The organism is Streptomyces sp. NPDC057682, from assembly GCF_042799575.1.
GTDB lineage: Bacteria > Actinomycetota > Actinomycetes > Streptomycetales > Streptomycetaceae > Streptomyces.
Window position 1 is genome coordinate 97951 of the sequence record NZ_JBHVIN010000003.1, and the last position, 41993, is coordinate 139943.

The following is a 41993-nucleotide window of genomic DNA, read 5'->3' on the forward strand; positions in this document are numbered from 1 at the left end:
GCCGCCCGGACCCCGAGCGCGGCGCTGCGCGCGAACGGGCGGCGGCTCGGGCGCGGCTACCTGCGGGTGCTGCAGGCGCTCCGGCCCGGCCCCGTCGACGACCGCGCACGGACCTGGTCGCGCCCGGTCGTCCTCGGTCTGCTCGCGCACCGCACCGGCATGGACCCGGCCGACGTGGCCCGTCTCGTCGGCTACGACGACGCCCAGACCGTCACTTCGGCCCTGCTCAAGCTCGAACCGCAGGACCCGCTGGCCGTCGCGGTGTGGTTGAGCGAACTCCTCCCGGACATCGAGGAGATGGCCGTACGGGTCGCCGCTCTGCGCCGCCCGGAACAGATTCCCGCCCACGGGGCTCCCCTCGTCGAGCGCTGGGCCGAGACCCACGACACCACCACAGAGAGGCTCTTCCGTGCCTGAGAACACCACCGCCCCCACCCGTGCCCTGCGCCTGGGCGTCGCCGGCCCGGTCGGCACCGGGAAGAGTTCACTCATCGCGACGTTGTGCCGGGCGCTCGCCGGGGAGCTGAGCCTGGGCGTCATCACGAACGACATCTACACCGACGAGGACGCCCGCTTCCTCAGGAGCGCCGGGGTACTGGACCCCGAGCGAATCCGCCCGGTGGAGACGGGGGCGTGCCCCCACACGGCGATCCGTGACGACGTGACGGCCAATCTGCTGGCGGCCGAGGACCTGGAGTCCGACTTCGGCCCGCTGGATCTGGTCGTCATCGAGTCCGGCGGCGACAACCTCACCGCCACCTTCTCCCCCGCGCTGGTGGACGCCCAGGTGTTCGTCCTGGACGTCGCCGGCGGCGGAGACGTCGTCCGCAAGGGGGGTCCCGGCATCGCGCGCGCCGATCTGCTCGTGATCAACAAGACCGATCTGGGCGTTCACGTGGGCGTGGACGTGGAGCGTATGACGCGCGAGGGCCGCGAGGCACGGCAGGGTGCTCCGGTCGTCGCGCTGTCCCGGCACGACGAGGCGTCCGTCCGGCTGCTCACCGACTGGGTCCGCGCCACCCTCGCCCGCTACCGCTCCGGTGCGCACACCCCCGTCGACCCCGGTCCGATGGCACCGCACGTCCACGCGGAGCGGGACGGCGGGGCGTCGCGCCCGCACATCCATGCCGACGCCGCCACGCACGCACCCGAAGGCGCCGCCGCCGCGCATGCGGGACAGCGCGCGTGACCGGACCGACCCGTCTGGGCGTCACTCCCACGGCAAGCCGCTGCCACGTCCGCCGGACGTCCGGGCATCTCACCGTACGGATCATGGACCAGGACGCGCGCGGCGCCCGTGTGGGCCTCCTCGCCACGCAGGCGCTGCTGCTGTCCGGCGACTCCGTCCGCATCGAGGTGGACGTCGCTCCCGGCGCGTGGCTGGACGTGGTGGAGACGACCGGCACGGTCGCGTACGAGGGCGACGCGCCGTCGTCCTGGACGGTCGACGCGACGGTGGGCGACGGTGCGCTGCTCACCTGGGCGGGCAAGCCGTTCGTGGTCTCCGACGGGATCACCACCCATCGCGACACCCGGATCCGGTTGCACGGCACGGGCAGGGTCCTGATGCAGGAGAAGGTCGTCCTGGGGCGGGCCGGACAGACGGGCGGTGACCTGACCCTGTCCCTCACCGCGACCGATGACTCCGGGCCGGTGCAGGTGGAGCACCTGGAACTGACCCGGCGGGTGCGCACGATGCCGGGCGTCCTCGGAAGCCTGCGGTCCATGGACACGGTGACCGCGCTGGGCTGGTCACCCGAACCGGCCGGGGAGCCGGCGGCCGGCACCACCGGTCCCGGCGAGACGTTCTTCCGTCTGGAGCGGTCCGGTTCCGTATTGCGCTGGATCGGGATCGGCCGGTTCCGTGACCGCTTGTGCGATCCCACGTTCGCGGCCTGGAGCGAGGAGGCGATGCGCGTCCACCGCGACGCCGGCCTCATCGGGACGGCGCACGGGGTGAGTTGTTCCGCGTGATGCCCGCTCGCCCTGCCGGCCCGGGTGCACGTGCGCAGGCGCGAGTCGTCGGAGGCCCGGTCTAGGGTCGGTGAGGTGAGCGACTACTACGACCTCTTCCTGGCGGTGGATCTGGTTCCCGGCCTGCCCGGACCGGTGCTGGCGGAACTGCGGTGGCTGCTGGGGCAGGGGGACAGACCGGCGGAGTTGGTGTCCGCCGACTGGGAGTCGTGGGGCGGCCCCTGGCAGGCCTTCGACGGGGGTACGGCGAGCCACGCGTTCGACGGAGCGGACGTCTCCCTGCTGGTACGTGCCACCGACCGGCCGGACGCGGACGGCGGCGAGCCATGGGCCCTGACCGTCCGGACGTGCGTCCACGAGGACGACTTCGGCATCATGATGGAGGTCGTCGAGTGGGTGCTCCGGTACGCGACGACGCGGGGGTGGGCCGGATACGTACGTGACGCCGGGCTGGGCCGGTTCCAGCATCTGGTGCGCCACGAGGACGGGTTCGAGCTGGCCGATGTCCGCGTGGGCGGTGAGCGGAAGCGCATCGCCCGGTCCGCCGGATAGCCGGGACTCCTCGTTACCCGACCGCGCCGCATGGGCCGGATCCTTCCTCCACGCCCGCGCGACGGACACCGGAGCCTCGCGGCCGGAGAATCCGCTTGCGGGTGGCCGGGCCGGGCTGTCTCATGAACGCGTCACCCGACAGGACCTGACAGGGAAGGGACCATGGGGACCTCACTGCCCACCCCGTCGTTGCACACCGATCGCCTCCGTCTCCGTGCCTTCGAACCCGCTGACGCCGATGCGCTGTTCGCCCTTCACAGTGACGCCCATGTGCTGCGCTACTGGGACTCGCCGCCGTGGAACGACCGCGGGCGTGCCGAGCGGTTCATCGCGGTCTGCCGGGAGATGGCGGTGCAGGGCACGGGAACGCGGCTCGCCGTGGACCGCGCGTCCGACGGGGCGTTCCTCGGCTGGTGCACCGTGGCCCAGTGGGATCCCGTCCACCGCAGCGCGTCGCTCGGATACTGCTACTCGGAGGCGGCGTGGGGCCACGGCTACGCGACCGAGGCGGCGGGCGCCCTCCTCGGGTGGGCGTTCGACACGCTGGACATCAACCGCGTGCAGGCCGAGGCGGACACGCGCAACGGGGCGTCCGCGCGCGTCCTGGAGAAGCTCGGCTTCGTACGCGAAGGGACGTTGAGGGAGGACTGCGTCGTCGACGGCGTGGTCTCCGACTCCTGGGTCTTCGGGCTGCTCAGGCGGGAGTGGTCTCCGTCGTCCGAAACACCTGCGGGCTCCTGATTCGCGGCGCTCCCTCGCCTCGGGCCGACCGCGGAGGACGCTCTGGGAGATCTTGAGGCCGTGGGCGTCCCGTGGCAGGCTCGTGCCTCATGATCGACGAATACGCGAAGAGCACCCTGCACGGGCGGCTGCGCCGGGACCGCGAGGCGCTGCTCTGGAAGCTCGACGGCCTCTCCGAGTACGACGCCCGCCGGCCGCTGACCGCGACCGGGACCAACCTCCTCGGCCTCGTCAAGCACGTGGCGACCGTCGAGGCCCGGTACTTCGGGGAGGTCTTCGGCCGTCCGTCCCCCGAGGCGCTGTGCCCCTGGCAGGAATCCGACGGCAGTGACCACTGGGCGGCCGAGGACGAGAGCCGCGAGGAGATCATCGCGTTCTGCCGCCGCACGTGGGACCACTCGGACGCCACCATCGACGGGCTTTCCCTCGACGCCGTGGGCCATGTGCCGTGGTGGCCGGAGCCCCACGCCGACACGAGCCTCTTCGCCGTCCTCGTCCACGTCCTCGGCGAAACCGTCCGCCACACCGGACACGCCGACATCCTCCGCGAAGGCCTCGACGGCCGCACCGGGCTCCGCCCCGAACACGACAACCGGATCGACGAGGAAGCCCGCGCGGCGTACCGAGCGAGGATCGAGCGCATCGCCGCCTCGGCCGCCTCGGCGGCTTCGGCGGCTTCGGCGGCTTCGGCGGCTTCGGCGACGAACTGATTCCCGACCGGCGGCAGGAATCCGGTTCCAGTTCCAGTTCCCGCGCCCGGCGGCTTGATCGCCTCTCAGTTCAGCTGCTCCGCCAGCCCGATGATGATTCCGTTCGGGCCGCGGAGGTAGCAGAGGAGGTAGCTGTCCTCGAAGCGGGCGATCTCGCCGACGAGTTCGGCGCCGTGCGGGCGCAGACGGGTGAGCGTGTCGTCGAGGTCGTCCACGGCGAACATGACGCGGTGGGTGCCCAGGATGTTGTGGGGGCGGTCGCGCGGGTCGACGTCGAGGGGTGCGGGGTTGCGGTACTGCGCGAGTTCGAGGCGGCTGTGGCCGTCGGGGGTCCGGACCATCGCGATCTCGCAGTGGACGTCGTCGAGGCCGGTGCACTGGTCGGCGAAGCGGCCCCGGATGTCCGCGCGGCCCTCCAACTCCAGGCCGAGTTCCTCGAAGAACGCGATGGCCGCGTCCAGGTCCTCGACGACGATGCCGACGTTGTCCATCCGCTGAATCGCCATAACGGTGGTCCCTCCGTTCTCTCCGGCCGGCCGTGTGACGGCCGGAGGTGGTGCCGATGCTTCCGGGACGGAACCGACGGTCCGTTCTCGACATCGGTCACGGTGCACGGTTCCGCCCGCCCCCATGCTGCTCGAAGGCGGAGGACGGCGCGCTGGGGATCGTACGGCGCTCCCGGACCGAAAGGGTGGGATCGAGGGAATCAGGGGGCGGGGGTTTCTCCAGGGCGCGTGCCCCGGCGTAAAACGGGCTCCGACTGCGAATTCCGTGCTTCTTTCTCACTCGTCCGATACGCCCTGTCACCGATCCGCGTGATTTCTCGCGGCAACTGTGGTGGCCCCGGAATTCGCTGATAAATCATGGACCCCGCACCCTTCGGAGAAATCGAAGCACGGGAAGGTGAATGATTGTGCGCAGAAAAATGGCCCTGGGGACCGCTTCTCTCGGACTCTTCGGGGCTCTCTCGCTCGTGCCGGTCGCGTCGGCCAGTCCGTCCGCGCCGGCCGCCAGCTGCACCGAGAACTGGAGCCTTTCGTCCGGGCAGGGAATCGCGAGCGGAAAGTGGTGCAACAACTACACCTCCGCCCAGGGAACGGTCACGGACACCAAGTCCGACGGAAAGTGTCCGTTCGTACGCGGCCATCTCAGCAATGGACGTCATGTGGACAGCGACTGGGCGGGGCCGAAGGGGGACTCCTCGCCGGTGAACCTCAGTTCGCCCAAGGGCACGTACATCTCCAGCCTGTCGATGCAGTACATCAACTGCTGACCACGGACGGCTGACCGCGGAACCGTGCCGCGCGGCGGGGCCTCCGGAGCCTGGGGATCAGAGATCGGCCAGGGACTGCCGGAGGCCCCGCTGCGCACGGTCACTCCGGATTCGCCGCACCCCCGTGGGCGCCGTCCGCCGCCTCGGGCGCGTTGAGCATCGCGCTGGTGAGGACATGGCCGGAGATGCCCCAGCCGCCGTCGGGGACCTCTTCGACCAGGACCAGGGTCGACGCGCGGGCACGTTCGCCGTAGATCTCGACGTACAGCTCGGTGGTGCGCGTGACGATGTCCTCCTTCTGCTGCGGGGTGAGCGTCTTCTCGGGGACCTTGAAGTTCGCGAACGGCATGGGGTGGTGCTCCTTGTTCTCGGTGGGGTGGGGCGAGGAGAAGTTCTCGGTGGGGCGGGGCGCGGGAGCGTTCTCGATGGGGTGGGTTACGGGGGTCAGATGATTCCGCCGTTGGCGCGGACTACCTGGCCGTTGATCCAGTGGCCGGCCGGGGACGTCAGGAACGCGACGACCTCGGCGATGTCGGCCGGGGTGCCGAGGCGCTCCAGCGGGGGCTGGGCGGCCAGGCGGGCGACGGTCTCCTCGTCCTTGCCGTCGAGGAACAGATCGGTGGCGGTGGGGCCGGGCGCCACCGCGTTGGCGGTGATGTCGCGGCCGCGCAGTTCCCGGGCCAGGATCAGCGTCAGGGCCTCGACCGCGCCCTTGCCCGCGGCGTACGCGCCGTAGCCGGGGAAGGCCAGTCCCACCACGGACGTAGAGAAGGTGACGATCGCGCCGCCGGGGCGCACGCGGCGGGCGGCCTGCTGGACGACGGCGAAGGTGCCCCGGACATTGGTGCGGTACAGGGCGTCGAGGTCGGCCAGGTCGAGCTCGACGATCGGTGCGAGGTGCATGCGTCCGGCGGCGTGGACGACGGCGTCGACTCCGCCGAATTCGTTCTCGGCGGCGTCGAACAGGGCCGCGACCTGGTGTTCGTCGGCGACGTCGGCGCGTACCGCCAGAGCCCGCCCGCCCGCGGCGACGGCTTCCTTCACCGCTTCCTCGGCCGCCTCGCGGTGGCCGGCGTAGCCGACGACGACCGCGTGTCCGTCGGCGGCCAGGCGGCTCACGGTCCGGCGGCCGATGCCGCGCGAGCCGCCGGTGACGACGGCGACACGAGGCGGGGTGGTGCCGTCCGGGGTGGTGGCCGGTGTGGGAGAGGTGGGGGTGGGCATGGTGGCTCCCGGGGTGGTTGCGGATCGGGACGCGGTCTCGCCGTCGCCCTGGCTTGCCCTTCCACGATCGGACGGTTCCCCGGGCTCAGCCAGGGCTGTGTCCACCCAGGGGTTGCCACCCCCTGGATAGGCGCCGGTACGCGAGCGACCATGGAGGGGTGAACCTTCCAGAACTCGGTGCCTTCCTCCGGACACGCCGCGACCGCATCCGCCCCGCCGAGGTCGGTCTCCCGCACGGCCCGCGGCGGCGCGTACCGGGGCTGCGCCGCGAGGAGGTGGCGCAGCTGGCCGGGCTGTCGGCGGACTACTACACCGAGCTGGAGCGCGGCGGCGCGAAGTCCGGAGTGCAGCCCTCGGCCCAGACCCTGGCGGCCCTGGCACGCGCCCTGCGCCTGGACGACGACGAGCGCGACCATCTGTTCCATCTGGCGGAGCGGCCGATTCCGCTGTCCGCGCACGGGCCGTCGGCACATGTGCAGCCCGCGCTCCTCGGACTGTTGGACCGGCTGTCCGCCACGCCCGCACGGGTCATCACCGATCTGCACGAGACCCTGGTGGAGAACGAGCTGGCGCGCACCCTGCTCGGACCGTCCCCGGCGCGGCGCGGGCCGTCGGCGAGCTTCGTGTACCGGTGGTTCACCGATCCGGGGGCGCGCGCGGTCTATCCGCCGGAGGACCACCCGCATCATTCGCGTGTGTTCGTCGCCGATCTCCGGGCGGCGTCCGCCCGGCGCGGGCGGGACGCGGAGGTGGCGCGGATGGTCGCCGCGCTGCGTCGGCGGAGTGAGGAATTCGCCATGCTCTGGGACACCCATGACGTCGCGGTGCGCCGCAAGGACCGGAAGCGGATCGTCCATCCGATGCTCGGTGTCATCGAGCTCGACTGCTACAACCTGCTGAGCGAGGACGGGCGTCAGCGGCTGCTGTGGTTCACCGCTCCGCCGGGGAGTCCCGGAGCCGAGCAGTTGGAGCTGCTGGCGGTCATCGGGACGCAGGAGCTGGTCGACGGCGAGGCTGCGGCACGCGAGGAGCCGGCCGCACCCGGCCCCGAGCCCTCGCGCTGACGCCGCAGGGACGTCCGATCGCGTCAGCCCCTGGCCGCCGGGGCGTCGGGGCGGTCGGCGGTCTCGTCCAGGAAGGCGTCGATCAGGGCGAACGTGGCAGCCGGCCGTTCGATCTGCGGGAGGTGACCCGCCTCGGGGACCACCGCGAACCGCCCGTCGCCGAAGGCGTCCGCGTACGCCGCTCCGTAGGCGGGGGTGACGACGCGGTCGGCCTCGCCCCAGAGGACGAGGGCGGGGAGATCGACACGTCCCAGGCGGTCCCGCAGCGCCGGATCGTGCATGGCGGGCTCACCGGCGAGAACGCGCATGGTCTCCATGTTGGCCCGCCTGCGTGCCAGCTCCCCGGCCGGGGTGTCGGCGGGGTCGAGGTAGTAGCGGTCCGGGTCGTACCAGGAGTGCTCCGCGACGCCCCGGGCGTCCAGGGCGAAGAAGTCGACGACGGGTTCCTCGGGGACGTGGATGCCGACGGCGTCGATCAGGACGAGTCCGGTGACGAGGCCGTCGTTGTCCTGGAGGGCCATTTCCGCGGCCGTCCAGCCTCCGAGCGACGAGCCGACCACGAGGACGTCCCGCAGATCGCGGTCGCGCAGCAGGCTCAGGTACACATGGGCGAGGCCGCCGATGGTCGTGAGGGTGTCGGGGCGGGGTGTGCCCTCCCAGCCGGGGTGCACGGGGGTGAGCGTGTGGGTGGTACGCGAGAGGTGCCGGGCGAGGCCGGCGACCGTGGCGGGTCCTCCGCCGCCGTGGAGGACGAGGACCGGTCGGCCGGTGCCTGCCTCGTCCGGGACGAGGGACAGGGCCGTTTGGGTGTGCGCTGCGGTGAGGGGCATGACCACACTGTAACTAAACATCTTTATATAAGCTAGCTTGGTTATGGCGTAGACTCGGCCCATGCACAGTGAGCCGCAAGAACTCGGCAGGGCCGTCAAGCAGGTGCAGTACCGGCAGCACCGGGCTCTGGACCGCGCCCTGGGCGGCATCGGCACCACGCTGGCGCAGTGGGACGCGCTGCGGGCGATCGGCCGCTCCCCCGGGGCGTCAGCGCGCGAGCTGGCCGCGGCGACGTTCCAGACGGAGCAGGCGTTCGGCACGCTGATCGGCCGCCTCACGGCGCCCGGCCTCGTCGAACGGCGGCCGGGGCACGGCCGGCGCATCGAGCACCATCTCACCCCGGCCGGCGAACGGCTCCTGGCCGCCGGGCACAAGGTCGCCGACACCGTGCTCGCCGCGCACTTCGCCGTCCTGCCGGACGAGGACCGGACGGCACTGCTCGGCCTCCTGCGCCGCCTCGCCGCACAGCCGGAGGCATGAACCGGTAGCGGGCAAGAGGCCGTTCCGCGTCCATTCGTTCCGAGGGCTCGACAAGTAACCGCGTACAGGCTTCAGTTGACGAATCAAGCGCCGTGGGCGGTGTTAGCCGCGCGTTATCGAAACGTCAGCACGGCACGCGACGCTCTCCCCACAGACGGCATGTTCCCGACGCGTCCGACGCGTCCCGTCGATTCGGCATCGGCCCGAACGGCCGGACATGCGCGCCCACTCTTCTGGAGACCTCGCGTGAGACATCATCCGACGGAGACCTACGGCCGGCGAAGAATAGCCGCCGTCCTCTCCACACTCATCGCCCTGGCCGGAATTCTCACCGCCCTGAGTCCGGGAATGGCCCATGCCCTGGACGACGACACGGACAACCCGGCCTACCGGTCGATCGGAAAGACACACAATCCCGACTGGATGCGGGGCATCGGTGACGCGACGCCGCTCGGCTGGCTCTCCGTTCCCGGAACGCACGAGACGCTGTCAATCCGCGGCGGCGACATGACGTACACCCAGCAGAACGGCGGTCCCAGCGCCGAGACGCTCGCCGGCCAGCTCCAGGCCGGCATCCGCTCCATCGACATCCGTGTGCGGGTGATCGGCGGCAGTTTCACGATCCATCACAGCAAGGTCTACCAGGACGCGAACTTCGCCGACGTCCTCAGGGTGCTCGCCGACTTCCTCAGGGCGCACCCCCGCGAGACGGTGATGATGCATCTGCGGGCCGAGTGCGACAACAGCAGCGGTCCGTTGAGCGTGGACTGCAAGGACGATCCCACGTCCACCACCGACGCGGACCGCGTCGCCGTCTTCCGCAAGTACCTCACCGAGGACCCCAACGCCGCGTACTTCTGGGGACCTTCGGTCAGCGGGGACAAGCAGGCCGCCGTGCCGACGCTCGGGGACGTACGGGGGAAGATCGTCCTGGAGCGCTTCCGCAACGTGGGCGACGCCAGCGGCACGTACGGCCTCACCGGTGACAGCCTCCATATCCAGGACGACTACACCGTGCCGAACCTCCTCCCCGGGGCCATCAACGACAAGGTCGACAAGGTCGTCACCCATCTGAACGCCGCCAACGCGGACACGGACGCCCAGCACGTCTATGTGAACTACACCAGCGGGTCGAGCGGTGCCGCCTATCCGAAGGCCGTCGCGGACCGGGTCAACGAAAAGGTCCTGGGACCCCTCGGCAGCGTGGCGAACCGCACCGGTGAGGTGATGATGGACTATCCGGGCTACGCGATGATCGAGACGATCATCGCCGCGAACCGGCCCTGGGACGGCCCCGCCTGGAGCGTTCCGCGACTGGCCGTGATGCCGCTCGGGGACTCGATCACGCTCGGCGTGGGCAGCAGTACGCGGACCGGCTACCGTCCCGCGCTGGCGCAGAAGCTCGCCGGACACGCGAGCACCCTGGAGTTCGTGGGATCGCAGGTCGACGCCGACGGGGTGACGCGTCACGAGGGTCACTCCGGCTGGCGCATCGACGAGTTGCAGGCCAACATCGAGACCTGGCTCTTCGAGGCGAAGCCCAATGTCGTGACGCTGCACATCGGCACCAACGACATGAACCGCGACTACCAGGTGGCGACCGCGCCCCAGCGGCTGGCGACGCTCATCGACCAGATCCACACCGCCTCGCCCGACACCGCCGTCGTCGTCGCCTCCCTGGTGCCCGCCACGGACCCGGTGGTCCAGGCCCGGGTCGACGCGTACAACGCGGCCATTCCCGGCATCGTCTCGGACCGCGCCCAGCGCGGGTACAGGATCGCCCGCGTGAGCATGGGCGCGCTGACCACGGCCGACCTCAACGACAACCTGCACCCCAACAACGCCGGCTACACCAAGATGACGAACGCCTTCCTGCACGGGATCACGGCCGTCGCCGGGGCGGGCTGGATCAAGGAGACCGTCGAGGTCAAACCGGCGCCGCCCCGCAAGGCGTCCGCCTTCGGCGACTACGACGTGGACATCAACGGCGACGGACGGGCCGACTACCTGGTCCTGGACGACAACGGCGCCGTCCGGGCCTGGACCAACACGGCCAACCCCGCCACGGGCGCCGTGGAGTGGAACGACCAGGGCGTCATCGCCTCCGGCTCCAGCGCCTGGCGGGCCGACCAGGTCCGCTTCGCCGATGTCGGCGGGGACGCGCGCGCCGACTACCTGGTCGTGGATCCGTCCAACGGGGCCGTCCACGCCTTCCTCAACACCGGGGGCGACGGACGCGGCGGCTGGCAGGACATCGGCACCATCGCCACCGGGTCCAGCGGCTGGACCGGTGACCAGGTCCGCTTCGCCGACATCAACGCCGACGGACGCGCCGACTACCTCGTCGTCGGTGCCAACGGCGCCACCCGCGCCCTGCTCAACACCGCCGATGCCACCACCGGCGCCATCAAGTGGGCCGACCAGGGCGTCATCGCGTCCGGTTCGTCCGCCTGGACCGGCGACCAGGTCCGCTTCGCGGACATCGGCGGCGACGCGCGCGCCGACTACCTCGTCATCAGCCCAAACGGCGCCACCCACGCGTATGTGAACACCGGCGGCGACGGCCGCGGCGGCTGGTCGGACCAGGGCGTCGTCGCCACGGGTTCCTCCGGCTGGCTGGCCTCCCAGATCCGCTTCGCCGACATCGACGCCGACGGACGCGCCGACTATCTGGTCGTGGACGACAACGGCGCGATCCGCGCCTATCTCCACACGACGAACACGTCCGGCGCGCTCAAGTGGGCCGATCAGGGCGTCATCGCCACGGGGACCGGCTCCCCCGGCTTCCGCGTCCACATCTGAGACGGGTCCGGGTTCCGTCCGCACCCCTCACGCGCGTCTCGCCCCGTCGGGTCTCCGGCGGGGCGAGACGCGCGACGGGCGGAGGGCGCGCCGCGCCACGTCACGCCGCGCCATGTCACCGCCGGCGCGCGCCGGACGTGCGTGTCGTGGCGAAACGTGTGCGGTACTCGCTGGGGGTCGTGCCGAAGTGGCGGGCGAACGCCCGTCGGAGGGTCTCGTCGCTGCCGAGGCCACTGTGCCGGGCGGCCGACGTCACGCTGTGGCCGTCCAGCAGGAGCTGGGCCGCGCGGTCCAGGCGGACCCGTTCGACCCAGCGGCCGGGCGTGGTGCCGAGGCCCGCGCGGAACAGCCGGGCCAGATGGCGCGGGCTGACGGAGGCGGCCGCCGCCATCGCGGACAGGCCGTGGTCGCCCGCCGGGTCGGCGAGCACCGCGTCCGTGACGGTGCGCAGGACCGCCCCGGGCGGCGCGGGTGTCGCGAGGGCCGTGGAGAACTGGGACTGGCCGCCGGGCCGTTGGACGAACACCACGAGTTCGCGGGCGGCCGCGCGTGCCGCCTCCGCCCCGTGGTCGTCCTCGACGAGCGCGAGGGCCAGATCGATCCCGGCACTGATGCCGGCCGAGGTGAGGTAGCGGCCGTCGCGGATGTGCAGGGCGTCCGGCTCCACCCGGACCCGGGGGCAGCGGCGGGCGAGCACCGCCGCGTGCCGCCAGTGCGTCGTGGCGCGGCGCCCGTCGAGCAGACCGAGTGCGCCGAGGACGAAGGCACCGGTGCACACCGAGGCCACGCGCGCGGCCCGCCCGGCAAGCAGGGACGCCGCAGCCAGCAGTTCCTGGTCCGGGGGCGCCCCGGCGAGGACGTCGCCACCCGCGACGACGAGGGTGTCGACGGGTCCGGCATCGGCCGGCCGTACCGTACGGGCCAGGACGGGGCCCGAGGCGGTGGTGACGTCGCCGCCTCGCGGGGAGACCAGCACGGGAACATACGGACGGCCGAACGCCCCTGCCCGGTGCAGCACCTCCAGGGGGCCGCTGACGTCGAGCAGCGTCACCCCGTCGAACACCAGGAACGCGACGCGGTGCCCTTCCGCCGATGTCCGGATCTGTGGGTTGTGTGGCTCCAGGGACATGGCATCAGGGTACGTCCGGGAGCGAGGGTGGAGGGGTCGCCGGCCGTACCGGACACGGCCGGCCCCGGCAGGAGAGGCAGGGCCGTCGGCATGGGCGAGATCGTGGCAGGCGTACGGATCCCGGACAGCGCCCTGGCGCGCGAGGCGTCGGAACTGGTGCGGGACGCGGCATCACCGCTGCTCTACGACCACTCCCGGAGGGTGTTCCTCTTCGGGGCGCTGCGCGGGAGACGGCAGGGGCTCGCGTTCGATCCGGAGCTGCTGTACGTGGGGGCCCTCTTCCACGATCTCGGGCTCACCGAGCGGTATCGCCGTACCGACCAGCGCTTCGAGATCGACGGCGCGGACGAGGCGCGTGCGTTCCTGGTCCGGCACGGCATCGGCGGCGAGCGGGCCGACCGGGTGTGGACGGCGATCGCCCTGCACACGACCCCGCAGATCCCGCTGCACATGGCGCCCGAGATCGCCCTGGTCACCCGTGGGGTGGAGCTGGACGTCCTGGGGATCGGCTACGGAGCGGTCACGGACGAGGAGCGCGCCGCGGTCGTGGCAGCGCATCCGCGGCCCGACTTCAAGAACCGGATCCTGGCCGCGTTCACCGAGGGCATCCGGGACCGGCCCGGAACGGCCTTCGGCAATGTGAAGGCGGATGTCCTCGCGCACTTCGTGCCCGGTTTCGTACGCGAGGACTTCGTGGAGGTCATCAGGGCGTCCGCGTGGCCGGAGTAGGCCGCGCGCGGGCCGGCCCCCTGCTACCAGCCGGACTTCGCGCTGTCGTAGGCGGTGCGGCAGTCGGCGTTGGTGGCGTTGGCGGCCAGCTTCTCCATGGCGCTCCGCCAGATCCTCTTGGCCAGCTTCTCCAGGTCGCGGGTCTCGGCGGGCACGTTCGGGGAGTACTTCTTGAGCGCGGCCAGGGAGGACTTGGTGAACTTGTTGCAGACGGGGCCGGCCGCGCCGCGGTAGCGGGTGTCGAGGTCACCGGCGACGGCCGTGCCGTTGTTCGTGGCCCAGGTGTTCCAGGCGGCGCACGCCTTCTCGGTGAAGGCCTGCTGGTCGGCCTCGCTCAGCCCCAGGACCTCGCCGATCAGGGCGTTCTTGGCCTTGTCCGGGACGGTGAAGTCGACGACGGGGAACTTGTCCATGGTCTCCAGCAGGGCCTCCTGGCAGGCCGGCGGCAGGGCCGCGGCATGGGCCGGGGAGGGCGCGGCCAGCACGGAGACGGAGACGAGCGCCGCGGCGAGGACGGCACCGCGCGAGGTGTGCGAAAGAGTCATGACGGGTCAGCTCCATGTACGGGGGGTGGTGTCAGGACACCGCAGCGGCGCCCGACGGCTACAGAACGATCATTCGTGCGGCGAGGTCACGGCCGCCCCCGGGCCGGAGGTACGGGGGCGCTCGGGCGGGGTGGCCCGTCGCTGTTCCGGTTGCACCGCGGTCCGGGCCGGGGCCGGGATCCGGCCCGTTCTCCGGGCCGGCAGCGCGTCGCGGGTGCGTCTGCGGAAGACGAGGTAGCCGGCGCAGGACGCACCGGCCAGCCAGAGCAGTTGTACGGCCAGCCCCTGGCCGACGGGGGCGTCGGAGAAGGCGGCGGCCATGGCGGCCTGGACGGCTCCGTAGGTCGGCAGGAAGCGCACGACGGCACTGTCCGAACCGGAGCTGGAGAGCGGGTTCTGGAGGGCCACGTCGAGGATGCTGATCATCAGGATCGCGAACATGCCCTCGACCTCCCGGCGGAGCACAGAGCCGAGGACGACGCCGAGCGCCCCGTAGGTCAGGGCGGCGCAGAACAGTGCGACGGCCAGGGCGGCGGGCTGGTGCGGGGTCCAGGCGAACCCGGCCGCCGCGGTGGCGTACACGGCGACCGCCGAGCAGACCAGGGTGAGCGCGGTGAGTTTGGCGAGGACCAGGTGGTGGCGCGGGTAGCCGGCCATGGCGAGCCTGCGGTCGAAGGCGCCGCCGGTGAAGGTGGCCGCGAACATCATGAAGCCCGCGATCAGGGTGACCGCGTTCAGCGCGCCGGTGATCTGGGTGAGGTGGTTGCCCGGCGGGGAGAGGATCTCGCCGGTGGCCCGGAGCCGGAACGGGGCCGGGTGCCCCGGGATGGCCACATAGGCCAGCCCGATCCAGACCGGGATGTACACGACGACCAGGAGCATCGCGAACCGGTTGCGGGCGTGCCCGATGAGCGCGTAGCGGGACGCCGTGGTGAACAGGGACCAGTGCCGCCTCACGCGATCGCCTCCGTACGGGTGTGCTGCCGGTGCAGGCGTCCGTCCTCCAGGCGCCACAGCTGGTCGAGCCGGTCGATGTCGTAGGCGAGGTGCGAGACGACGAGGACGGAGCGGCCCGCGTCGCGCAGGGCCGTCGCCAGGTCCCAGAAGCGCAGATACGTTTCCCAGTCGAAGCCCTGGTAGGGCTCGTCCAGGAGCAGGACGTCGGGGTCGTGCATCAGGGCCAGCGTCAGGTTGAGTTTCTGGCGCGAACCGCCGCTGAGGCGTCCGGCCCGCTGGTCGAGGTAGGAGGTGAACCCCAGGATCTCCATCACCTCCTCGGCCCGGCCCAGGTCCGGGAGGGCGAACGCGCCGCGGAAGAAGTCGAGGTGCTGGCGGACGGTGAAGGCGTCGTCCAGGACCACGGCCTGCGGGCAGTAGCCGAACCGGCCGGCGTGGCGCACCGTGCCCCGGTCCGGGGCGAGTTCACCGGCGAGGATCTTGAGCAGGGTCGATTTCCCGGCCCCGTTCTCCCCGACGATCCCGGCGAGGGTGCCGGGGCGCAGTACCAGGTCGACGCCGCGCAGAACGGCGTGGGTGCCGTACGCGTGGTGCACGTCCGCGACGTCCAGCGCGGCGGTCCGTCGCGACGGGTCCGGTGCGGGGATCACCGGCATGCCACGCTCTCCTCCAGTTCCCGCACGGCCCGCTCCCAGAGCCCCGGCAGGGTGTCGGCGCCCGGCAGTCCGCTGTCGGCGACGACGGACACCTCGGCCCACTCGCCATAGAACGCGAGTCCGACCGCGCAGAGCTGGCCCGGGACGAACAGCGGCACCAGGACGGTGCCCGTCACCCGGGATTCGCCGAGGCCGCCCCGGTCGGCAAGGGGCATCGAGGTGGCCATGACGTGCGAGACGCGCGGGGAGAGGAGCCGGCGCATGTACCACGCGGTGGGCCCGGCGGGCATGTGGCGGACCAGGTCGCCGACGGCCCGGCGCCAGACGGCGCCCCGCAGTTTCCGGGTCACGGACATGACGGCGTCCAGCCGCCGCGCCCCCGCCGCTCCTCCGGGACGCGCGCCGCTCGGGCCGAGGGGCAGGTCCAGCGGCAGGGCGAAACAGCGGTTGCCCCAGATCTGTTCGTCCTCGGGGCGCCGGGCGTCGACGGGCAGCAGGGCCGTCGCCCGCGGCAGGGGCACGCCCTGCTCGTCCGCCCAGGTGCGCAACGCCCCGGCGAGCGCGGCGAGATGGGCGTCGTGCGCCGAACCGCCGCGAGCGGCGCCGATGCGGCGCAGGGTGTCGGCCGGGACGCGGGCCCGCCCGAACCGGCGTTCCCCGGTGGGCGTGTACGCGACCGCGAGGCGCCGTCCGGCGAAGGTGCGGGCCAGGAACCTCGCCGCGAGTCCGGTGGCCACGACGGCGCGGCGCGGGGCGGTGGCCCAGCCGCCCCGGGCGGGTACGGGGCGGCGGGAGGGCTCGCCGTCGCCGAGCAGCGCGCGGAAGGTCATGGCGGCGGCGCCGCCGTCCTGGGCGGCGTGGCGGAAGCGGTAGCAGAGGAGGTAGGCGTCCGGGGCGTGGCCGTGGATCAGCCACAGCCCCCAGTAGGCGTCGGGGGCGAACGGGGCGTTGAGCGCGGTGTGCAGGGCGGCGTCCGCGCCGTCGGGGCCGTCGGCGACGACCTCGTCCACGTGCCGGTCGGCGGCGAAGCCGGGGTCCGTCCGCCAGCGCGGCGGCCGGGCGTCCGTGATCCGGCTCGTGAGCAGCGGCAGGCGCGCGACGCGGTGCGCCACGTAGGCGCGGAGTTCCGCGAGGGTCGGGGGCGGGCCCGTGAGATCGACGACGCCGCCCCCGTCCCAGCGGATGTCGGGGCGGCCGCGTTCCAGGCCGAGGAAGGCGCGGTCCACGGGGTGGGTGGGCCTGTGGGGCGGCGGGACGGCCCGTTCGGGGCGGGGGGACGATCCTGTGGCGGCGTCCGGGCGGGGGGACGGGACGTGGGGCTCGGCGGGCGGGGGCGTCGCCGTCGTGGCGGACGTCTCGGGATCGGACACGGGTTCGCGGCTCCAATGCGTGGCGGACGGGCGGCAGGGGCGGCCGGAGGACGGTCCGCGCGGCGGACGGCTCGTGTTCCGTTTCCGCCCGGTTCCTCCGGTACAGCCCCTCAGGATGACCGCCCGTGCGCACGAACCGTCCCGGGCGCGTGCCGTACGCCGTGGTCCGTGTCCGCCCCGGGCGCGGGATCCCCGTCCCGGGGGCGCCGGGACGGATTCCCCCGAAGGGGGGATGCCCGTCGGGGCGTTGCCGGACGACGTGTCGCGCCCGGGGGTGACCGGCGCCTTCCGGGCCGGTGCGGAGCGTGTGCCGTACCGCTGTTGACGTGGGCGTCCGCCTCGTCATCCCTTCGGGTGAGCGGGCCGGACGAGGGGGTTTCGTCCTGTTCGCCGTCTGCCATTGTGTGCCGTGCGCCGGGATCAACGGGCCTCCGGGGCCGCGCAGATGGCGGTGCGACCGGGGAATCCGTGCGACGGCACGGTGCCGGTCGGTACGCGGTCCACGGGTCGCCCGGTGCACCACGTTCCGTTCCCCGCCGCCGTCCGCGGGTGCGGAGTCGGCCCGTCCGCCGCCCGCGTCCTCGTCACTCCCGCGTCCGGGTGCGGGCCCTTCCCCTTCCGAAGCCCTTGGAGCCATGGCCGTGCACGTCGCCCTCACCGGCGCCACCGGATTTCTCGGACTGCGCCTCCTGCGCGTGCTGCTCGACACGCACCGCTCACTGACCGTGCTGGCCCACGCGGGGTCGGGGGACGCCCTCCACCGCATCACCCGATTCTTCGAACTGACGGGCGCCCCGGCCGCGCTGACCGCGGAGCTCCCCTCACGGCTGCGCGTCGTGGAGACCGATCTCGCGCGTCCGCGGCTGGGCCTGACGGAGCGGGCCTTCCAGGAGCTGGCCGACACCGTCGGCACGCTCTGGCACAGCGCGGGCAGCATCAACCTCGAAGGGGATCTCCCCCAGCTGCGCCGGACCAATGTCGAGGGGACCCGGCAGGTGCTGGAGCTGGCCGCGGCGAGCCGGCTGCGTCCGCGCGTCATCCACGTGAGCACCGCCTTCGTCGCCGGGGCGCGGCGCGAGGGGGTGGCGTACGAGGACGAACTGGACGCGGACGACGGCTTCGAGAACGCGTACGAGCGCTCGAAGTACGAGGCGGAGCTGCTGGTGCGCGCCTGGTCCGGGCAGCACCGCCGCCCCGTGCTGGTCCTGCGGCCGAGCATCCTGGTCACCGACCGGCCGCCGCATCCCGAACTGCCCGCGCACCCGCTGCTGGTCGTCGAGCGGATCCTGCGGGACGCGCCCCGCGCCGCGGGTCATCCGCCCGTTCCGTACGGCGGCGCGCGGGCCGGCCGGCCGCGTGTGCGGCTGGTGGGGCACCCGGCATGCCGGCTGAACCTGCTCCAGGTGGAGCACGCGGCCGAGGTGATGGTGCGGCTGGCGGCGCGGACGCCGTCCGGCGGGGTCGACACGTATCACGTCGTGCACGACCGGGACGTTCCCGGACCGGTGGTCCTCGGTCTGCTGGAACGTCTCGCCCCGCTCGCGATCGATCTGGTCGACGCGGCACCGGACCCGCCGACGGCCCTGGAGGCGCTGCTGGGATCGTATCCGGGGATGACGGCGTACCTGTCGCACCGGCGGCGGTTCGACGACACGCGGGTCCGGTCCCTGCTGGGGGCCTCGGCCGTGTCCGCGCCGGTCGGTCCCGCCTATCTGTGGTCCGGTCTCGCGCCGCGCGCGGAGGGTGTCCCGGCACCGCCCGGCCCCCCGGCCGCCGGCGCCCGGTCCGCGCTCCGCCCCTGATTCCGCAGCCTCCCCCTTCCGTCGACCGCCCCGCGTCCCCTCTTGTGTTGGAGCCGTTCCGTGTCCGTCCTCGCCGCCTCCGGCTCCCCCGCCGCCCCGGCCCCGGCCTTCTCCCTCGACGGCATCGCCGCCCTCGCGCGGCGGATCCGGGAGCCCGTCCATGTCGTCAGCACGCCGGACGGCCGCGAGCGTGGGCTGGCGCTCGGTCCCTCGCCCGGCTTCCGGGTGCTCGGCACGCTGCCCCCGCTCTATCCCGAATGGCTGGGCGGCCGGACGTTCTGCGAGGCGCACGGGGTGCGGTTCCCCTATGTCGCGGGTGAGATGGCGAACGGGATCGCGACCACGTCCATGGTCGCGGCGATGGCCCGGTCGCGGATGCTCGGCTTCTTCGGCGCGGGCGGACTGGCGTACGCGGACGTGGAGCGGGCCGTGCACGGACTGGCACGGGAGCTGGAGGGCCGCGCGAACTGGGGCGTGAACCTGATCCACTCCCCGGCCGAACCCGCACTGGAAACGCGGGTCGCCGAACTCCTCGTGCGCTGCCGGGTGCCCCGGATCTCCGCGTCCGCCTTCATGGACCTGACCCCGGCCGTGGTGTGGTGCGCGGCCCGGGGCCTGCGGCGGGGGCCGGACGGGGACGTCGTACGGCCGACCAGGATCCTCGCGAAGGTGTCCCGGCCCGAGGTCGCCGAGCGGTTCCTCTCCCCCGCCCCGGCCGCCGTCCTGGACGCGCTGGTGGCCGAGGGGCGGCTGACCCGCGAGGAAGCGGATCTCGCGGCCCGGGTCCCGGTCGCCGAGGACCTGACCGTGGAGGCGGACAGCGGCGGCCACACGGACAACCGGCCGCTGTCGGTGCTGCTGCCGAGGATCACCGCGCTGCGGGACGCGCTCGGCCGGCGCTACGGCTACCGCAGGCCGGTCGGGATCGGTGCGGCGGGCGGCCTCGGCACTCCCGGCGCGGTGGCCGCCGCCTTCGCGCTCGGCGCCTCGTACGTCGTGACCGGGTCGGTGAACCAGACCGCCGTCGAGGCGGGTCTGTCCGACGAGGCCAAGGCGATGCTGTGCGAGGCGGACATCGCCGATGTGGCGATGGCCCCGGCGGCCGACATGTTCGAACTCGGGGTGAAGCTCCAGGTGCTGTCGCGCGGCACGATGTTCGCCCGGCGGGCCGGCCGGCTGTACGCCGCGTACCGGGACCACGCCTCGCTGGAGGAGATCCCGGCCGCCCTGCGCTCCGCGCTCGAACGCGAGGTGCTGCGCGCGTCGTTCGACGAGGTCTGGCAGCGCACCCGGGCGTTCTGGGAGCGGCGCGACCCCGCCGAGACCGCCCGTGCGGAGGCGGATCCGAAGCACCGGATGGCGCTGGTCTTCCGCTGGTACCTGGGCAGTTCCAGCCGGTGGGCGATCACCGGGGAGACGGCGCGGAGGACCGACTACCAGATCTGGTGCGGGCCGTCGATGGGCGCCTTCAACCAGTGGGTCGCGGGCACCCCGCTGGCCGCTCCCGCGCACCGGACCGTGGTGCGCATCGCCCTCCATCTGCTCGAAGGGGCGGCCGTGCTGACCCGCGCCCATCAGCTGCGGACCTACGGAGTCCCCTTGCCGTCCGACGCCTTCCGCCATGTGCCGTGCGAGCCGTCGTGAACGCCCGCCCCGGCGGCCCGCCCGCGCCCCCGCCCGTCCCGTCCCGGCCCGTACCCCGAGGAGAGCCCGTGTCCGCCGCCCCCGTTTCCCGGACCCCTGTCGCCGTCGTCGGTGTGGGCGCGCTGGTGCCCGGCGCGACGGACGCGGCGGGCTACTGGCGGATCATCTGCGGCGGGCGCGACCAGGTCACCGAGGTGCCGGCGTCGCGGTGGCGGTGGGAGGACCACTACGACCCGGATCCGGCCGCCCCCGACAAGACGTACGCGCGGCGCGGCGCCTTCCTGCCGGAGGTGGACTTCGACCCGATGGCCTACGGCGTACCGCCCACCGCCCTGGCATCGACCGATTCCTCGCAGCTCCTCGCGCTGATGGTCGCCGACCAGGTGCTGGCGGACGCCGGCGGCCCGGACCGGGTGGACCGCGACCGCACCGGCGTCGTCCTCGGCGCGGCGGCCCTGGAGCTGCTTCCGCACATGGTGGGGCGCACCCATCGTCCGATGTGGCACGCCGCGCTGCGGGAGCACGGGCTCGGTGAGGCCGAGGCGCACGCGGTGTGCGACCGCATCGCGGACCGTTTCTCCCCGTGGCGGGAGACGACGTTCCCCGGGCTGCTGGGCAATGTCGTCGCGGGCCGGGTCGCCAACCGCTTCGATCTGCACGGCATCAACCACACGGCGGACGCGGCGTGCGCCAGTTCGCTGGCGGCGCTGTCCACGGCCGTCGGTGAACTGGCGCTGGGCCGGGCCGATCTGGTGATCAGCGGGGGTGTGGACACCGGGAACGACGTCGGCATGTTCCTGTGCTTCTCCAAGACGCCCGCCCTGTCCCCGAGCGGTGACTGCCGGCCGTTCTCGGCCGACGCGGACGGCACCCTGCTCGGCGAAGCCGTCGTCATGTACGCGCTGAAGCGGCTGGCCGACGCGGAGCGGGACGGGGACCGGATCCACGCGGTGATCCGGGGCATCGGCACCTCGTCGGACGGCCGGAGCACGGCGATCTACGCCCCGCTGCCCGAGGGTCAGGCGCGGGCCCTGCGACGGGCCTACGAGGACGCGGGTTACGGTCCGCAGACGGTGGAGCTGGTCGAGGCGCACGGCACCGGCACGAAGGCCGGGGACACCGCCGAACTGGCCGCCCTGAAAGAGGTGTTCGGCGAGACGGGCCGTAACGACGGACCCTGGTGCGCCATCGGTTCGGTGAAGTCGCAGATCGGCCACACCAAGTGCGCGGCGGGGGCCGCGGGTCTCCTGAAGGCGGTGATGGCCCTGCACCACAAGGTGCTGCCGCCCACCGTCAAGGTGGACCGGCCGAATCCGGCGGCGGCCGTGCCGGGCGGCCCGTTCTACGTGAACACACGGGCCCGCCCGTGGGTGCGGCCCGCCGGGCATCCGCGTCGCGCCTCGGTGTCGAGCTTCGGATTCGGCGGCAGCAACTTCCACGTGACGCTGGAGGAGTACGTGCCCGCGTCCGGCACGGGACGCGCGGCGCCGCGCCATCGGGTGGCCCCGGACGAACTCGTGCTGTTCAGCGGCGCGTCCCCGGCGGATCTGGTCCTGCCGGCCGGGGCCGACGAGGACCGCCCCCTCGCGGCGCTCGCCCGGGCGAGCCAGGCGTCCTTCTCCCCCGCCGGCCGGCTGCGTCTGGCGATCGTGGCCACCGACACGGCGGACCTGCGGGAGAAGCACCGCCGGGCCCTGGCCCTCATCCGGAAGCGGCCCGAGGCCGCGTTCGGCATGCCGTCCGGCATCCGGTACGCGTACGGCGGGTCCGCACCCGGGCGCATCGGCTTCCTGTTCCCCGGCCAGGGGGCGCAGTACGTCGGGATGGGCGCCGATACGGCCATGCAGGTGCCGGCCGCCCAGGACGTCTGGGACCGGCTCGGCGGCGTCCGCTTCGAAGGCCGTGAGCTGCACCGGGTGGTGTTCCCGCCGCCCGCCTTCTCCGACGCCGAACGGGCCGGCCAAAGTGCGCTGCTGGCGGCCACGGAGTGGGCGCAGCCCGCGCTCGCCGTGCACGCGGTGGCGCTGCTGGAGGTGGTGCGGGAGCTGGGGCTGCGGCCGGACTGCGTGGCGGGGCACAGCTTCGGGGAGCTGGTGGCCCTGCACTGCGCGGGCGTGCTGGACGCCCCCGCGCTGGTGGGGCTGGCGCGGCGCCGGGGTGAGCTGATGCGGGACGCGGCCGTGACCCCGGGCGCGATGCTGGCGGTGGCCGCGGACCGCGAACATGTGGCGCGGGTGCTGGCCGGCGGCGCGTACGGCGCTCTCTGGGAGGCGAACCACAACGCGCCGCGCCAGGTGGTCCTTTCGGGCTCGGTCGAGGCGGTCGCACGCGCCGAGGAGGCCTTCGGCGCCGAGGGGGTGAGCACCCGGCGGCTCAACACGTCGACCGCCTTCCACAGCCCGCTCGTCGCATCCGCGGCCGAGCCGCTGGCCGCCTTTCTGCGGGAGGTGCCGCTCACGGAGCCCGGTATCGAGGTGTACGGGAACGCCGACGCGGCCCCGTACCCGGCGGACGCCGACGAGGTGCGGCGCCGGATCGCCGGCCATCTGGCCTCGCCGGTCCTCTTCCGGGACCAGATCGAGGCGATGTACGCACACGGTGTCCGGACCTTCGTGGAGGTCGGCGCGGGCCACGCGCTCAGCGGCCTGGTGGGACACATCCTCGGTGACCGCCCGCACGCAGCCGTCCCCCTGGACCGGCCCGGCCGGGCCGGTGGTCCGGCGGCGGCGCTCGGCGACCTCTCGGTGCTCGGTGTCCCGCTCCGGCTCGACGCGCTCTGGACGCCCTACGGCGCGTCCGGGCCGCCGGAGCCGGCGCGTGCGCCCCGGATGACCGTGAGGATCAGCGGCGGCAACCACACCGACCCCCTCCCCCCGCCCCGCGCCCCGTCGGCCGTGGCCGCCGCGCCCGAACCGGCCACGACGGAGCGGCACATGTCCACGGCCCCCACCGGCCCGCTTCCCGAACCCGACGGTGTGCCGGACCACCGGCCCCGGCCCCCGTACGTATCCGAGCCCGACCTCCAGGCGGCCCCCATGACCCCGTACGTCCCCACCCCCGCCGTCGCCCCCGACGACGCCCCGTGGCAGCCCGCGGCCGACGCGACGGCGGCGCCGTGTCCGCCGGTGTCCACGGACGTTCCCGGCCACGGCCCCGGTCTGTACACGGCGATCGACCGCATCCACCGGCAGACCGCGGAGGCCCATGCGGCCTGTCAGCGCATGCTGGTGGAGAGCCATGTGGCGTTCCTGCGGATGACCGAGACGAGTCTCTCGGCGCTGCTCGGGATGCCTGCTTCCGGGGAGTCGCCGCCCGTCCCGGCGCTGCCGGAACCGCTGCCGGACCTCCCGGCGGCGCTGCCCGACGTGCCGTACGCGTCGCTCGCGCCCGTGCCCGCGGTGCCGCCTCCGCTTCCGTCGGCCGCGCCTCCGCTGTCCCCGGTGTCTTCCGTGCCCCCGCCCGAGCCGGAGCCTTCCGCGCAGGTTCCGCTCGCGGTCCCGGACTCGGTTCCGGCCCCGTCGCCGGACGGCGGGGCGGTCCCGTCGGCCCTGTCGGTGCCGGAGCTGGAGGAGCTTCTGCTGTCGGTCGTGGCCCGGCTGACCGGCTACCCCTCCGACATGCTCACCCTGGACATGGAGCTGGAGGCGGATCTGGGGGTCGACTCGATCAAGCGCGTGGAGATCCTGTCGGCCGTGCGCCGGCGGGTGGGTGATCTGCCGGGCAGCGACTTCGGGCAGTTGGCCCGGCTCCGAACGCTGCGGGAGATCGTCGGCGCGATCACCGCGACCGGCCAGGAGTCCGGTACGGCTTCCTCGGACCCGGAGACGGGTCCGGCCGTTCCGGAGCCCCGCGGGGATCAGGCGCCCGTCGGCCTCGGCGCGGGGTCCGGCACCGGCGAGGGTGCCGGGTTTCGCGGCCCGGACGCGGACGGCCGGCTGCTGAGCACCGAGCACGAACGGCTCACGGGCACCGGGAGCGGCGCGGAGCAGGAGCCGGGATCCGGGCCGCCGGCCGTCCGGACGCCGGAGCCCGCGGGGCTGACCCGGCTGGTGCCCCGGATGGCCGTGGCTCCGGTCTCCGGACTGGCGACGGCCGGACTGTTCGACGGTCCGGTGGTGGTGACCGGGGAGGGCCCGGAGGGGTGCGGACTGGCCGGCCTCGTCGCCGCGAAGCTCGCCGGGCACGGTGTCAGGGCCACCGCCGCGGCCGAGGTGCCCGCGGAGGCGCGGGCCGTCGTCCACCTCGGCGCGCTCACCGCGTCCGGCGCGGCGGACGCCGCCGAGGAGGCGCGGGACGTGCACCGGTCGGCGCTGCGCGCGGCGCGGACGGTGGCGGCGCACGCGGCCGAGGACGCCGTGCTGTTCGTGGCGGTCCAGGACACCGGGGGCGACTTCGGTCTCGGCGGGCGCGCGGCCGGCCGCGCCTGGCTGGGCGGGGTGGCCGGGCTGGTGAGGACGGCGGCGAAGGAGTGGCCGGGGAGTTCCTGCCGGGTCATCGACTGCGAACGAGGCGACCGGACGGACGAGGAGGTCGCCGAGGCCGTCGTCCGGGAACTCCTCGACGGCGGGAGCGATCCGGAGGTCGGACTGCGGGCGGACGGGACGCGTGCCGTACCGCGTCTGGTGCCCCGCCCGCCGGAGTCCCGCGGCGACGGGGCCGGGGCCCTCACGTCCGGGTCGGTCGTCGTGGCCACCGGCGGCGGGCGCGGGGTGACCGCCGCGGCCCTGCTGGACCTGGCCAGGGCGTACCGTCCCAGGCTCGTGCTGGTCGGGCGGACCGATCCGGGCACCGGGCCCGACCCCTTCCCGTCCGCCTCCGACGCGGCGGCGCTCACCCGGCTGCTCGCGGAGCGCGCCGACGCGGATTCGGCGGCGTCCTCGCCCGCCCGGATCGCGGCGCGGGCGCGGGAGATCCTCGCGGCGCGCGAGGTGCGCGCCACGGTGGCGGCGCTGGAGGCGGCGGGTTCACCCGTGCGGTACGTGGTGGCGGACGCCCGGGACGCCGACGCCCTCGCCGAGGCGCTGGACGGTGTCCGGGCCGACTGGGGGCCGGTCACCGGCATCGTGCACGGGGCGGGGGTCCTGGCCGACAAGCGGATCGCCGACAAGAGCGACCCGCAGGCGGACCTCGTGATGTCGGCCAAGGTGGACGGTCTGCGGGCGCTGCTGGCGGCGACGGCGGACGATCCGCTGGAGCTGATCTGCCTGTTCTCGTCGGTGGCCGCCGTGTACGGCAACCCGGGCCAGGGCGACTACGCCATGGCCAACGAGATCCTGCACCAGGTGGCCTCGGCCGAGCAGGCGCGCCGCCCCGGCTGCCTGGTGCGGTCCGTGGCCTGGGGACCCTGGCGGGGCGGCATGGTCACCCCGTCGCTCGCGGCGCACTTCGGCCGCTCCGGGGTTCCGCTCATCCCGCTGGAGCGGGGGGCCGCCGCGTTCACGGCCGAACTGGGCGCGTCCCGTGACGAGGCGCGTGTCGTCCTCGTGGCCGGGGACGACCCGGCGGCGATGGCCCCGGCCGGGGAACCCGCCCCGGTGCAGGCACTGGTGCGCGCCGACGCGCTGCCGCAGCTCGCCGACCACGCACCGGCCGGTGTCCCGGTGCTGCCCGTGGCGATGGTCCTCAACTGGTTCGCGGGCGCGGCCGTTTCCTGGCTTCCGGCGCCCGGCGGCGGCCCCGTCGTCGTACGGGACCTGCGGGTGTACCGGACGCTGTCGCTGCCGGACCTGGAGGGACCGGGCCATCCCGTCACCGTCCGCGGCAGCCGGGGCGCACCGGGCGCACCCTCGGCGGTGGAGGCGGAGCTGCGGGCCGGGGAGGGCCCCGCGCACTTCCGCGCGGTCGTCGACGCCGGGGCCGATGCGCCCGCCCCCGGGGTGTGGGAGACGCCCGCCGGTCTGAAGCCGCTGGACACGCCGGATCCGTACGAGGGCACGGTCCTCTTCCACGGGGGCAGTTTCCACGCGCTGCGCGCGGTGGACGGCAGGTCCGAGCACGGGGCCGAGGCCGTGGTGGCGGGGGTGCGGGGGATGGACTGGGCGCCCCTGCACGGGCCGCTGGACGTGGCCGCCGTCGACGGTGCCCTCCAGCTCGCGCTGCTGTGGGCCGAGGGCACGCTCGGTGCGGGCACGCTGCCGATGGCGGTGGCCGAGTGCCGGGTGCACCGGCGCGGTCCGGTGGCCGCCGACGGCGTGCGGTGTGTCGTCCGCGGGCGGAAGACGCATGCGACGGGGGCGCGGTGCGACGCGGCGCTGATCGATGCCGACGGCGTGGTCCGGTTGGAACTGATCGGCGTCGAACTGGTCCGCGTCCCCTCCTGACGCGGTGACCGGGGCGGCGGGCACGTCCCGTGCCCGCCGCCCCTGCCGTCCCTCCCCCTCCCCCGTACCCCGCGCCAAGTGAGCAGCCGTATGGATTTCGAACCGATCGCCGTCGTCGGCCGGGGCTGTGTGCTGCCCGGCGCCCTCGATCCGGACACGTTCTGGGACAACATCGCCGCCGGGCGCTCCGGTCTGTCGGCCGCTCCGGAGGGCCGTTGGCGGGTGCCGCGCCGCTGGGTGACGGGGACGGTGGACGACGCGCTGGACCGGACGTGGTCGGATGTCGCCGGGTATGTGGAGCGGTTCGATTCCGTCTTCGATCCGGAGGGGTTCCGGATCGCCCCGGAGCGGATCGCGGGACTGGACCCGCTGTTCCACTGGGTGCTGTACGGGGCGCGCCAGGCGCTGGCGGAGGCGGGCCGCGAGGGTCCGCTGCGCCGGGGTGGACTGGTGCTGGGCAATCTGTCGTACCCGACCGAGTCGGGGGCCGCGTACGCCGAGCACGTCTGGCTGTCCGGGCAGCGGGCGCCGCTGCGGGACGCCCTGCTGACGGGTGGTCGCCGGACGCGTCCCGACGCGCGCAACCGCTTCTCCTCGGGGCTGCCCGCCGCGCTGGCCGCCCGTGCGCTCGGGCTCGGTGCGGGGGCGTGGTCGCTGGACGCGGCCTGCGCGTCGTCGTTGTACGCGGTGAAGCTGGCGTGCGACCGGCTGCACGACGGCACGGCCGATCTCATGGTGGCGGGTGCGGTCAGCCGGCCCGACCCGCTCTATCTGCACATCGGGTTCTGCGGGCTGTCCGCGAGCAGCCGGACGGGCCGCAGCCGTCCCTTCCACGCGGAGGCGGACGGGCTGGTGCACGGGGAGGGCGCCGGATTCGTCGCCCTGATGCGCCTGCGCGACGCCCGGACCGCCGGGGTGCCCGTGCTGGGGGTGATCCGGGGCGTGGGGCTCTCCAACGACGGGCGGGGGTCCGGTCTCATCAGCCCGTCCGAGGAGGGTCAGATCCGGGCGATGCGCCTCGCGTACGCCGGGGCGGGGGTCGCCCCCGGTTCGGTGTCGCTGGTCGAGTGCCACGCGACGGGGACACCGGTCGGGGACGCGGTGGAGGCGCGCGCCATGGCCGAGGTCTTCGGGGCCGGGGACGACGTGCCGATCGGGTCGGTGAAGTCCAATGTGGGGCATCTGCTGGCGGCGGCCGGTGCGGCCGGTCTGCTGAAGGTGCTCGGCGCGCTGCGGGCGGGGGTGCGTCCGGCGTCGCTCGGCGCGGAGCGCCCGTTGGAGTCCCTGGCGGGGACGCCGCTGCGGGTGCTCACGGAGCCGGAGGAGTGGACCGGGCCGCGCAGGGCGGCGGTGAGCGCCTTCGGTTTCGGCGGCACGAACGCCCATCTGATCGTGGATCTCCCGGAGGATCCGGCCGCGCCCGCGCGGGGACGTGCCCGGGAGGCGGCGCCCGCCTCCGTGCCCGCTGCCGCCGGGGCGTCCCCCGCGGCCGGGGGGCGCGCTCCGGTGGCGATCGTCGCGGTCGGGGCGCGGGTCGGCGGGGGCCGGTCCGCGGAGGATCTGCGGCGGGCGGTGCTGGGCGGCGAACGGGGCGCCCCCGCCCGGGACTTCACGGTGGCGCTCACGGACCTGTGCTTCCCCCCGTCGGGCCTGGAACGGACGTCACGTCATCAACTGCTGGTGCTGGAGGCCGCACGGGAGGCGGCACGTGCGGTGCGGCTGCCGCGTGAGCGGACCATGGTCGTCGTGGGGACGGGGGTGGATCCGGAGGTGGCGCGGGCGGGGGCGCGGTGGCGGGTGCCCCACTGGCTGGAGGAGTCCGGCCGGGCCGCGTCCGTCCCGGCCGGCGCGGCCCGGGACGCGTTCGGACCGCCGATGACGGCGGAGGGGGTGGTCGGCAGCATGCCGAACCTCGCCGCCAACCGGATCAGCACCCAACTCGACCTCGGCGGCCCCGGTTTCACGGTCTCGGCCGAGGAGGCCTCCGGTCCGGTCGCGCTGGGTCTGGCGGCGCGGGCCCTGCGCGCGGGCGAGGCGGATGCCGTGCTCGTGGGGGCCTGCGATGTGTCCGACGAGGCGGTCCACCGGGCCGCCCTGCGGGAGCTGGGCCGCGAGGACACTCCGGGTGACGCGGCCGTCGTCCTGGTCCTCAAGCTGCTCGACACCGCCCGCGAGGACGGGGACCCGGTCGTCGCGCTGCTGGACGAGGAGTCCGCCGAGGAACCCGACCTGATCGTCGGAGACGCTCCCGACGCGGGTTTCGACCCCTGCGCGCTGTTCGGGCGGGCGCACGCGGCGTCCGGTCTGGTGTCGGTCGCGGTGGCCGCGCTCGCGCTCCGGCACCGCGCGGCGCCCCGGCCGGGCGCTCCGGCCGACACCGCGGCCGTCCCCCACACCGCGCGGGTGGTGGTGACACCGGTGGAGGGGCCGACCGTGCGCGTACGGCTGCGCGCCGGGGACGCCCTGCCGTGGCTGGACGGTGCCGCGCCCCGTCTGCGCGTGTTCTCGGGGGCGGACCGCGAGGCGGTCCTGGCGGCGCTGGACGCCGGCGCGGAGTCCGGCGCGGGGCCGGCCCGGCTGGCCCTCGTCGCCGACGACGCCCGGTACCCGGAGTGCGGGCGGGCCGCGCGCCGCTGGCTGGTGGAGGGCGGGGCGCGGCCGGCCGATGTGCTGTTCCGGGACGCGCCGGTGGAGGGGCAGGTCGCGTTCGTGTACACCAACGGCTCGGCCGCGTACGAGGGAATGGGCCAGGGACTGATGCTGGCGCTGCCCTCGCTCGGCGAATCCTTCCGAGCCCGCCACCGGGGGGTCGCGGCGCGGGTGCGGACCGGGTCGCGGCACGGGGTGCTCCGTCAGATCTGGTCCGCCGCGGAGGTGGCCGCCGTCCACACCGTACTCAGCCGCGAGGTCCTCGGACTGCGGCCGGACGCGGCCGTCGGGTACTCCTCCGGCGAATCGACCGCCCTCGTGGCGCTCGGCGCCTGGCCGGACGCCATGGGGCTGTACGAGGCCACCCGGGACAGCGGCCTGTTCACCACCGAACTCACCGGCGAGCTGCGGGCGGTACGCCGTCAGTGGCGGCGGAAGGGGATCGCGGGAACCCGGTGGTCGAGCCATCTGGTCGCCGCGCCCCTGGACCGGGTGCGCGCCGAGCTCTCCGGGCGTCCCGCGGTCCATCTGATGGCGGTGAACGCTCCCGGGGTCTGTGTCATCGGCGGCGAGTCCCGGGCGTGCGCGGCGGCGGTCGCCGCGATCGGTGCGGATCTCGCCGTCGAACTGGACTACGACATCGCCGCCCACGCCCCGGAGCCGGCGGAGGTCCGGGACCTGTGGCGGGCCGTGCACTACCGGCCCACCGTCGAGGTGCCCGGTGTGCGCTTCTACAGCGGGGCGACCGGCCATTCGTACGTGCCCACGGCCGAGCTGGCCGCCGACGCGGTCACCGCCCAGGGGATGGGCACGATCGACTTCGCGGCCACGATCGAGCAGGCGTATGCCGACGGGGTCCGGGTCTTCGTGGAGCACGGCCCCCAGAAGCTGTGCACCGGGTGGATCAAACGGGTTCTCGGCGACCGGGAGCATGTGGCGGTCGCCCTGGACTCCCCGGAGGACGGTGGTCTGCGGCAGCTGTGCCTGGCCGTCGGCGAACTCGTCGTCGCCGGGGTCCCGGTCAGGGCGGAGGAACTGTTCGCCCGGCTCGCGGGCGCGTCGACGCGGCGCCCGCGCCCCGGCCCGGAGATCACCGTCCCCGCCCTCGCGTTCCCGCGCCTCCCCGACCCGGAGCCCTCCGTGACCGCCCTGCCCCCGGCCCCCGAGCTCGCTCCCGTCCCGGACCACCGACCCGGCCCCGCCGAGGCGCCGGCGCTCCCGCGCGTCCGCGCCGCCTCCGGCCCCACGAATCCGGCCGCTCCGGTCCCGGAACGGACCCCGGCCGCCGCGCTCCCCGTCCCCGAGGGGGAGAACGCCGCGCGTGTGCGGGCGGCCGCGCTGGCCGGAGTGAGCGCGCGGGCGGCCGAGACGCACCGCGAGGTGATGGCCCGTCACACCGAGGCCCATCAGCGGTTCCTGGGGATGTCGGCGCGCGGTGCGGCGGCGCTGGGCCGACGGCCGGGAGCGCCGGCGCTGTCGCCGGCCGCGTCCGCGCCCGAGCCCCTCGTCCCGGCCGTCGGGCATCCGGCCGCCGGGCCGCCGGTTCCGTCACCCCCGGAACCCGGTCCTCCCGAGCCCCGCGTTCCGGGGCCGGAAGGCAAGCCGGGGCCGAAGTTCGACCGCGCGCAGCTGGAGTACCTGGCCCGGCACCGGGTGTCCGCCCTGTTCGGTCCCCGGTTCGCCGAGCAGGACGGGTACGCGGTGCAGACGCGGATGCCGGGGCCTCCGATGCTGCTGGCGGACCGGGTCACGGGGATCGACGCGGTACCGGCGGCGCTGGCGATGCCGGGGCCGGTGCGGACGGACGGCAGGATCTGGACGGAGACCGACGTCCGGGCGGACAGCTGGTACCTGGACTCCACGGGACGCATGCCGGCCGGGGTGCTGATCGAGGCGGGGCAGGCCGACCTGCTGCTGCTCAGCTGGCTGGGCGCCGACCTGTTGAACCGGGGAGAGCGTGCGTACCGGCTGCTCGGCTGCGAGGTGACCTTCCACGGCACGCCGCCCGTGGCCGGTGACACGCTGTCCTACGACATCCACGTCGACGGCCACGCGGAGGCGCACGGGGTGCGGCTGGCCTTCTTCCACTACGACTGCTACGTGGACGGCGACCTGCGGCTGAGCGTCCGCGACGGCCGGGCGGGATTCTTCACGCCCGCGGAACTCGCCGCGGGCGGCGGTGTCCGGTGGGACCCGGCCGAGCACGCCCCGGGGGACGAGCTGCCGTTCGACCCGCCGGCCGTGCGGTGCACCCGGAACCGGTTCGGCACCGAACGTCTGCGGGCCCTCGCGGAGGGACGGCCCGCGGACTGCTTCGGGCCCGGCTGGGAGGCCACCGCGGCCCATGTGCGTTCGCCGAGGCTCGACGAGGAGCGGCTGCGCCTGCTGGACGAGGTGAGCGTATTCGAGCCGGCCGGGGGCCCGTGGGGGCGCGGCTATCTGCGGGCCGAGACCGCGCTCCGCCCGGACGACTGGTTCTTCGACGGGCACTTCGCCAACGACCCGTGCATGCCGGGCACCTTGATGCTCCAAGGGGGGCTCCAGGCGATGGCGTTCCATCTGACGGCCCTGGGGCACACCGTGGGGCGCGACGGGTGGCGGTTCGAGCCGGTGCCCGGACAGCCGTACCGGGCCATGTGCCGGGGGCAGGCCACGCCCGAGGGGCGTCGGGTCGTCTACGAGGTGTTCGTACGCGGGGTGTCCGCGGGTCCCGAGCCGACGCTCCATGCCGATGTGCTGGGCTCGGTGGACGGGACCAGGGCGTTCCTGGGCCGGGACATGGCGCTGCGTCTGGTGCCCGACTGGCCGCTGTCCCAGTGGCGGCACTCGGGCCCGCCCGCCGTGCAGACCGGCGGCGACCCGGTGCCGCTCCCCCTGCTGGGCGGGCTCGTCGGGCACCGGGAGGAGAGGCCGGTGGCCGGGGCGGCCGACGGCTTCCCCTTCGACTACGGTTCGCTGCTGGCCTGTGCCTGGGGCCGGCCGAGCGAGGCGTTCGGCGCGATGTACGAACGGTTCGACGGGGCTCGGGGCGTGGCGCGGCTTCCCGGGCCGCCGTACCACTTCATGAGCCGGATCGTCTCGGTGGACGGGCCGCAGGCCGGGATGCGGGAGGGCAGCGCGGTCGTCGCGGAGTACGACGTGCCCGACCGGGCCTGGTTCTTCGAGCAGGGCGACGGCCGCACCATGCCGTTCGCCGTGCTCATGGAGGCGGCCCTGCAGCCCTGCGGCTGGCTCGCCTCGTACGTGGGCAGCGCCCTGACCTCCGACGCGGACCTGCTGTTCCGCAATCTCGACGGGACGGGGACGGTCACCGGCGAGGTGACCCCGACGACACGGGTGCTGCGGACCCGCGCGGAGCTGACGCGGCTGTCGCGGAGCGGGGACCTGATCATCGAGTCGTTCCGGGTGTCGTGCACGGCGGACGGGGTGCCCGTGTTCGCTCTGGACACGGTGTTCGGCTTCTTTCCCCGGTCGGCGTTCGCCGATCAGCCCGGTCTCCCTGTGTCGGCCGACGACCGGGCCCGGCTCGTCGCGCCGGGCGGGCGGGCCGTGGACCTGACCGCCCGCCCGGAACGGTACTTCGCCGGGGAGTTGCGTCTCCCCGGGCCCATGCTGATGATGCTCGACCGGGTCACCGGCCACTGGCCCGAGGGGGGCGGCGCCGGGCTCGGCCGGCTGCGCGCGGAGAAGGACGTCCGCCCCGACGCGTGGTTCTTCCGGGCCCACTTCTTCCAGGACCCCGTCCAGCCCGGCTCGCTGGGTGTGGAGGCCATGAGCCAGTTGCTCCGGTTCGACCTGCTGGAACGGGACGCGGCGCGCGGTGTGCCCCGTCCCCGGTTCGAGCCGGTGCTTCCGGGCCGGGAGGCGACGTGGACGTACCGCGGCCAGATCACCCCGGCGAACCGGCTCATCCGGGTGGACATGGACATCGTCGAACGCGGCACGGACGACCGCGGCCGTCCGTACGCGGTGGCGGACGCCTCGCTCTGGGGCGACGACGTCTGCATCTACCGCGTACGGGGTCTGGGCATGCGGGTGGTGTCGGACGATCCGGAAAGGTGAGGCCGCCGGGCCGGAGGCGGGCGCGGGTCTCAGTAGGACTGGAACTCCAGCAGGTTCCCCTCCGGGTCCCGTACATGGGCGGTGCGGCACGTCGGCCCCCAGGCGGGCCGGTCGGCCGGACCCGCGACGTCCCGCGCACCGTGGGCCAGGCACAGCGCGTGAGCGGCCGCGACGTCCGGGACCCTGCTGACCAGCATGGCGGCGTCCTGAGCGGGTCGCGGCTCGGCGGTCTCGGCGGTCCCGGCCACCTCCGCGGCCATCGCCGCGCGGTCGAAGAGCATCACGACGCCCTGGTCGTCGACGTCCCAACTCGCGTAGGGGCCCTGCTCACCGCCGCGGGTGAGACGGGCGCCGATCAGTGCGGGCAGCACCGCGTCGTAGAAGCGGAAGCAGTCGCCGAACCGGGATACGAGGAGCCGAGGGTGCAACACGTCCATGGAACAAGTCCCCCACGAGAGTTGATTGATAGGTGCGAACTAACGATAGGCGAGAACCTATCATTACCTCATGTCCACCACGCCTCCTCCTTCCGCCGCTCCTCCCACGCTCACCGATCTCACGACCTATCTCCTCTCCAAGGTCGGCAAGGACGCGCGCGGGCGCCTGGCCGACCGTCTCGCCGCCGAGAACCTGCGCCTCTGGCACATGGCCGCGCTGGCCGCGCTGGCGGATTTCGGGCCCCACGTCCAGCGTGATCTCGCCGCGCGCCTGGGCATTCACGTCAGCGACATGACCAAGGTCCTCGACGAACTGGCCGCTCTGGGCCACCTCACCCGCGACCGCGACGGCACCGACCGCCGCCGCGTCCTGGTCACCGTGACCGCGGCGGGCCGCGCGGCCCTGGCCAGGCTCACCTCCGAGGCGGAGGAGGTGCAGGACGCACTGCTCGCCCCGCTCACGACGGACGAGCGCGCCCAACTCCACGCCCTGCTGCTGCGCGTGCACGCCGCACGCTAGGAACGACCCTGCGGGTCGGGCCGGTTCAGACGCCGGACCAACTCACGCGTCCGGGCGGGCCAGTCGACGGCGTCGGGCTCGCTGGCGGCAGGTCGCTCCGCAGTAGCGCGCGGGACGGCCTGCGGAGCGCTCGGGGAGGCGGGTCCCGCACTCCGCGCAGGCGGGGACGGAGGGCGAGCGGGGCAGCCCAGGAACGTCACGGAAAGCGACGCCTTTCGTGACGGACGCGGTGTCGCGCAGCCCGTCCAGGGTCATCCGCACCATCCGCAGCCCTCCCTCCGGGTCGGGGTGGGCGGCCCGGGTCGCGGCGCAGCCGACCACCAGCGCGGCCACGTCCTCCGGCCCGATGCCGACCCGCACCCCGCCCTCGCGCTGGGCGGCGCGGAGCAGGTCGCCGAGCGCCTGCCGGAACCGGGAGGCGGACGCGGCGAGACCCGGGCGCGGCCAGCTCGTCTCCGTACTCAGGGCGTCGCAGACATGGCTGCGCCCGTACGACAAGTCGACCGTCTCCACGAGGAATCCGAAGAAAGCCGTGACGGGGTCGGCGCGCGCCGCCCACCTGCGGGCCGATGCGACACGGCCGTCGATCTGCTGGACGAGTACGGCCTCCAGCAGGATCTCCTTGCCGGGGAAGTGCCGGTACACGGTCCCCGCGCCGACGCCCGCCCGGCGCGCGATGACGCTCAGCGAGACATCCGGTCCGTGTGCGTCGAAGGCCTGGACCGCGGCCGCGAGCACCCTGGCCCGGTTGCGCCGGGCATCGGTGCGGCCGCCGTCCGGGTGCGTAGCGGTCATGTCACGTAATCCCTTGCCCGTCCGGCTCAACCGGGTCCAGCATTCCACATCGCACCCGGTCCCTCACCCCGTTCGTCATGTTCCGGCCGGGTGCGCGACGAAGGAGGAGTACGTCATGAGCAAGGACCGCACGATCGTGGTGACCGGTGCGACGGGCCGTCAGGGAGGGGTCACCGCGCGCAGGCTGCTGGCCGACGGGAGGCCGGTGCGCGCGCTCGTCCGTGACGCGGCCGCCCCGGTGGCCAGGGAGTTGGAGAAGGCCGGGGCCGAACTCGTCGTCGGCGATTTCGACGAACCCTCCGGTCTCGCCGCGGCGCTGAGCGGCGCGGACGCGCTCTTCGCCGTGCCGCCCGTCGCGTTCGGACCGGGCGGCACGGACACGGAGCGGGAGTTCGCCCGGGGCCGGGCGCTCGCGGACGCCGCTGCCGAGGCGGGCGTCGGCCAGGTCGTCTTCACCGGAATCGCGTCCGTACCGGGCCGCCCGGGTGGCGGCGACGGCAAGCGGCGCATCGAGGAGTACCTGCACGAACGGATCCCGACGGTCACCGTGCTGCGCCCGGTGCGCTTCATGTCCAACTTCCTCGAAGCGACCGTCCCCGGCCTCGACGGGGTCGCCGGCGGTGTGCATCGGCACATCTTCCCGCCCGACGAGCCCGTCCAGCTCATCGCCGTCGAGGACATCGCCGAGTTCGCCGCCCTCGCCTTCGACCAACCCGATCGGTTCGCCGGCCGCACCCTCGAACTGGCCGGTGACGCCCCGACCCCGCTCGACACGGTGGCCGCGATCACCGCCGCCACCGGGATCCCCCTCCGCTACGAGCAGTTCACCCGCGCGGAGGCCGCCGCGCTCGCCCCCGAGATCGGCCGCGTCCACGACGCCTGGGCGGCCGGCCGCCGCTGGCACGCCGACATCGAGGCCCTGCGCGTCATCCATCCGGGGCTGCGCACCTTCGCCGACTGGCTGACCGAGTCGGGCGCGGCCCTGCTGCGGGAGCGGGCCCGCTGACCACCTCCACGGGCCGGTGGGCGCAGGCCCGGTGCCCCGGGTGCCGGTCCCCGGTGCGATCATCCACGGATGCGCGACATCGACGAGCTGACCTGTGTGGACGATCCGGCGTGGCCCGAGCTCCAGGAGATGATCGCGGCGGGTCCGGCACCCGTCCGCGTCCTCCCGCCCGCTCCGGAGGAGGCTCATCGCTCGCTCCTCCAGATGCAGGTCACCACGCGTTCGACCCTGGGTTCCCTGGCGTGGCACACGGGAGGGCTGCTCCTGGACGACGGCTGGGTCCGCGTGTTCGGCGGCGGCTCGTCCGCGGACGGCGGGCTGCCCGGCCTGGCCCGGGTCAACCGGTTCCCCTCCGTCCCCGACCCGGCCTGGTCCCCGCCCGCCGGTCTGGTCGTCGGCCACGACGTCGTCGGCGGCGTCTTCGCGCTGAACGGCGGCAACCCTTCGGCGGCCGGCCGCCCCGGCGCACCCGGGCAGATGACGTACTTCGCGCCCGACACCCTCGCCTGGGAAGCCCTGGACATGGGGCACTCGGACTGGATCCTCTGGATGCTCTCCGGCCGTCCGGACGGCTTCTACGAGGGGCTGCGCTGGCCCACCTGGCGCGAGGAGGCAGCCGCCCTGGCCCCGGACCAGGGCATCAGCGTCTTCCCGTTCCTCTGGAGCAAGGAGGCCCACGACGACCTGGCCGGCACGAGCCGGCGCCCCGTCCCGATGCGCGAAGTCATCGGAGTCGCGGCGGATTTCGCCCGTCGGGCCGGGCCGCTGGATCCAGGCTTCCTCGGCGAGGTCTGACCCCCTGAGGCGCGGACCGAGCTGCAGAGTCGCCCCAACAGCACCTGAGCACACCGCACTTCACCGCGCACGTGTCTCTGCGTGGGATACGTGCGACCCGGTCGCCGGACACGCCGGGCAGATGCCGGGCCGACGGTGCGCATGTGCCGGGCAGGGGGCCTGACAGCGGGGATCGGGTACCACGGAATGCGGCTCCTCCGCACGGGCTGACAGTCTCGTCGGGCGTCGGCGACACTGGGCGCCATGCGAGAGCAGGAGCACAGGCAGGGGTTCCGCGCGTGAAGGGCGGCGCCGGGCACGGTGTTCCCGGGGTGCTGGAGGTGCTGCGCGGGCTGCGGGCGCCGCGCCTGGAGCCGTGGGCGCAGTGGTACGAGGCGGGCGCACCGGAGCGGCCCGGGGCGCTGCGCTGTGTGTTCCTCGGGGTGTCGACACTGCTGTTCCACGACGGGGAGACGGCGGTCCTGACCGATGGGTTCTTCAGCCGTCCGGGCCTGCTGCGCATGCGGTTCGGGCGACTGCGGCCGGACCGGCGGCGGATCGAGGACGGGATGCGCCGGGCGGGGACCGACGCGCTGGACGCGGTGTTCGTCGTGCACTCGCACTACGACCACGCGCTGGACTCCCCCGCCGTGGCGGCGGCGACCGGGGCCCGGCTGATCGGTTCGGCGTCCACCCGTAACATCGCCCTCGGCCAGGGATTTCCGGACGAGCGGTTCCAACAGGTTGTGGTGGGCGAGCCGTTCACGATCGGGCGTTTCACGCTCACCGCGCTGCCGGCACGGCACAGTCCGGGGGACATCGCGCCCGGGGAGATCGGACGGCCGCTGCGCCTCCCGGTGCGGGCCACGGACTACCGGACCGGGGCGTGCTATTCACTGCATGTGCGGCACGACGGCCGGGAACTCCTGGTGCATGCCAGCGCGCACAGTGTTCCCGGTGCCCTCGACGGGTACGCGGCCGAGACGGTGTATCTGGGGGTCGGGGCGCTCGGCAAGCAGGACGAGGCGTTCCGGGAGGCGTACTGGGACCGGCTGGTGACGGCCACGGGTGCGCGGCGGGTCGTACCGGTGCACTGGGACGACTTCTTCCGCCCGCTCGACCGGCCCCTGAGGCCCTTCCGCGCCTTCCTCGACGACTTCCCGGCCACGATGGACTTCCTCACCCGCACCGCCGCACGCACGGGTGTCTCGCTCGCCCTTCCCGTGCCGGGCCGCCGCAGCGACCCCTGGGCTTCCTGATCCCGGCCGGGACGAGCTGACCCGACGTTCCGTCAAATCCCGTTGCCAGCGGCCCTCGTGGGCGTCGGGGCGTCGGCTTCCCGGCCCCCTCCATCGTGCCGGAAGTATTGACGCTCGATGAAACACTTCAATACTTTCAGTATCTTCGACTCATGGCGGACCGTCCCACGCCCTCATCAGGAGACCCCGATGACCGAGACCACCCCAGCCGTCCCGTCCTCCGCGCCGGTCTTCACCACCCGCTCCCCCGCGACCGGCGAACCGCTCGCCGAGCATCCGGTGACCGGGGCCGAGGAGGTCGCCGCGGCCACCGACCGGGGCCGGACGCTCCAGACGGCGTGGGGGGCGCTGCCGCCGGCCCGGCGCAAGGAGCACCTGCTGCGCTGGAAGAAGGCGCTCGCGACCGATCTGGACACCGTGGCGCGGACGATCTCCGAGGAGACCGGAAAGCCGGTGGGCGACGCGGCGCTGGAGGTCGTCCTCACCCTGGAGCACCTGGCGTGGGCCGCGCGCAACGCGCATCGCGTGCTGCGCCGGCGGAAGGTGCGGACGGGGCTGTTCACGGTCCACCAGCGGGCCTCGCTCGTCCACCGGCCGCTGGGGGTCGTCGGGGTGATCGGGCCGTGGAACTATCCGTTGTACACCCCGATGGGTTCGATCGGATACGCCCTCGCGGCCGGCAACGCCGTGGTCTTCAAGCCGTCCGAGCTGACGCCGGGCACCGGTGTCCTCCTGGCCGAGCTGTTCGACGCGGCCGTCCCCGCCCACGCCGGGCTCCTCACCACCGTCACCGGACCGGCCTCCACCGGGGACGCGCTGACCCGCTCCGGGGTCGACAAGCTGGCCTTCACCGGTTCGCCGGGAACGGCCCGGAAGGTCATGGCCGTCTGCGCGGAGACGCTGACGCCGTTCCTCGCGGAGTGCGGCGGGAAGGACGCCGTCATCGTCACGGCCGACGCGGATCTGTCCGCCGCGGCCGACGCCATCGTCTGGGGCGCCCTGAGCAACGCGGGGCAGACCTGCGCGGGGGTGGAGCGGGTGTACGCGGTGCGCGAGATCCACACGGAACTGTGCGAGCGCGTCGTCGAGCGGGCGTCGGCGCTGCGCCCGGGGGCCGCCGCGGACTCCGCGTACGGTCCGATGACGCTCGCCGGGCAGGTCGGGGTGGTCGAACGGCATGTGAGCGGTGCGGTGTCCGCGGGGGCGCGGGCGCTCCTGGGCGGGCCGGAGTCGGTCAGCGCCCCGTATGTCGCCCCGGTGGTGCTGACCGGGGTGCCGGAGGACGCGGCGGCCATGACGGAGGAGACCTTCGGACCGGTCGTGGCGATCAACGCCGTGGCCGACGTGGACGAGGCGGTGGAGCGTGCCAACGCCTCGCGGTACGCCCTGGGGGCGGCGGTGTTCTGCCGCGGCGGGCGCAGCGGGGCGGCCATCGCCGCGCGGCTGCGGGCCGGGGCGGTGTCCGTCAACTCGGTGCTGGGGTTCGCCGCGGTGCCCGCGCTGCCGTTCGGCGGGTCGCGGGACTCCGGTTTCGGACGGATCCACGGCGAGGAGGGGCTGCGCGCCTTCACCGCGGTGCAGTCGACGACCGTGCAGCGGTTCACCCCGCCGCTCGCGCTGACCTCCTTCGAGGTGCCGGCCGCCACCCGGGAGCGCGCCGTGCGCATGGCCCGGTCGCTGCACCGGCGCCGCTGAGCGCACGGACCGCTCGGGGCCGCGCGGGGCCGGAGCCGCCTTCGGCGGTCACGCCGTCAGCAGCGGGGCCAGATAGCGGCGGGCGAAGTCGCGGGCCTGGTCCTCGTCCTCCATCTCGATGCAGCTGGCCGGATTGAGGAGGAACGATACGGCGACCCGCACCATCAGTTCGGCGACCGGCCCGGGATCGCCGTCCGGGCGGCCCTCCGCCTGCTGGGCCCGGCGCAGATGGGCCGTCAGATAGGCGACGGTGGCCGAGAGCGTGGAGCCGCCCCGCACCGTCATGTAGGGAAGCACGACCTCGGGTTCGAGACGCAGCAGCCCGCCGAACAGGGGGTGCGCGCGCGTGTACCGGAGGGCGACGACGAAGCCCTCGGTCACCCGCTCCTCCATGGTCGGAAGCGCCGCGACGGCCGCGTCCAGTTCCTGGAAGAACCTGCGGTGCTCGCGCAGCAGCGTGGCCATGACCAGCTTGTCCTTGGTCTGGAAGCGCCGGAAGACGGTGACCCGGGAGACGCCGGCCCGCTTGGCGACGTCGTCCACGGAGGACCGGCGCAGTCCCAGCAGGGTGAACTGCTCCAGTGCGGCGTCCAGGATCCGCCGCGCCGTCGGGTCCTCCGTCTCCGCCTCGGCGATGGCCCGGGTGAGCGCCGAGTCGTTCGTGTCCGTTCTCATGGCGCTCACGATACCGGCGAACACCTCTCGCAGATACGGTGAAACGATTAGCATCACTTAGTAACACCGTCGACGTCCGGAGGATCTGATGGGTAGTCGCCTCACCGAGGAGCAGGCAGGTTTCGTCGCGGCAGTCCGCGATTTCGCCCAACGGGAGTGCGGCACCCGGGAGCAGCGCGACGCGCTGACCTCGGGCGGCCGCGAGGCCCACCATCCCGGGCTGTACAGAAGGCTCGCCGCCCTGGGCTGGCTCGGGGTGTGCCTGCCGGAGGAGTACGGGGGTGCGGGCGGCGGGCTCGCCGACGCCTGCCTGTTCCTGGAGGAGACCTCGTACGGGATGGTCCCGGCCGGGGGGTTCATCACCACGGTCATCGCCGCGAAGGCGTACGAGCGGTTCGGCAGCGAGCCGCAGCGTCAGGAGGTGCTGTCGGGGGCCGTGCGCGGGGACGTGCTGTCCATCGCCATGTCGGAGCCGGAGGCCGGTTCGGACGTGGGCGCCCTGCGCTGCCGGGCGCGGCGGGGGACGGACGGCGGGTGGGTGATCGACGGCCAGAAGACCTGGATCTCCAACGCGCACTGCGCCCGGCACATCCTCCTGGTGGCCCGGACGGGCGAGGACAAGCACGGCGGGCTGACGATGTTCCATCTGCCGGCCGGGACGCCGGGGGTCGAGGTGCGGCGCATCGACACGATGGGCGGCCGGGAGGTCAACGACGTCTTCCTGACGGGGGTCCGGCTGCCGGCGGACGCCGTGGTCGGAGAGGTGGACAACGGCTGGCGGCAGCTGATGGCCGGGCTCAACCACGAGCGGCTCTTCCTGGCCGCGAACATGCTGGGACTGGCCCGCCGCGCCTTCGACGACACGGTGGCGTACATACGCGAGCGGGAGCAGTTCGGGCGCCCCGTCGGCTCGTTCCAGGCCCTGCGGCACCGGATCGCCGATCTGGCCACGGAGATCGAGTGCACCCGGCTGCTGGTCCGCGAGATCGCCTCGGACTGCGACGCGCGGCCGGAGAAGCTGTTCCCGCGCGAGGCCTCGATGGCCAAGCTGAAGGCCACGGAGGTCGCCAAGCGGGCCGCCCTGGAAGGGATGCAGATGATGGGCGGCTACGGCTACACCACGGAGTTCGACATGGAGCGCCATCTGCGGGCGGCGGTGGTCTCCACGGTGTACGGCGGCACCAGCGAGATCCAGCGGGACGTCATCGGGAAGACCTACGGCCTCTGAGACCGGCGGCGGGGGGGGGGGGGGGGGGCGGGGCCCCCCCCCCCCCCCCCGGGGGGGGCGGCGGGGGGGGGCGCTCGCGGAGACCCCGGG

At 74.0% G+C, this 41993-nt stretch carries 33 protein-coding genes (1 of these 33 running past the window's edge); 21 read left to right on the forward strand and 12 right to left on the reverse strand.

Annotated elements, in window-relative coordinates; translation table 11 throughout:
* The 6 genes from ACFVDM_RS05695 to ACFVDM_RS05720 all read left to right on the forward strand — a co-directional run.
* Positions 1-417: the 3' portion of an urease accessory protein UreF gene (locus tag ACFVDM_RS05695; RefSeq protein WP_383633741.1), read on the forward strand. 237 nt of this gene lie to the left of the window's left edge; only the last 417 of its 654 coding nucleotides appear in the window; its start codon lies off the left edge, out of view; it ends in the stop codon at positions 415-417.
* Complete coding sequence (gene ureG, locus ACFVDM_RS05700) at positions 410-1189, forward strand: urease accessory protein UreG (RefSeq protein ID WP_383633743.1); 780 nt, start codon at positions 410-412, stop codon at positions 1187-1189. Before ACFVDM_RS05695 ends, ureG begins: the two co-directional genes overlap by 8 nt.
* 83 nt (positions 1190-1272) lie before the next feature.
* A complete protein-coding gene (locus ACFVDM_RS05705; protein ID WP_383633745.1) occupies positions 1273-1974 on the forward strand; it encodes an urease accessory protein UreD in 702 nt (233 codons plus the stop codon).
* A gap of 75 nt (positions 1975-2049) precedes the next feature.
* Positions 2050-2526 carry a hypothetical protein gene (locus tag ACFVDM_RS05710; protein ID WP_383633747.1) on the forward strand — a complete coding sequence of 159 codons (477 nt, stop codon included), beginning with the start codon at positions 2050-2052 and terminating at the stop codon, positions 2524-2526.
* 162 nt (positions 2527-2688) lie between these two features.
* Complete coding sequence (locus tag ACFVDM_RS05715) at positions 2689-3267, forward strand: GNAT family N-acetyltransferase (protein WP_383633749.1); 579 nt, start codon at positions 2689-2691, stop codon at positions 3265-3267.
* Between the two features lie 89 nt (positions 3268-3356).
* Positions 3357-3977, forward strand: a complete 621-nt coding sequence (locus ACFVDM_RS05720; protein ID WP_383633751.1) for a DinB family protein — start codon at positions 3357-3359, stop codon at positions 3975-3977.
* Positions 3978-4042: 65 nt separating this feature from the next.
* Here the strand turns inward: ACFVDM_RS05720 and ACFVDM_RS05725 are convergent, their stop codons facing one another.
* Positions 4043-4483, reverse strand: coding sequence for a VOC family protein (locus ACFVDM_RS05725; protein ID WP_383633753.1), 441 nt, complete (start codon positions 4481-4483; stop codon positions 4043-4045).
* 401 nt (positions 4484-4884) lie between these two features.
* On the opposite strand from ACFVDM_RS05725, the gene ACFVDM_RS05730 reads away from it, so the two are divergent.
* Positions 4885-5250, forward strand: coding sequence for a hypothetical protein (locus ACFVDM_RS05730; RefSeq protein ID WP_383633755.1), 366 nt, complete (start codon positions 4885-4887; stop codon positions 5248-5250).
* Between the two features lie 100 nt (positions 5251-5350).
* Here the strand turns inward: ACFVDM_RS05730 and ACFVDM_RS05735 are convergent, their stop codons facing one another.
* Together ACFVDM_RS05735 and ACFVDM_RS05740 are read right to left on the reverse strand one after the other, a co-directional pair.
* A complete protein-coding gene (locus ACFVDM_RS05735) occupies positions 5351-5599 on the reverse strand; it encodes a tautomerase family protein (RefSeq protein ID WP_383633757.1) in 249 nt (82 codons plus the stop codon).
* Between the two features lie 95 nt (positions 5600-5694).
* Complete coding sequence (locus ACFVDM_RS05740; RefSeq protein WP_383633759.1) at positions 5695-6474, reverse strand: SDR family oxidoreductase; 780 nt, start codon at positions 6472-6474, stop codon at positions 5695-5697.
* Positions 6475-6632: 158 nt separating this feature from the next.
* Between ACFVDM_RS05740 and ACFVDM_RS05745 the strand changes: the two genes are divergently transcribed.
* Complete coding sequence (locus tag ACFVDM_RS05745; RefSeq protein ID WP_383633761.1) at positions 6633-7538, forward strand: helix-turn-helix domain-containing protein; 906 nt, start codon at positions 6633-6635, stop codon at positions 7536-7538.
* Positions 7539-7561: 23 nt separating this feature from the next.
* Here the strand turns inward: ACFVDM_RS05745 and ACFVDM_RS05750 are convergent, their stop codons facing one another.
* Positions 7562-8368: an alpha/beta fold hydrolase gene (locus ACFVDM_RS05750; protein WP_383633763.1), complete on the reverse strand. Its 807-nt coding sequence runs from the start codon at positions 8366-8368 to the stop codon at positions 7562-7564.
* A 61-nt stretch (positions 8369-8429) separates the two neighbouring features.
* Between ACFVDM_RS05750 and ACFVDM_RS05755 the strand changes: the two genes are divergently transcribed.
* The gene (locus ACFVDM_RS05755) at positions 8430-8849 is read left to right on the forward strand and encodes a MarR family winged helix-turn-helix transcriptional regulator (protein WP_383633765.1); all 420 of its coding nucleotides are present in this window, start codon (positions 8430-8432) and stop codon (positions 8847-8849) included.
* A 246-nt stretch (positions 8850-9095) separates the two neighbouring features.
* Positions 9096-11651: a phosphatidylinositol-specific phospholipase C domain-containing protein gene (locus ACFVDM_RS05760; RefSeq protein ID WP_383633767.1), complete on the forward strand. Its 2556-nt coding sequence runs from the start codon at positions 9096-9098 to the stop codon at positions 11649-11651.
* A 115-nt stretch (positions 11652-11766) separates the two neighbouring features.
* Here ACFVDM_RS05760 and ACFVDM_RS05765 read toward each other — a convergent pair whose 3' ends face one another.
* Complete coding sequence (locus ACFVDM_RS05765; protein WP_383633769.1) at positions 11767-12780, reverse strand: GlxA family transcriptional regulator; 1014 nt, start codon at positions 12778-12780, stop codon at positions 11767-11769.
* Between the two features lie 90 nt (positions 12781-12870).
* On the opposite strand from ACFVDM_RS05765, the gene ACFVDM_RS05770 reads away from it, so the two are divergent.
* Positions 12871-13509: an HD domain-containing protein gene (locus ACFVDM_RS05770; protein WP_383633771.1), complete on the forward strand. Its 639-nt coding sequence runs from the start codon at positions 12871-12873 to the stop codon at positions 13507-13509.
* A 23-nt stretch (positions 13510-13532) separates the two neighbouring features.
* Here the strand turns inward: ACFVDM_RS05770 and ACFVDM_RS05775 are convergent, their stop codons facing one another.
* The 4 genes from ACFVDM_RS05775 to ACFVDM_RS05790 all read right to left on the reverse strand — a co-directional run bounded on the left by ACFVDM_RS05775 (position 13533) and on the right by ACFVDM_RS05790 (position 17037).
* The gene (locus tag ACFVDM_RS05775; RefSeq protein ID WP_383633773.1) at positions 13533-14054 is read right to left on the reverse strand and encodes a hypothetical protein; all 522 of its coding nucleotides are present in this window, start codon (positions 14052-14054) and stop codon (positions 13533-13535) included.
* Between the two features lie 69 nt (positions 14055-14123).
* Positions 14124-15011, reverse strand: coding sequence for an ABC transporter permease (locus ACFVDM_RS05780; protein ID WP_383633775.1), 888 nt, complete (start codon positions 15009-15011; stop codon positions 14124-14126).
* On the reverse strand, positions 15008-15622 hold the full coding sequence (locus ACFVDM_RS05785; protein WP_383634446.1) for an ABC transporter ATP-binding protein: 615 nt from the start codon (positions 15620-15622) through the stop codon (positions 15008-15010). The genes ACFVDM_RS05780 and ACFVDM_RS05785 overlap by 4 nt, the downstream gene beginning before the upstream one ends.
* A gap of 35 nt (positions 15623-15657) precedes the next feature.
* Positions 15658-17037: a hypothetical protein gene (locus tag ACFVDM_RS05790; protein ID WP_383633777.1), complete on the reverse strand. Its 1380-nt coding sequence runs from the start codon at positions 17035-17037 to the stop codon at positions 15658-15660.
* Between the two features lie 635 nt (positions 17038-17672).
* On the opposite strand from ACFVDM_RS05790, the gene ACFVDM_RS05795 reads away from it, so the two are divergent.
* The 4 genes from ACFVDM_RS05795 (at position 17673) to ACFVDM_RS05810 (ending at position 33514) form a co-directional block, all read left to right on the forward strand.
* Positions 17673-18839, forward strand: coding sequence for an SDR family oxidoreductase (locus tag ACFVDM_RS05795; RefSeq protein WP_383633779.1), 1167 nt, complete (start codon positions 17673-17675; stop codon positions 18837-18839).
* 60 nt (positions 18840-18899) lie between these two features.
* Entirely contained in the window at positions 18900-20483 is a 1584-nt protein-coding gene (locus ACFVDM_RS05800; RefSeq protein WP_383633781.1) for a PfaD family polyunsaturated fatty acid/polyketide biosynthesis protein, read from the forward strand.
* A gap of 68 nt (positions 20484-20551) precedes the next feature.
* Positions 20552-26803 carry an SDR family NAD(P)-dependent oxidoreductase gene (locus tag ACFVDM_RS05805; protein ID WP_383633783.1) on the forward strand — a complete coding sequence of 2084 codons (6252 nt, stop codon included), beginning with the start codon at positions 20552-20554 and terminating at the stop codon, positions 26801-26803.
* A 90-nt stretch (positions 26804-26893) separates the two neighbouring features.
* A complete protein-coding gene (locus ACFVDM_RS05810) occupies positions 26894-33514 on the forward strand; it encodes a beta-ketoacyl synthase N-terminal-like domain-containing protein (protein WP_383633785.1) in 6621 nt (2206 codons plus the stop codon).
* A 29-nt stretch (positions 33515-33543) separates the two neighbouring features.
* On the opposite strand, the gene ACFVDM_RS05815 is transcribed toward ACFVDM_RS05810, so the two are convergent.
* The gene (locus tag ACFVDM_RS05815) at positions 33544-33951 is read right to left on the reverse strand and encodes a VOC family protein (protein ID WP_383633787.1); all 408 of its coding nucleotides are present in this window, start codon (positions 33949-33951) and stop codon (positions 33544-33546) included.
* A gap of 70 nt (positions 33952-34021) precedes the next feature.
* Here ACFVDM_RS05815 and ACFVDM_RS05820 point away from each other — a divergent pair, with 70 nt between their 5' ends.
* Positions 34022-34471 carry a MarR family winged helix-turn-helix transcriptional regulator gene (locus tag ACFVDM_RS05820; RefSeq protein WP_383633789.1) on the forward strand — a complete coding sequence of 150 codons (450 nt, stop codon included), beginning with the start codon at positions 34022-34024 and terminating at the stop codon, positions 34469-34471.
* Between the two features lie 42 nt (positions 34472-34513).
* On the opposite strand, the gene ACFVDM_RS05825 is transcribed toward ACFVDM_RS05820, so the two are convergent.
* Positions 34514-35266 (reverse strand): TetR/AcrR family transcriptional regulator, encoded by a 753-nt coding sequence (locus ACFVDM_RS05825; protein WP_383633791.1) that lies wholly within the window; start codon positions 35264-35266, stop codon positions 34514-34516.
* 115 nt (positions 35267-35381) lie between these two features.
* Here ACFVDM_RS05825 and ACFVDM_RS05830 point away from each other — a divergent pair, with 115 nt between their 5' ends.
* From ACFVDM_RS05830 to ACFVDM_RS05845, 4 genes are all read left to right on the forward strand, one after another.
* A complete protein-coding gene (locus tag ACFVDM_RS05830) occupies positions 35382-36272 on the forward strand; it encodes an NmrA family NAD(P)-binding protein (RefSeq protein WP_383633793.1) in 891 nt (296 codons plus the stop codon).
* A gap of 69 nt (positions 36273-36341) precedes the next feature.
* The gene (locus tag ACFVDM_RS05835; protein WP_383633795.1) at positions 36342-37067 is read left to right on the forward strand and encodes a DUF2625 family protein; all 726 of its coding nucleotides are present in this window, start codon (positions 36342-36344) and stop codon (positions 37065-37067) included.
* A 278-nt stretch (positions 37068-37345) separates the two neighbouring features.
* Complete coding sequence (locus ACFVDM_RS05840; protein WP_383633797.1) at positions 37346-38305, forward strand: MBL fold metallo-hydrolase; 960 nt, start codon at positions 37346-37348, stop codon at positions 38303-38305.
* A 189-nt stretch (positions 38306-38494) separates the two neighbouring features.
* On the forward strand, positions 38495-40000 hold the full coding sequence (locus tag ACFVDM_RS05845; protein ID WP_383633799.1) for an aldehyde dehydrogenase family protein: 1506 nt from the start codon (positions 38495-38497) through the stop codon (positions 39998-40000).
* A 48-nt stretch (positions 40001-40048) separates the two neighbouring features.
* Here the strand turns inward: ACFVDM_RS05845 and ACFVDM_RS05850 are convergent, their stop codons facing one another.
* On the reverse strand, positions 40049-40675 hold the full coding sequence (locus tag ACFVDM_RS05850; RefSeq protein ID WP_383633801.1) for a TetR/AcrR family transcriptional regulator: 627 nt from the start codon (positions 40673-40675) through the stop codon (positions 40049-40051).
* 88 nt (positions 40676-40763) lie between these two features.
* Between ACFVDM_RS05850 and ACFVDM_RS05855 the strand changes: the two genes are divergently transcribed.
* A complete protein-coding gene (locus tag ACFVDM_RS05855; RefSeq protein WP_383633802.1) occupies positions 40764-41903 on the forward strand; it encodes an acyl-CoA dehydrogenase family protein in 1140 nt (379 codons plus the stop codon).
* Positions 41904-41993: the final 90 nt, after the last annotated feature.

Coding starts and splice junctions, on each gene's coding strand:
- ACFVDM_RS05705 (WP_383633745.1), top strand. CDS start 1,273: ATGGACCAGGACGCGCGCGGCGCCCGTGTGGGCCTCCTCGCCACGCAG.
- ACFVDM_RS05795 (WP_383633779.1), top strand. CDS start 17,673: ATGGCCGTGCACGTCGCCCTCACCGGCGCCACCGGATTTCTCGGACTG.
- ACFVDM_RS05720 (WP_383633751.1), top strand. CDS start 3,357: ATGATCGACGAATACGCGAAGAGCACCCTGCACGGGCGGCTGCGCCGG.
- ACFVDM_RS05755 (WP_383633765.1), top strand. CDS start 8,430: ATGCACAGTGAGCCGCAAGAACTCGGCAGGGCCGTCAAGCAGGTGCAG.
- ACFVDM_RS05735 (WP_383633757.1), bottom strand. CDS start 5,599: ATGCCGTTCGCGAACTTCAAGGTCCCCGAGAAGACGCTCACCCCGCAG.
- ACFVDM_RS05775 (WP_383633773.1), bottom strand. CDS start 14,054: ATGACTCTTTCGCACACCTCGCGCGGTGCCGTCCTCGCCGCGGCGCTC.
- ACFVDM_RS05855 (WP_383633802.1), top strand. CDS start 40,764: ATGGGTAGTCGCCTCACCGAGGAGCAGGCAGGTTTCGTCGCGGCAGTC.
- ACFVDM_RS05850 (WP_383633801.1), bottom strand. CDS start 40,675: ATGAGAACGGACACGAACGACTCGGCGCTCACCCGGGCCATCGCCGAG.
- ACFVDM_RS05825 (WP_383633791.1), bottom strand. CDS start 35,266: ATGACCGCTACGCACCCGGACGGCGGCCGCACCGATGCCCGGCGCAAC.
- ACFVDM_RS05845 (WP_383633799.1), top strand. CDS start 38,495: ATGACCGAGACCACCCCAGCCGTCCCGTCCTCCGCGCCGGTCTTCACC.
- ACFVDM_RS05770 (WP_383633771.1), top strand. CDS start 12,871: ATGGGCGAGATCGTGGCAGGCGTACGGATCCCGGACAGCGCCCTGGCG.
- ACFVDM_RS05765 (WP_383633769.1), bottom strand. CDS start 12,780: ATGTCCCTGGAGCCACACAACCCACAGATCCGGACATCGGCGGAAGGG.
- ACFVDM_RS05715 (WP_383633749.1), top strand. CDS start 2,689: ATGGGGACCTCACTGCCCACCCCGTCGTTGCACACCGATCGCCTCCGT.
- ACFVDM_RS05740 (WP_383633759.1), bottom strand. CDS start 6,474: ATGCCCACCCCCACCTCTCCCACACCGGCCACCACCCCGGACGGCACC.
- ACFVDM_RS05725 (WP_383633753.1), bottom strand. CDS start 4,483: ATGGCGATTCAGCGGATGGACAACGTCGGCATCGTCGTCGAGGACCTG.
- ACFVDM_RS05830 (WP_383633793.1), top strand. CDS start 35,382: ATGAGCAAGGACCGCACGATCGTGGTGACCGGTGCGACGGGCCGTCAG.
- ACFVDM_RS05730 (WP_383633755.1), top strand. CDS start 4,885: ATGATTGTGCGCAGAAAAATGGCCCTGGGGACCGCTTCTCTCGGACTC.
- ACFVDM_RS05820 (WP_383633789.1), top strand. CDS start 34,022: ATGTCCACCACGCCTCCTCCTTCCGCCGCTCCTCCCACGCTCACCGAT.
- ACFVDM_RS05835 (WP_383633795.1), top strand. CDS start 36,342: ATGCGCGACATCGACGAGCTGACCTGTGTGGACGATCCGGCGTGGCCC.
- ACFVDM_RS05750 (WP_383633763.1), bottom strand. CDS start 8,368: ATGCCCCTCACCGCAGCGCACACCCAAACGGCCCTGTCCCTCGTCCCG.
- ACFVDM_RS05815 (WP_383633787.1), bottom strand. CDS start 33,951: ATGGACGTGTTGCACCCTCGGCTCCTCGTATCCCGGTTCGGCGACTGC.
- ACFVDM_RS05810 (WP_383633785.1), top strand. CDS start 26,894: ATGGATTTCGAACCGATCGCCGTCGTCGGCCGGGGCTGTGTGCTGCCC.